Below are 57,671 nucleotides of genomic sequence, written 5' to 3' on the forward strand. Positions count from 1 at the left end.
GGCTGGCAACGTCTATAACAGGCATCGATCATGTCTCTTCAGTTCGCACGCGCTGACTGGTAGCCAGGTGTGCATTCGGCCGAAATGGTGGCTTCGATCCGAATAAGCGGGGCACGCGAGGCGCACATGGTGAGATGCGCCACCGACAGGACGAACTCTATCGGCCGGGATGGGAGGCGGATAATTGGATAAATCTCAAGCGCACGGAGAATTGCGGGATAAATGCAAGGGGCCGGAAAAATCGCGCGGCCCACGCGGCCGCTTCGGCCGGACGCTGCATGCGGCAGGTAGAATCACAGCGCTTCGAAAGAACCTTCCTGCGCATCACATCGCCGCCATGTCGCCCGATTTCGCCTATCCCATCAGGTACGCAGCCCTTGCGGATGCGCGTTTAGCCCATGTTGCGCTTGGCACGGGCGCGCCCGTCGTGCTGGTGCACGGCTCGCTGTGCGACCTGCGTTACTGGAAGGCGCAGATCCCGGCGCTGTCGCGCGACTTCCAGGTTTTTTCCGTCAGCCTGCCGGGCTATTGGCCCGAGGCGGCCGGCGAGGATCCGGGGGAATTCTCCGGCGCACGGCATGCGGACGCGGTGGCGCAGTTCATCGACCGCGAGTGCGGCGGCAGTGCGCACGTCGTCGGCCATTCGCGCGGCGGACGCGTGGCCTTCGAGCTGGCGCAGCGGTACCCGGACAAGGTGCGCGCGCTGGTACTGGCCGATCCCGGCCTGGTGGTGGGCGACAGCGAGGAAGGGCGCGGTGACTTTCGCGCGCAGGCGCTGCAGGCCATCCGCGACGGCAACGTCGAACAGGGGCTGGCGCTGTTCATCGACACGGTCAGCGGCGAACAGACCTGGCGCCGCATGGTGCCCTGGTTCAAGGAAATGGCGATCGCCAATGCCCACACCTTGGCGGCGCAGGTGCAAGAGCCGCCCTATGTGCTGACCGAAGCGCGGGCGCGGACCGTGACGCAGCCGACGCTGCTGATCGGCGGCGCGCTGAGCCCGCACCCTTACCCCGCCATCCTGGATGCCTTGCAGGCTTGGCTGCCGCACGCGCAGTCCCTGCGCATCGCGGGTTCGTCCCATGGAATGAACCTGGGAAACCCGCGCGCTTTCAACGAGGCGGTTCGCCGTTTCCTGGTGGCTTAGGCAGCGGCGCCGCCCCCTCGACCTGCGTGGTGATCGGGCCGGCCGGATAGGGACGGTGGAATACGGGCATGGACAAAGCCGATCCCGCTCGGTCGGCGGACTTGCTGCGCGAAGGCGGTGCGGGTCGGCCATCGACGGCGATGGATGGCGGAACCGGCGCCGCCCCGAGGCTGCCCTCGGATCGCGAGCGTGCAAGCGATGGGGCATTGCCGCTGTCGGCCGAGCGTGCCTGCGAAGGCGGCTCGGAACGGCTGCTGTCGGCCGATCGCGAACGGGGCGGCAACGCGGGCTTGATCCCGGGGATGGAAGCGGGCGTTGGACTGGCGTTCTGGGCCGCCCTGTCATAGAACGGGTCGCCCAGCCCCGGCGGCCGCGCCGGCAACGCGGGGCGGCCGCCGGACACGGGCTGGGGCGTCGGCAGGGCGCCCGCGGAACGGCCCGGCTTCAGGCGCACGCCGGGGATCGGCATACTGGAAAAGGACGACGGCGTACCCGACGGGCTGCGCAGGACGCAGTTCGGCATCGACTGGCTGGACAGCCCGCCCGGAGAAACCTGCGTATCCTGGAACCGCGATGAGCCGACGGACGAGAAGTCGAGCTTACGGATGCTGGCCCGGCGCTGGCTGTTCGTCTGCGCGCGGACCAGCGGTACATTGCGGGGCCTTGAATGAATGAGCCGGTCGATCATCCGGCTGAGCGACCGGGCGGCGCGCGTTGCGGTCCCCTTGCACGTCCTGAACAGGCGTTCGACCGACGTCTCGATGCCGCCGATGGCGGCTCCGCCCGCGACGGGCGTAGCGGTGTTGATATTGATACCCATGTCGTGAATCTCCAGGGCCCTATCGTGGAAGGGCATGTAAAGACGCCGCGGCGGACGGATCGCATCCGGCGCGCGCCTGCATGTGTGGGAGGCCGCGACAGCGTCCGTCCACGCGGCCCGGCCACTGTAGCGTCGACGTCCGCCCCGGTCTGTCAGGCCCGGCCGCGCCCCGCATGGCGCGGCGGCGTGTTTCGCCACGGAAGCGACGCCGGCACAAGGTTCCCGCAACGGCCCATCCATGTAGGACTGATTGACCTCATGTAGGACTTATTCACCCATCTGCCGTGGTACAACCCGACGCCAATCGTCGGAATGATCCGAATACGGAGGCGGCATCAACGCGCTTAGGGCTACCGTCTGGCAGCCCTGCTGGCCCTGGCCATGCCGCGCCAGCCGCGCCGGCAGGAACGGCGCATCAACGGCGGCACCCGCCAGGGCCTGTCAACGCTAGGCGGACAACTGCCGCGCGACGATCTCGCCCAGCACGCGCATGGCGTCTTCCAGGGTCTGGTCCCAGGGATGACCATAGTTCAGCCTCAGGCAATCGCGGAAATCCCCGCGTGGCGAGAAAATCGGCCCGGGCGCGACACTGATGCGCCGTGCCAGCGCGGCGCGATAGACGGCCAGCGCGTCGGCGCCCGGCGGCAGCTGCACCCAGAGGAAGTACCCGCCCTGCGGCCGCGAGGCGCGCGTGCCTTCGGGAAAGTAGCGCGCCAGGGCGGCCATCATCTGCTGCTGTTGCCGCTGCAGGGTGGCGCGAAGTTGCCGCAGATGGCGGTCGTAGCCGCCATGGTCCAGGTATTCGGCCAGGGCCAGCTGGTTCGGGCTGGGCGATGCCAGGGTCGTCATCAGCTTCTGGCGTTCCACCTCGCGGGCGTAGCGGCCGGCGGCCACCCAACCGACACGATAGCCCGGGGCCAGGCACTTGGAGAACGATGCACAGTGCAGGACCAGGCCATCGCGGTCATAGGCCTTGGCGGGCAGCGGTCGCACCCGCCCGAAATAGAGCTCGCCATAGACGTCATCCTCGATCAGCGGTATGCGGTGCCGGGCCAGCAGCGCGACCAGCGCCTGCTTCTGCGGCTCGGGCATCAAGCTGCCGGTGGGATTCTGGAAGTTGGACATGATCCAGCACGCTTGCGGGCGATGCCGCTCGATCGCCTGCGCCAGGGCGTCCAGCTGGATGCCGGTGCGCGGGCTGGTCGGCACTTCGACGGCGTGCAGCTTCAGGCGCTCCAGTGCCTGCAGGGTGGCATAGAAGGCGGGCGATTCGATCAGCACCGTATCGCCGGGCCGCGTCACTGCCATCAAGGCCAGTTGCAGGGCCTCCATCGCCCCGTTGGTGATGACCAGGTCGTCACCCTGCACGTCCATCCCGTCGATGAGATAGCGCACCGCGATCTGCCGCCGCAGGGCGGCATTGCCGGTGAACATATCGGCGATGCTGCTCCAAGGGTCCATGCGGCGCAGGCCCGCCTTCAAGGAAGACGCCAGCCGCACCAGCGGGAACAGCGTGGGCGCCGGGAAGGCCGATCCGAAAGGAACCGTGTCGGGATCCCGCACCGAGCCCAGGACCTCGAAGGCGAGCGCCGCGACGTCCACCGGCGCGGGATTGCCGTCCGGCTGGGAGATCTCGGGCTCGGGCGGGGTGCGCTTGCGCGGGTTGACGTAGTAGCCCGAGCGGTCGCGGGCCTGGATGTAGCCGCGCGCCTCGAGCAGGTAATACGCCTGGAATATGGTGGATACGCTGACCCGTCGCGCCGTGCTCGCCTGCCGCACGGACGGCAGGCGGTCGCCCGCGCGCAGCGTACCGGCGTCGATGGACCGCACGATGTCGGCCGCCACCGCTTCGTAGCGCTTGGGGCGGACGGCCCCAATAGAGGAATCTGCCATGGTGATGGGGTAACAATCCCTTGCTGCAAGACGTCTGTCGGGGCCCGGATTGCGCCACGAGGCGCAATCCGGACCATATCAGTTTTGCCGGCGCGGGCGCGAGCAGCCGCTGCGCTGAGGCTCAGGCACGCCAATTGCTGCCGGGCGCTCCGCGACGATACATGAAGTAACGTGCGGTACTATTTCCCCGCCGGTATCGATATGGAAATTTTTCTTATCCTCGACCATGCAACTCACCCATAAAAACGACGATATGCCGATTCACCTGGGCATTGCCGTTTTGAGCGTGCTCATATTCGCGATCGACATCGTGACCCCGATCGGGGTGGCCATATGGGTGTTCTACACGCTTCCCGTGGTACTGAGCGTGTTCCAGCGCCACAAGTACGTGCCGCTGCTCATCGCCATGCTGGAACTGGTCTTCATCGTGGCCGGTACCTTCCTGCCCTGGGGCGGCGATATCCCGCTGCAGAACCTCATGAACCGCATATTCGGCGTGGTGACGCTGATCGCCACGGCGCTGCTGGGCGTACAGGTGATCGCGGCGCGCCTGAATGCGCAGCGCCTGATGTGGCTGCAACAGGGCGAAAGCGCCCTGGCGCAGGACCTGCTGGGCGAACAGAGCGTGCAGGACATCGGGCAGAACGCCATGCGGGCGCTGGCCAGGATAATGGACGCCCAGGTCGGCGCCCTGTACCGGCTGCAGCGCGGCTCGCTTTCGTGGGTGGGCGGATATGCCCGCGACCGCGCGGATGGCCCGGCCGCCACGCCGGGGCGCGGCATGACGCTCGAAGCCGCGGCGCAGGGCACGCCCATGGTGGTGCGGAACCTGCCCGGCGACTATGCCCGTGTCAACTCCGCGCTCGGCGATGCGCCGCCCCGCGCGCTGCTCATTGCCCCCGTCACCGCGGACGGCCGGGTGCAGGGCGTGGTGGAACTGGGCTTTCTGCGCGACGGGGATTTCGACCGTGAACTGGAACTGCTGCAAGCGGCCGGGGAAGTCATCGGGGTCGCCCTGCGCTCGGCGCTGTATCGCGAGCACCTGAAGGAATTGCTGGAAGAAACGCAGCGCCAGAGCGAGGAGCTGCAGACGCAGCAGGAAGAACTGCGCGTCTCCAATGAAGAACTGGAGGAGCAGGGCCGGGCCCTGCGCGAATCGCAAAGCCGCCTGGAGCAGCAGCAGACCGACCTTTTGCAAAGCAATGCGCGGCTGGAGGAACATACGCACCGGCTGGAACGGCAAAAGCGCGAACTGCAGCAGGCGCGCGAGACGCTGGAAACGAACGCCCGCGAGCTATCCCGCGCCAGCCGGTACAAGTCGGAGTTCCTGGCGAATATGTCCCACGAGCTGCGCACGCCGCTGAACAGCTCGCTGATCCTGTCCCAGATGCTGGCCGATCCCAAGTCCGCCACCCTGGCGCCGGAGGAAATCCAGCGCTACGCGAGAACCATCCACGCATCGAATGCGGATCTGCTGACGCTGATCAACGACATCCTGGACCTGTCCAAGATCGAAGCCGGCCATGTGGACATGGCGCCGGAGACCGTGTCGGCCGCCGGCGTGCTGGAACCCATACGGCAGATGTTCGAGCCCATCGTGGCCGGCAAACAGCTGGCGTTCCGCATCGAAATCCATGACAACGCCCCCAGCACCTATGTCACCGACGCCGCGAAACTCCAGCAGGTGCTGAAGAACCTGCTGGCGAACGCGTTCAAGTTCACGGAACAGGGCGAGGTGGTGCTGTCGGTCCAGGGTGCCGGCGACGGACGCGTGGCCTTTGCCGTGCGCGACACGGGTATCGGCATCCCGCCGCACCAGCAGGCGGTCATCTTCGAAGCCTTCCGCCAGGCCGACGGCACGACCAGCCGCAAGTACGGCGGCACCGGCCTGGGCCTGTCGATCTCGCGCGAACTGACGCGCCTGCTGGGCGGTGAGCTGCACGTGAGCAGCTCGGTCGGCCAGGGCAGTACCTTTACGGCGGAGATCGCGGCGGACCTGCGCCAGTCGCTGGCCACGGCGCCGGCATCCGGCGCCACCGCCGTCGAGGCCGCGCCCACCGGCGAGAAGACCGGCGGCGAGGTGCCGGCCGCCGCCGACGATCCGCCCGCGGCGGCGCCCGTGCACATCGGCGTAGCCACGCCGGCGCGCGGCGACATCCACGAGCGGCGCCACGAGCGGCTGGTCATGGTCATCGAGGACGACGCGCGCTTCGCCGACATCCTGTACGAACTGGCGCACGAGCTGGGATTCGACTGCGTCCTGGTGTCGCAGGGCGCGGAAGCCATGCGGCTGGCGCGCGAACTGCGCCCCAGCGGAATCCTGCTGGACGTCGGCCTGCCCGACCAGTCCGGCCTGAGCGTCCTGGACCAGCTCAAGCACGATCCGGCCACCCGCCACATTCCCATCCATGTGGTGTCGGTGGACGACCACATGCAAACCGCGCTCGAACTGGGCGCGGTCGGCTACGCCCTGAAACCCGTCGCCCGTGAGGAGCTGGTGGAAGCCTTCAAGCGGGTGGAGGAAAGACTGCAAAGGCGCGCCAGCCGACTGCTGGTGGTGGAGGACGATCCGGATCTGCGCGCCAGCATATCGCTGCTGCTGCGGGCCGACGACATCGAGATCACCACTGCGGGCACCGTCGCCGAGGCCCTGGAGCATTTATCCGCGCGCACCTACGACTGCATGGTCATGGACCTGATGCTGCCGGACGCGTCCGGGTATGAGTTGCTGGAGCAGATGGGCGCCGGCCGCAAGTACGCCTTCCCGCCGGTCATCGTCTATACCGGCCGGGCGCTGACGCGCGACGAGGAGCAGCGCCTGCGCCGCTACTCCCGCTCCATCATCATCAAGGGCGCGAAATCGCCGGAGCGGCTGGTGGACGAAGTGACGCTGTTCCTGCACCGGGTGGAAGCCACGCTGCCGCCGGACCAGCAGAAGCTTCTGATGCAGGCGCGCCAGCGCGACATGGTGTTCGAAGGGCGCCGCATCCTGCTGGTGGAAGACGATGTGCGCAATATCTTCGCGCTGTCCAGCGTGCTGGAGCCGCTGGGCGCGCAGCTGCTGGTGGCGCGCAACGGCCGTGAAGCGCTGGATGCGCTGGCCAAGGACGCCCAGGTGGACATCGTCCTGATGGACCTGATGATGCCGGAAATGGACGGGCTGACCGCCACCCGGGAAATCCGCAAGCGCGCCGAACTGCGCGATCTGCCTATCATCGCGCTGACCGCCAAGGCCATGACGGACGACCGCCGCAATTGCCTGGCGGCGGGCGCCAACGACTATATCGCCAAGCCGATCGACGTAGACAAGCTGGTTTCGCTATGCCGAGTCTGGATGCCCAAGTAAGCGGCGCCGCCGCGATGGACGCGCTGTTCGACCTGGAGCTGAAGCTCCTGCTCGAGGCCGTGTATATGCGCTACCAGCATGACTTCCGCGGCTATGCCGTCGCCTCGATGCGGCGGCGCGTCAGGCAGGCCATGGCGCACTTCGGCTGCGAGACCGTCAGCCAGCTGCAGGACAAGGTGCTGCACGAGCCGACCGTCTTCGCGCGGATGCTGCGGTACTTCACGGTGCAGGTCAGCGAAATGTTCCGCGATCCGGATTACTTCCGCGCGGTGCGCGACTACGTGGCCCCCGTGCTCAAGACCTATCCGTCGGTGAAAATCTGGGTCGCCGGCTGCAGCAGCGGCGAGGAAGTCTGGTCGCTGGCCATATTGCTGGACGAGGAAGACCTGCTGTCACGCACGCTGATCTACGCGACCGACATCAACTCCGAAGCCCTGCGCGTGGCCGAGACAGGCATCTATCCGGTGGATCGCATCGCCCAGTTCAGCCGGAACTACCGCGAGAGCGGCGGCACGCGTTCACTGTCGGATTACTACACCGCCAACCTGCATGACGCGCGCTTCGACCGGCGGCTGCGCGAACATATCGTCTTCGCGGATCACAGCCTGGCGACCGACAGCGTGTTTTCGGAAGTGCACTTCGTTTCCTGCCGCAACGTACTTATCTACTTCAACCGCGAGCTGCAGGACCGCGCGGCCCAACTGTTCCACGAGTCCCTGGTACGGCGCGGCTTCCTGGGCCTGGGTACGCGGGAAAGCCTGCGGTTCTCCTCGCAGTCCGGCCGCTTCATGGAAGTGGCGCCGCACCAGCGTATTTACCAGCGCCTATGACGACCCCTGCCCGCCTCCCTTCCAGGTCGATCGAACTCGTCGCCATCGGGGCTTCCTCCGGCGGCCTGGACGCCATCGGCACGCTGCTGCAAGCCCTGCCCCCCGACTTTCCCGCGGCGGTCGCCATCGTGCTGCATCTGCCGCCCGACAGGAACAGCCTGCTGCCCGGACTGTTCGGGGCGCGCTGCGTCCTGCCCGTGAAGGAAGTCGAAGACAAGGAATACATCCGGCCCGGCGTGGTCTATATCGCGGCGCCCGACTATCACATGCTGGTGGAACCCGAGCGCTCCTTCGCCCTGTCCCAGGATGACGCGGTCAATTTCTCCCGTCCATCCATCGACGTGCTGCTGGAGTCCGCGGCCATGGCCTATCGCGAACGGCTGCTGGGCATCGTGCTGACGGGCGCCAGCCAGGACGGGGCGGCCGGATTGCAGCGAGTGCGCGCGCTGGGCGGGCAGGCATGGGTACAGGACCCGGACAGCGCCGACGCGCCGGCGATGCCGGCCAGCGCCATCGCGCAAGCCGGCGCCGACCGCATCATGGATAAATTCACGCTGGCGCGCGCGCTGGCGAACCTGGGCCAGAACGTGGGCAGAGCCCAAGCCAAGAACGGGAAGAAGGACCGTGACTGAAAGCGTCAACATCCTGGTCGTCGACGACATCGAGCAGAATCTGGTGGCGATCGAAGCGCTGCTGGCCCGGCCGGGCATCCAGGTATTGAAAGCCCGTTCGGGCGTGCAAGCCCTGGAACTGCTGCTGGCCCATGAAGTGGCGCTGGCCCTGATCGACGTGCAGATGCCGCAGATGAATGGCTTCGAACTGGCCGAGCTGATGCGCGGCAGCGAGCGCACGCGCACCGTGCCGCTGATATTCCTGACGGCCGGCACCAAGGAACGCGAAGCCCACTTCCGGGGCTACGAGGCAGGCGCCGTGGATTTCCTGTACAAGCCGCTGGATGCCGACGTCCTGATCAGCAAGGTCAATGTCTTCGTGGAGATGCACAACCAGAAGAAGCTGATGGCGCGCCAGCTGGAAGAACTGCGCCAGGCGCTGACGCTGAACGAGATGTTCACCGCCGTGCTGGGACACGACCTCCGCAATCCGCTTTCCGCAGTACTGCATGGCTCCGAACTGCTGCTGCGCGGCTCCACAGACCCCAAGGTGCTGACCAATGCGCAGCGCATCCGCTTCAGCGCCGGGCGCATGGCCCGGATGGTGGAACAGCTGCTCGATGTCGCGCGCATCCGCTCCAACGGGTTGGTTCTACAGCACGTGCGGGCCGACTACGCCGGCGTCTGCCGCGCCATCGTCGACGAGATCGCGGACCCGGCGCAGCGCGAACGCGTGCAGTTGCATGTTGCTGGCGACACGCATGGCGATATCGACGTGGACCGGTTTTCCCAGGTGGTCTCCAACCTGCTGGGCAATGCCCTGCAGCACGGGGACCCGGATCACCCGGTGATGCTGCGCATCGACGGCGGGGCACCGGCGCGCATCCTGGTCCACGTGGCCAACCGGGGCGTGATCCCCCCTTGCCAGTTGCCGGACTTGTTCAACCCCTTCCAGGCCAGCCTGGAAAGCCGGGCGTCGAAAAATGGCCTGGGACTGGGGCTTTATATCGTGAAGAAGTTCATCGACGCGCACGGCGGCACCGTCGCCGTGCGCTCGACCCTCGCCGAGGGCACGGTGTTCGAGATCGTCATGCCGCGCGCGCGCCCCGCCGGCGCAGCCGGAACAGGCGCTTGAATCCCAGCCATTGCTGGGCCATGAAGGTTTCCCCGTAATCGCGGCCGCCGGCGTCGGGCAGTTGGTCGGCGATGCCGGTGGGACCGTAATTGCCGTCGAAGCGCGCGGTACGGAAGAGGATGTCCCAGACCGGGAAGATAACGGCGTAATTGCTGCCCACGACCTTGCCGGTGGCCGTCGTTTCGTAGGCGATGCCATGGTGCTCGCGATGAAAGCGCGGGCTGACGAGCATGCGCTCGCCCAGCTTGCCGAAGTGCAGCCGCAGGTTGGCGTGCGAAAAGCTCTCGACCAATTGCAGGACGGCGACGATGGCAACGAACTGCGCCGGCGCCACGCCGATCAGCTGGGACACGACCACAATGACGATGTCGTGCAGAAGATCGTCCAGCAGATGATTGCGGTTGTCGCTCCACATGGTCATCTGGCGCTGGCTGTGATGGACCGCATGCAGGGCCCACATCCACTCGATGTTGTGCTGGGCGCGGTGATACAGGTATTCGACCAGGTCGAATATGACCAGGTAGATCGCCAGGCTGACCAGCGCATTATCGGTAACGCCGGGCCACAGATTGTCCAGCTGCAGCGTGGGCAGGCCCCAGACGTGCAGGCTGCCGAAGAGCGTGTTCCAGAACGGGTCGATGGCAAAGAACAGCGCCACGCGGACAATGCCCAGGCGGTGTATCACCGTGTAGAAGATGTCCAGGCGCACGGCGCGCCGGTCGGTCACGGGCTCTACCGGACGCCAGCGCTGCAGCGGCCCGATCACGCAAACCAGCACGGCGATCTGCAGCAGGCCGGCGATCAGCCACAGGGTGGCGTCATAGGCGTCTTCGATGACGCCGGACAGGCCCAGCTTGTACAGCACGGGCTGGATGACGGATTCGAACAGGCCCTCCTGGGCCATGCCGATGAGATGATTGAACGTATCCATTGCAAAGAAAGAATTCAGGGGCGATGCGCCGCGATCCAGGCACGGTAGGCCGGATGGCGGTCCATCGTGGCGAAGCAATAACCTTTGGCCTGCAGCCCGGTGATCAAGGGTTCGAGCACGGCGGGCGCCCAAGGTTCCTGGCGCGACCAGATGCCCAGGTGCGCTATCAGGATGTCGCCCGGCTTGATATCGGCCAGCGCCCGCGCCAGCAGCCGCGCGTTGGGGTATTTGTCGCTGGGCAGTTCATCGCCCAGGAAACCCGCCGAGGCCCAGCCGACGTGGCGATAGCCGCAAGACTGCGCCGCCTTGAGCAGTGCCGGCGATGTGCGGCCCCCGGGCGCGCGAAACAAGGGCAGCATGGCCTGGCCGGTCATTTCACGGAAACGGGCAGCGGAGCGCTGCAACTCGTCGCAATACTGCTGCGCGGTCAGGATCTCGCGCTTGCCGGCATGGGGGCCGAAATCCGGCCGCATTTCGAATCTATCGCCCGGCAAGTCCTTCAACCAGTGGACGTGATCGTAGGTATGCGAGCCGAAGACGTCGCCATCGGCGACGCGGGCGCGCCACCAGGGCGCCCAGTGATCGTCCAGCGACGTGCCACCGGTCTGCGTGCGCTCGTTGGCGAGGAAGAAGGTGGCCTTCACGTCATGGCGCTTCAGGACGTCCGCGACGAGCGGGGCCACGCCCATATGGCCGGTATCGAACGTAAGGTAGACGGGCTTGGCGCAAAGCGGCGCCGAGGCAGCCCCGGCGTTTGCCGCGATGGCGCCCGCCAGCAGGCCGCACAGGGCGGCCGTCGCCTTTCTAATGCATCGAGACATGATCGAGCGTCCATACCCCGTGCGGCGACCGGCCCACATTGATCTGCCGCACGACTTCTTTCTTGTCGATGTCGATGAACGTCAGCTTGCGGGCCCAGCGCGAGGTGACCAGCAGGGTCTTGCCGTCCGCCATCAGGTCCATGCAGTCCGGACCGCCGGGGGCCGGGTATTCCGCCACGACCTTCAGGTTCTTGAAGTCGATGCGGCTGATGGTATTGGCGGCACGATTGCTGACGAAAATATGCTGGCCGTCGCCCTGGACGCGGAAGGCGTGGGCGCCGCCATTGGTCTTGATGCGCGTGATCAGCTTCGGCTTGCCGGGACTGGTCAGGTCATAGGCTTCGACGTAGCTGTCGCCGGTCAATGCCACCAGCATGACCTTGTCGCCCGGCACGATATACACGTCGGCCGGGGTCTTGCCGACGGGCAAGGTCCAGCGTACTTGCTGCGTGGCCAGGTCGATGGCGATGACTTCGTCGCTGTCCTGCAGCGAGACATAGGCGGTCGTGCTCTTGCTGTCGATGCCGATGTGGCTGGGCGTCTTGCCCGCCGGCACGCGCTTCATCAGCTTGAGGTCGAAGCCGTTGGCGCTGGGAACGTATTGGTAGATATCAATGTGGTTGAGCCGGTTCGCCGCGGTAACGAACCATTTCATATCCGGCGAAAAACGCAGCTGATAGGGATCGACGATGCCGGTCAGCGTGCGCTGGACCTGTGCGGTGCGCGGATCGAGCAGCGTCAGGGTATCGCCCACCGAATTGGCCACGATGAGGGATTTCTGGTCCGGCGAAAAATACAGGTGGTGCGGTTCCTTGCCCGTGGGGATGCGCCGCACCTCCTTGTAGGTGACAGGGTCGATGACGCTGACATTGGCGTCCAGGGAATTGAGCACGAAGATCGGGTCGTTGTGACCGGTGCGGGGAGCCTGGCCTTGGGCCTGGGCGGGCGCGATGAACGCGAGGCAGGCGGCGAACAGCGCGCCGCAGGCAAACGACAGACGATTCAAAAGGGATCTCGCAATATGGAGTGAAAGCGCCTCGAATTTTGACATACACGCTGCCGGCGCGGAGGAAACATGGCGTCGGATCTATCCGGCCCACGGGCTGTGTATCAACATCGGACAAGCGCGTTGTGCGATCACAACAGGCAGCCCACGGGCCGCTGCTTGGAGCGGCGCGCCGCGTAAAAGTTCGGCGGCCCCAATGCGGTTCCTGCCGCCGCGTAAAATGCCGCATTCCCCGTAGCCCGACGACAAGGCCGGACTCCCCGAGCCGGACGACATGCCCTTGCCAGAACTGCCCTCGCCTGCCCAGTTGTCCTGGACCGAGCACGGCGTCGAACATCGCGCGGACTGGCGCGCCGAAAACGGTGCCCCGCCGCCCCGGCGCGTGGTGCGCGCCGACGACAGCATGAACGCCGATACCGCCTACCGGCTCGCCTGCGAAGGCACGGCCCTGCTATGGCGGGGGGACTTCCAGAATGCCCGTCAACTGCTTCAGGCCATGGCCCGGCGCATCGACCGGCGACCGGCGTCGAAAAAAGCCCCTGCGGGTGGGAAGACCCCACCTGCGTTCCCGGAAGCCTTTCACCTGCACCGCCAGGCGCGGGCGCAGCGGGCACGCACGCTGGGGATGCTGCTCATCCCTGTCGAGCCCGGACATATCGTGCCGCTGCGGCGCGCCCCGGATGTGGCGCTTGCCTGCCAGGACGTCTACGGACCCGCGGGCGAGCCGTACGTGACATCGTTGCGCGAACTGCTGGGCCTGGTCGGCGCGCGGCAATGGCGCGAAAAAGGGGTGGAGATCCCGGCGTTGGGCGATCGCATCATCCCGCACTACGGCGTGTATTCCCCGGTGCGCGGCGAATACCTGGACCTGGTGGCGCAAGCCCCCCTGCCGGGGACGGCGCTGGCTTTCGATATCGGCACCGGGACCGGCGTGATCGCGGCATTGCTGGCGCGGCGCGGGGTACGGCAGGTGGTGGCGACGGACCAGGACGCGCGGGCCCTGGCCTGCGCGCGCGAGAACCTGGCGCGACTGGGCGTGGCCGGCCAGGTGCACCTGGCACGCGTCGATCTTTTCCCGCCCGGACAGGCCCAATTGGTGGTCTGCAATCCGCCCTGGGTGCCGGCACGGGCCACCGCCCCCATCGAACAGGCCGTGTACGACCCCGAGTCCCGCATGCTGCGTGGCTTCCTCGACGGGCTGGCGGAACACCTGGCGCCGGACGGGGAAGGCTGGCTCATATTGTCGGACCTGGCCGAGCGTCTGCAACTGCGCAGCCGCGAGGCATTGCTGGCGTGGATCGACGCCGCTGGCCTGTGCGTGGCCGACAAGATGGATATCCGGCCCAGGCACGGGAAGGCGCAGGACGCGGACGATCCGTTGCACGCCGCAAGGGCCGCGGAAGTGACATCGCTCTGGCGCCTGCGGCACAAAAGCCCCCTGCCCGCTCGCGGCATATAGGCTGTCCGGCGGGAAACCGCTCGCTACAAGGTGTGGGCGCCCAGGACGAGCGTGGCGGCGATGGACACCGCCAGAATCGCGACACCGATCGTGCGGCGGCGATTCAGGCCCGTCCACAACAAGACCCCGGTGATGGACAGCAACACCATGCCGCCGGCAATGGTGTCGGCGATCAGCACCCACGCGGCCGTCACGCCATTGGCGCGGTGCAGGTTTTCCAGGGTGGCCAGCAGGCCCGGCTCCATGCGGCGGACATTGACCTGCGCGGCGCCAGCCCAGTATTCGGCCTGCACGGTCATCGAGGGAGAGCGGAAGTTCAGTTGCCAACGTTCCGGCTGGATGAGGGCCTTGTCGCCCCAGGCAACGGGCTTGGCGGGCTCGCGCTGGATACGCTCGGGCCCTTTCGGCAGCTTGAGCTCGGCCTGCAGCCAGGTGGCCATTTCCTGCGGGGTGGCGGGCGCCGGCGCGGGCAGCGCGAGGTGGAGCGTGGAGACCTGCGGTGCGCCGGTGTCGATTTTCATCACGGCGCGATGATTCTGGAAGAACCCGGTCAGGCCGAACAGCAGCCCCAGCAGCGCGCCCCAAAGGCCGATCCAGCTGTGGGCCTTGCGCAGCCATTTCAGGAAGACGCCGCGGCGGTGGGCGGCGGCGTGGGCGGGGTCGGCGCGGCGCGAGGCCGCGGGGGTGTCTGGCGTCAGGATATGGCTCATTGTCGTGGGCGCGTGCCGCCGGCGGCAGCGCGCGTCATGGGCGGCCAGCCGCGGGGCTGTCGGAAAACGCTAATGATATTGCATCTCACCTTCGTTTAGTTTTCTGACGTTCTTCTCCGCCCTCATGGGGCATCCCGCCGGGTGGAAGGAAATATCGGGACGGGGTCAATAGGGTTCATCAGGAGGAGGAGGAAATATCGGGACAGGATTAAGATGGAAAGTGATCGTCAGCCGATATGGATGCATGACGGCAACCATCACAGTGGGAGGAGTACATCGTGACCGACGTTTTCGACCCGGCCCCCGCGGCCGCATTGTTGTCGCAGGCATGGCGCGAAGGACGCCAGCTGAGCGAGATTCCGGCCGATATACGGCCCCGCACCCTGCAGGACGGCTACGCGCTGCAGGAGGCATTCATCAAAACCTATGCCGCCGCAACCGGCGACCGCGAAGCGGGATGGAAGCTGGGGGTGGGCAGCGTCGCCGCCATGCAGGCGGCCGGGACGGAACGCCCCCTGGTCGGCCGCGTCCTGGCCGGACACCGCTACGACAACGGCGCCACGGTAAGCGTGCTGTGCCAGGCGCCGATCACCGTGGAATTCGAAGTGGCGTTCGTGCTGGGGCGGGATATCGCACCGGGCGCCGCGCCGTCCGACCCGATGCAGGCGGTGGCGTCGACGCATATCGCCTTCGAACTGGTGCTGTCGCGCTTCGTCAACCGCCGCGCGGTGGGCTGGCCCAGCTTCGTGGGCGATAGCGTCGGCTTCGAGGCTTCCATCCTGGGGCCGGAGATCGATGCGGCGGCCATCCATCGCGGCGTGGCGTCGGTTTCGGTACAGGCCAACGGCCAGTCCATGGGCGGCGGGCTCAGCGGCGACGACGGCATCGAGCCGGTGCAGATGCTGCGCCACCTGTTCGACCATGCCTGTTATCACGGCCTGACGCTGCGCAAGGACGACGTCGTGACGACTGGCGCCGTGGCCAAGCCGTTCGATATCGCGCCCGGCGAGACGGCGCTGAGCGCGCAGTTCCTGGGCCGGACGCTGACGGCGCGGGTCGCGCCGGCGCAGGGCTGAGCGGTCAACCCAGCGCGGACACGATGCGCCGCTTCAGGTCCAGCAGGTCGCCAGCCAGGGAACCGGCCACGGTTTCCGGCGGCTCGGCGGTGGCGACGCTGACGTTCAAGGCATAAATGGCGCCGTTGTCCAGGACGAGCGGCGTCGACACCGCCACCACGGCCGGCTGCCAGGCCGCGACGCAGTAGCCACGCGCGCGAACGCTGGCGCGCGCGGCGTCGATCTCGTGCACCAATGCCCCGGCATGGCCGGGGCGGCGGCGCTTCATGGCGGCGATCCACGCATCGCGTGCCGCATCGGGCAACGCGGCCAGGTAGGCGCGGCCCAGCGAGGTCAGTTCGATGGGCACGCGCTGGCCGGCGACCACGCTGCGCAGCGAGACCTTGCGGCTGTAGCGCACCGATTCCAGATAGACCATGTCGTCGCCGTCGGCGACCGCGATGCCCACATTGATGCGGCGCGCCTGCGCCAGTTCACGCATCCACGGCGCGGCGAGCTTCAGGACAGGCGACCCGCTGCGCATCGCATGCGCCAGACTGAGCACCGGCGCGCCCAGCCGATAGGCGCGCAGCGCGGGCTCGTACTGCAGGAAGCCCGTGCGCACCAGCGTCTGCGTCAAGCGGCTGACCGTGGCCCGCGACAAGCCGGTGCGTTCGGCCAATTCGCCGTTGCCCAGGAGTTCCAGCCCGGGCCGGAAGGCGCGCAGCAGCGCGATGCCGCGCTCCAGCGAGCGGTTGGGGGGCGCCGCATTGGGTACCCGCCGCAGGGCGGCGGTGGAAGGACGGGAAGTGGGCGTGTCGACGCGGGAACGCGGCATGGAAGCATCCGGCGCATTTCCATGGAGTGGAAATGCGAGCAAACCGAGCGCGACATTGTCACCTAAACTGGCCGCATCGCAAAGACGATCGCGCCCATCCCCTGCCCCGTCCGGCCGGCTGTCCGCCGCCCTTTCGCGGGTGTATTCCCGCTTCTCGCGGGCGCGTTCCTGGAGACATCGATGACATTTCCCCTGCCCATTTCGCGGCGTGGCGCCGCTGCGCTGGCCGCCTGCCTCGCGCTGCTCGGCCTGGCTGCGCCCGGCGCGCACGCGGCCTTTCCCGAGCGCCCCATCCGCCTCATCGTGCCCTTTCCGCCCGGCGGCGGCACCGATCTGGTCGCCCGCCAGCTGGCCGAGGGCATGACCCAGAACCTGGGCCAGACCGTGGTGGTGGAAAACCGCGGCGGCGGCAGCACGATCATCGGCACGGAAGCCGTGGCCAAGGCGCAGCCCGACGGCTACACGCTGCTGCTGGCCACGTTCGCCCACGCCGTCAACCCGGCGCTGCACAAGAAGCTGCCCTACGCGACCTTCGACGCCTTCGCGCCGGTGGCGCTGATCGGCCGCTCGCCCAACGTACTGGTGGTGTCGCCGAAAGCCCCCTTCAAGACCGTGCAGGAGTTGCTGGCCTATGCCCGCGCGCATCCCGGCAAGCTGACGTTCGGCTCCTACGGCAACGGCACATCCGCGCACCTGGCGGGCGAAATGTTCAAGAGCCTGGCACACGTCAACATGGTGCATGTTCCCTATCGCGGCTCCGGCCCGGCCCTGACGGACCTGATGGGCGGACAGATCGACACGATGTTCTCGACGGTATCCAGCGTGGCCCAGCTGGTGAAGAACGGCCAGCTGCGCGCGCTGGCGGTCACCTCCGCGCAGCGCTCGCCGTCGCACCCGGACTGGCCGACGGTCGCGGAATCCGGGGTGCCGGGCTATGTGGTGGAAAGCTGGTACGGCGTCTATGCGCCGGCCGGGACACCGCCCGACGCCATCACGCGCCTGAACGCGGCGCTGAAGGCCGCCGTACAAGCGCCGGGCTTTCGCCGCAACGTGGAAGAAGAAGGCCTGGCGATCGACGTCGGGGACCCGCAGCAGCTGGACAGCTTCGTGCGCGCCGAAGCGCAACGCTGGGACAAGATCATCAAGGACGCGGGCATCGCCGAGCAATAGGCCCTGCCACCGCCATCAACCCCACCGCGGGCTTCGCGCCCGCCACCAGAGACATCATGCAGAATCCCACCCTACAGATGCAGATCGACGACGGCGTGGCCGTCATCACGCTGAACCGGCCGGAAGTCCGCAACGCAATCGACGATGAAATGCGCCAGGACTTCATCGCCATGCTGGACCAGGTCACCCGCGACAACGCCATCCGCGCCCTGGTGCTGACGGGCGCCGGCAAGGCGTTCTGCGCCGGCGGCGATATCCGTGGCATGCGCGAGCGCATGGCGGCGCCCGCCGGCCAGGTCGCGTTCAATGGCTGGAGCCGCCAGCAGCGCACGCACCACGCCGTGGCCGCGCTGCACAACCTGACCAAGCCGACCATCGCCGCGGTCAACGGCGCGGCGACGGGGCTGGGCTGCGACCTGGCCCTGTGCTGCGATTTCGTGATGGCCGCCGACACGGCGACCTTCGCCATGACCTACATCCTGCGCGGCCTGATTCCCGACGGCGGCGGCATGTACTTCCTGCCGCGCCGTGTGGGCCTGCAGCGCGCCAAGGAACTGATCTACACCGGCCGCACCGTGGCGGCGGAGGAAGCGCACACGCTGGGCATGGCCGATCGCGTGGCGCCGGCCGGCGAATTGCTGCGCCAGGCTTGCGACTGGGCGCGCCAGCTGGGCGCGGGATCCGGCGCGGCACTGGCCTTGAGCAAGACCATCCTGAACCAGACCTTCGAGCTGACCGCGGAACAGGTTTTCCAGATGGGCAGCCAGGCACAGGCAATCTGCTACACCACCGAGCAGCACCAGGCATCCGTACAGGCCTTCCTGGATAAATCCGCGAAGAAGAGCTAAGCCATGACTGCCATCGATACCCTCCTCCACCCCCGCAGCATCGCCGTGGTGGGCGCGTCGGCCGACGCGACCAAGACCGCCGGGCGCCCCGTGGCCTATCTGCAGAAGCATGGCTACGGCGGCACGATCTACCCGGTCAACCCGCGCGCGGACCAGGTCGGCGGCCTGGCCTGCTATCCCGACATCGACAGCCTGCCCGGCGTGCCCGACGTGGGCCTGGTGCTGGTGGCGCCGGACCGCGCCATCGAGGCGGTGGCGGCCCTGTCCCGGCGCGGCACGCCGGCCGCGATCGTGCTGGCCAGCGGCTTTGGCGAAACCGGCGAAACCGGCGCGCGGCGCCAGCAGGCGCTGAAGGAAGCGGCCGGCGGCATGCGGCTGCTGGGCCCCAACACCATCGGTCTGGTCAACCTGACCGACCGCATCATGCTGTGCGCCAGCGGCGCGCTGGAGATGGAATCGCTGCAGGGCGGCGGCATCGCCGTGGTGTCGCAAAGCGGCGGAATCCTCGGTTCGCTGCTGTCGCGCGCGGCCGCGGCCGGCCTGGGTTTCTCCAAACTCGTATCCACCGGCAACGAAGTGGACCTGGAAGCGGCGGACTTCGTCGACCACCTGGCGGACGACCCGGCCACGCAGGTCATCGCGCTGTATATGGAAGGGCTGCGCAATCCGGAAAAATTCCGCCGCGCGGCGCTCAAGGCGGCACGCGCGGGCAAGCCCGTGGTCGTCTACAAAGTGGGGCGCTCCGAATCCGGCGCGCGCTCGGCGGCCTCGCACACCGGCGCGCTGGCGGGCGAGGACCGCGTCTACGACGCGCTGTTCAGCCAGGTGGGCGCGATCCGCGCGCAGACCTTCGCCGATCTGCTCGATATCCCGGCCGCACTGGCCACGGGCCGGCGCCTGCGCGGCCGGCGCGTCGCCATCCTGACCTCCACCGGCGGCGCCGGCACGCTGGTGGCGGACAGCCTGGGCGTGGCCGGCTTCGAAACACCGCCGCCCGGACCGGAAACCGCCGCGCGCCTGCGCGATCTACAGAAGAACGACCAGATCGTGCTGGACCGCAACCCGATCGACGTCACCTTGGCCGGCCTGCAGCCGGAGCTGCTGCGCAACACCATCGCCACATTGCTGGACAGCGCGGATTACGATGCGGTGATCACCGTGGTCGGCTCCTCCGCCCTGGCCCAGCCGACGCTGGCGGCCGGCGCCATCGCCGCGTCGCTGGGCCAGAGCGACAAGCCGGTGCTGGCCTACGTCAGCCCCCACGCTCCCGCGGTGCTCGCCAACGTCAACCGCGCCGGCGCGCCGGCCTTCACGGCGCCGGAGAGTTTCGCGGCCGTGCTTTCCGCCATGCTGGCCCGCACCGCGCGGGAAGGGACTGCGGGCGCGGCCACCGAGACGGCGCTCACCGCGGGTGCCGCCGCCCCGAAATCGGGCGGCGGCACGGCATCCCCGTCCGCCGCCCCTGCCGCGCCCGCCGGCCTGCCCACGGGGTCGTTGAACGAAGCCCAGGCACGCGCCCTGTTTGCCCACTACGGCGTTCCGTCCGTGAGCGAACGGACGGTGACGGACGCGGCACAGGGCCGGCGCGAGGCGCAGGCCTTCGACGCCCCCGTGGTGCTGAAAGTGCTGTCCAGCCGCATCACCCATAAGACCGAGGCGGGCGGCGTCGCCGTGGGCGTGGCGCCGGACACGGTCGGCGACGCGATCGAGGCCATGGCGGCGCGCGTGCGCGAACGCACCGGCATCGAACCCGAAGGCTACCTGCTGCAGGAGATGGCCTCCGGCGTGGAAATGATCGTGGGCGTGCACCGCGATCCGCAACTGGGGCCGACGCTGCTGCTGGGGCTGGGTGGCGTCACGGCCGAGCTGTTCCAGGACACCGCGCTGCGCCTGCTGCCGGTGGACCGCGCCACCGTGCAAGACATGCTGCGGTCCCTGAAGGCGTGGCCGCTGCTGGACGGCTACCGCGGCCGGCCCAAGGCGGACGTCAAGGCGCTGGAGGATGCGGTATTGAACTTCGCCGCGATGGCGGTGCAATTGGGCGAACGCCTGGTCGAGGCGGAAATCAACCCGCTGTTCGTCCAGGAGGAAGGCCGCGGGGTGCGCGCGGCCGACGGCGTGGCAATTTTGAAATAAGCGTCGATACACACGGCCGCATGACACGCTGACGACACATCCGCCGCGGGCCGTCCGGGGTCCGCGCGCCCCTGCCCGCGCCGGGCGCCCCGGCGCGGCCGATACCATCCGTCAAACTCTTGGTGTACCTTACTGCGGTATCGCGCGGATTTTCCGCGCGGCTGCATCGCCCAAGGAGCCCCTGACGCATGAAGCCCGGCATACTGGCCATCGACATCGGCGGCACCGGCCTGAAGGCCGCCGTCATCAACGAAAAAGGCCAGATGCTGGCCGAGCGCGTACGCGTGCCCACCCCGCATCCCTGTCCCCCGAAGATCCTGGTCGAAACCGTCAAGCAGATGGTGGCCGGGCAGCCGGCGTTCGACCGCATCTCCATCGGTTTTCCCGGCGTGGTGCGCCAGGGCAAGGTGCTGACGGCCCCCAATCTGGATACCAGCCTGTGGGCCGGCTTCCCGCTGCGCCAGGCGATTTCGCGCGCCTTCGGCAACAAGCCCGCCCACCTGCTGAACGATGCCGACATGCAAGGCCTGGGACTGGTCAGCGGCCGCGGCCTGGAATTCGTGATGACGCTGGGCACCGGCGTCGGCACCGCGCTGTTCCACGACGGCGAATTAATGCCGCACATGGAGCTGGCGCATCACCCTATCCACAAGAACAAGACTTACGATGAATATCTCGGCGAAGCCGAGCGTAGAACCCTAAGCAAAAAGCAATGGAACCGGCGGGTGCATCGGGCGCTCGAATTGATAGACATCCTGTTCATGCCGGACCGCATCTACATCGGCGGGGGCAATTCCGCCCGCCTGGAGCTGACTTCCGACCGCCATATCCGGATCGGATCCAACGACGCCGGCCTGGAAGGCGGCGCCGCCCTGTGGCGCAAGGCGCGCCCCTCATGAACGGCCCTTGACCCACGGCCGCGGCGCCCCACCACAGGGCCGCCGCGCACGACGCCCCATGGTCCACCGGCGGCCATATGGGCATGACGATTGCTCCCGGAGCCGGTTTGTCCGCGTTTCTGCCAGAGAGGTCCCATGAACACCCCACCGTCCCCCGATCCCGCGCGCAACGACGAACGACTGGACCTGCTGTGCATCGATACGCTGCGCACGCTGGCCATGGACGCCGTGCAGAAAGCGAACTCCGGCCACCCCGGCACACCCATGGCCCTGGCGCCGGTGGCCTACACCCTGTGGCACGATTTCCTGCGCTACGACCCGGCGCATCCCGATTGGCCCAACCGCGACCGCTTCATCCTGTCGGCCGGCCATGCGTCCATGCTGCTGTACGGCCTGCTGCACCTGGCGGGCGTCATCGAAATCGATGCGGACGGCAAGCCCAGCGGCAAGCCGGCCATCAGCCTGGACGACATCAAGCAGTTCCGGCAACTGGACTCCAAGACGCCGGGCCATCCCGAATACCGCCTGACCACCGGCGTCGAAACGACCACCGGCCCGCTGGGCCAGGGCTGCGCCAACAGCGTCGGCATGGCCATCGCCCAGCGCCACCTGGCGCAGCGCTTCAACGGCCAGGGGCGCGATGTGTTCGACTACAACGTCTACGTCATCTGCGGCGACGGCGACATGATGGAAGGCGTGTCCAGCGAAGCCGCATCGCTCGCCGGCCACCTGGGGCTGTCGAACCTGTGCTGGATCTACGACAACAACACCATCAGCATCGAAGGCCATACTGAACTCGCCTTCACGGAGAACGTGGCGGCGCGCTTCGCCGCCTATGGCTGGAACACCCTGCACGTCACCGACGCCAACGACCGCATGGCGCTGGCGGCGGCCCTGCGCCAGTTCCAGGCCACCACCGACCGGCCCACGCTGATCGTGGTGGACAGCGTGATCGCCTTCGGCTCGCCGAACAAGCACAACACCGCGGCGGCCCACGGCGAAGCGCTGGGCGAAGAGGAAGTGCGCCTGACCAAGAAGGCGTACGGCTGGCCCGAAGACGCGCATTTCCTCGTCCCCGACGAGGTGCGCGACCGGCTGCGCGAGGCCCTGGCCACCCGCGCCGGCCCGGCCTATGCGCAATGGTGCGAAACCATGGAAGCGCTGAAGGCCAAGACACCCGAGCTGCATGAAGAACTGCAACGCATGCGACAGGGCCAGCTGCCGGACGGCTGGGACAGCGAGGCCCCCGTCTTCCCCCCGGATGCCAAGGGCATGGCCACGCGCGAATCCGGCGGCAAGGCCTTGAATGCCTTCGCCAAGCACATCCCCCTGCTGATGGGCGGCGCCGCGGACCTGGCGCCCTCCACCAAGACGAACCTGACCTTCGACGGCGCCGGCGGCTTCCAGCAAGGCAGCTACGGCGGCCGCAACATGCATTTTGGCGTGCGCGAGCACGCCATGGGCGCCATCGCCAACGGCATGGCGCTATCGCACGTCCGCCCCTACACCGCCACCTTCCTGATCTTCAGCGACTACATGAAACCGCCGATCCGGCTGGCGGCGCTGATGGAATTGCCGGTGATATTCGTCTTCACCCACGATTCCATCGGCCTGGGCGAGGACGGCCCCACGCACCAGCCGGTGGAACAGCTGGCGCAGTTGCGCGGTATTCCGGGCATGCGGGTGCTGCGCCCGTGCGATGCCAACGAAGCCGTGGAAGCCTGGAGGGTCGCGCTCACGCAGACCAACCGTCCCACCGCCCTGGTGCTCTCGCGCCAACCGCTGCCCACGCTGGACCGTAGCAAGTACGCGCCGGCCGCCGCGCTCAGGCGGGGCGCCTATGTGCTGGCCGACTGCGAGCCGGATCGGCCGCAGGTCATCCTGATGGCGACCGGCAGCGAAGTCTCGCTGTGCATGCAGGCCTACGACCGCCTGCGCGCCGACGGCATCGCCGCCCGCGTCGTCTCCATGCCCAGCTGGGACCTGTTCGAGGAACAAGACGAGGCCTATCGCGACAGCGTGCTGCCGCCGGACGTGACGGCCCGCGTCGCCGTCGAACAGGCCGGCTACCTGGGCTGGGACCGCTATATCGGCGCCACGGGCGCCGCCATCGTCATGCACACCTTCGGCGCCTCCGCGCCCATCGCCAAGCTGCAAGCGAAATTCGGCTTCACGGTGGACAATGTGGTGCGCGCCGCGCGCGAGCAGGTTCAAAACAAAAGGAGTACGCAATGAACCAACCGACAAATAACCCGCTGGTCCGGCTGGCGGAGGCCGGACAGGCCATATGGCTGGATTTCCTCAGCCGTGACTTCCTCGCGCAGGGCGGCCTGGACAAGCTGGTGCGCGAAGACAGCCTGACGGGCGTCACGTCGAACCCTTCCATCTTCGAAAAGGCGATGGGCCATGGGGAAGCCTACGACGAACAGCTGCACGCCATCCTGTACCAGACCGACGCCGAACCGGGCGACGTCTACGAAAAGCTGGCGGTGCGCGACATCCAGACCGCGGCCGACGCGCTGCGGCCGGTGTACGACCGCCTGAACGGCAAGGACGGCTACGTCAGCCTGGAGGTTTCGCCCTACCTGGCCTACGACACCGAAGGCACGCAGGCGGAAGCACGCCGCCTGTGGCAGGCGGTGGACCGTCCCAACCTGATGATCAAGGTGCCCGGCACGCCCGACGGCGTGCCCGCGATACGCCAGCTGATCGAGGAAGGCATCAACGTCAACGTCACGCTATTGTTTTCGCGCGACGCCTACCGCGCTGTCGCGCTGGCCTACATCGAGGGCCTGGAGGCCCGCGTCAAGGCGGGCAAGCCGGTGGACAGGATGGCCAGCGTGGCCAGCTTCTTCGTCAGCCGCATCGACACCCGCATCGACAAGAAAATCGACGACGCATTGAAGCAGCCCGGCGCGGACAGCGCCCGGCTGAACGCGCTCAAGGGCAGGATCGCCATCGCCAACGCCAAGCTGGCCTACCAGGACTACCTGGAACTGATCGGCCAGGACCGCTGGAAAGCGCTGGCGCAAAAGGGCGCGCAGCCGCAGCGCCTGCTGTGGGCGTCCACCGGCACCAAGAACCCCGCCTACCCCGCCACGCTCTACGTGGACGAGCTGATCGGGCCGGACACGGTCAACACCATGCCCACGGCGACGATGGACGCATTCCGCCAGGGCGGCAGGGTCGAAGTCACGCTGACGCGCGACGTCGATAAGGCGCGCCGCGAACTGGACGACGCGAAGGCGCTGGGCCTGGACCTGGACACCGTCACGCGCGAACTCGTGGACGACGGCACGCGGCAGTTTTCCGATGCCTTCGATGCACTGCTGGGCGCGGTGGCGGCCAAGCGCCTGACCTACCTGGGCGAGCAGATCAACGGCGTTGCCTGCGACTTGCCCAAGCCCCTGGCCGAAGCCGTCGAAAAATGCCTGGACCGCGCCCGCGCGGACGGCTGGATGCGGCGCCTGTGGCAGCATGATGCCGCCCTGTGGACCGGACAGCAGGAAGACCGCTGGGTCGGCTGGCTGGCCGCTGGCCAAGGCAAGCAGGTCGATGCCGATGCCATTGCCGCCCTGGCGCGCGACCTGCAGGCGGAACGCTACACCGATGCCGTGCTGCTGGGCATGGGCGGTTCCAGCCTGGGCCCGGAAGTGCTGGCGCAGGCCCTGGGAGAATCCGGCCAGGGCCTGGCGCTGCATGCGCTGGACTCCACCAACCCGGAAGAAATATGCGCCGTGGAACGCGGCATCGATATCGCGCGCACCCTGTTCATCGTCTCCAGCAAGTCAGGCTCGACGCTGGAGCCGGAAATCCTGAACGCGTACTTCCATGCCGCCACCGTGGCGGCGGTGGGCCAGGAAAACGCGGGCAAGCATTTCGTCGCCATCACGGACCCCGGCTCCAAGCTGGAGGCCGCCGCCAGGCAGGCGGGCTATCGCGCGATCTTCCATGGCGACCCGGCGATCGGCGGCCGCTACTCCGTGCTGTCGGTCTTCGGCATGGTGCCGCTGGGCATCCTGGGCCATAACGTCGCCCACTTCCTGGAAACCACGCAAACCATGGTGCGCGCCTGCGGGCCGTCGTCACCGCCGTCGGTGAACCCCGGCATGCGCCTGGGCGCGATCCTGGGCGAAGCCGCACGGGCCGGCCGCGACAAGCTCACGGTCTTCGCCTCGCCCACCGTGGCCAGCATCGGCTCCTGGCTGGAACAGCTGCTGGCCGAATCCACCGGCAAGCACGGCAAGGGCATCGTCCCCGTGGACCTGGAACCCATCGGCACGCCGGACGTCTACGGACAGGACCGCGTGTTCGCCTACCTGCGCTGCGCCGAGGACGACACCACCCAGCTCGACGCCAAGGTCCAGGCCCTGGCCGCCGCCGGCCAGCCCGTCATACGCATCACCATGCCGCGCCGTGCCGCCATCGGCCAGGAATTCTTCCGCTGGGAAATCGCCACTGCCGTGGCGGGCGCCGTGATCGGCATCGATCCCTTCGACCAGCCCGACGTGGAAGCCAGCAAGATCAAGACCCGCGCGCTGACGGACGCCTACGAAAAGACCGGCAAGCTGCCGCCTGAAACGCCTATCGCCGAAGACGGCGACCTGGCCTTCTACGGCGATGCCGCGCTGGCCGCCGACGGCACGGCCGAAGGCGTGCTGCGTGCTCACCTGGCCCGCCTGGGCCAGGGCGACTATGCCGCCGTGCTGGCCTACGTCGCGCGCAACGCCGCGCATGAACGCCAGATCGCCAACCTGCGCATGACGATGCGCGACCGCTACAAGGTCGCCACGGTGGGCGGCTTCGGGCCGCGCTTCCTGCATTCGACGGGACAGGCCTACAAGGGCGGGCCCAACAGCGGGGTATTCCTGCAGATCACCGCCGATCCGGCGCGCGACCTGTCCGTGCCGGGACGCAAGATCAGCTTCGGCACCGTGCAGGCCGCGCAGGCGCTGGGCGACCTGCAGGTACTGGCTGAACGCGGGCGGCGCTATCTGCGCGTGCACATACGCGGCGGCGACGTGGAAAGCGGCCTGGCGCGCCTGGCCAAGGCCGTCAAGCAAGTGACGAACTAATCGGAGAACCCTATGCAACTCGGATTGATTGGACTTGGGCGCATGGGCGCCAACATCGCCCGCCGACTGATGCGGAACAAGCACGAGGTCATCGTGTACAACCGCAGCCTGGACAAGGTCAAGGAATTGCAGTCCGAAGGCGCGACCGGCGTGGACAACGTCGAAGCCCTGATCGCCAAGCTGGCCAAGCCGCGCGCCGTCTGGGTCATGCTGCCGGCGGGCGCCGTCACCGAGCACATGATCGATACGCTGGCGGGACTGATGGAGCCGGGCGACATCATCATCGACGGCGGCAACACCATGTACAAGGACGATATCCGACGCGCCAAGGCGCTGGCCGCTCGCCAGATCGGATACGTGGACGTCGGCACGTCCGGCGGCATCTGGGGCCTGGAACGCGGCTACTGCATGATGATCGGCGGCGAGGACAAGTTCGTGAAGCACCTGGACCCGATCTTCGCCTGCCTGGCTCCCGGGTTGGGCGAGATCCCGCGCACCCCGGGCCGCGAAGGCCGCGATCCGCGCGCCGAGCAGGGCTATATCCACGCCGGCCCCGCGGGCGCCGGCCATTTCGTCAAGATGGTCCACAACGGCATCGAATACGGCATCATGCAAGCCTACGCGGAAGGCTTCGACATCCTGAAGACCAAGGGATCGGAGCAGCTGCCGGAAGACCAGCGGCTGAACATCGAGGTCGCCGACGTCGCCGAAGTCTGGCGCCGCGGCAGCGTGGTGTCGTCCTGGCTGCTGGACCTGACCGCCATCGCACTGGCCAAGGATCCCAAGCTGGCCGGTTTTTCGGGCGACGTCGCCGATAGCGGCGAAGGGCGCTGGACCATAGACGCGGCCGTCGAGCAGGCGGTGCCCGCGCCGGTGCTGGCCAGCGCCTTGTTCGCCCGCTTCCGCTCGCGCCAGGACGCAACCTTCGGCGACAAGATGCTGTCGGCGATGCGCTTCGGCTTCGGCGGGCACGTCGAGGAGAAAAAGTGATGACGGCCGCGCAATCGACAAACCGCCCCCCGCGGTCGCAGATGGCGCCGCCGGCCAACCTTTTCCTGTTCGGCGCGCATGGCGACCTGGTCAAGCGCCTGCTCGTGCCCTCGCTCTACAACCTGACGCGCGACGGCCTGGTGGGCGACGCGCTGCACATCATCGGCGTGGACCACAACAAGGTCAGCGACGACGAATACCGCGGCAAGCTGGCGGACTTCATGCATGAAATGTCCGCCAAGCGCAGCAACGTCGAAGGCAGCGAGCCCGCCCTAGACGACAAACTGTGGGGCCGCCTGGCCCAGCGCATCACCTACCTGACAGGCGACTTCCTGGACGATTCCACCTACCAGGCCATCGCCGAGCGCATCCAGGCATCGGGCACCCGCAATGCCGTGTTCTACCTGGCGACCGCGCCGCGCTTCTTCTGCGAGGTGATCACGCGGCTGGCGCATGCCGGCCTGCTGCAGGAAGGCGACGACCAGTTCCGCCGGGTCGTGGTGGAAAAGCCTTTCGGCTCCGACCTGAAAACCGCGCAGGACCTGAACGCCGGCATCCTGGCGGTGATGGACGAACGCCAGGTCTATCGCATCGACCACTACCTGGGCAAGGAGACGGTGCAGAACATCCTGGTCAGCCGCTTCTCCAACGGCCTGTTCGAGGCGTTCTGGAACAACCATTACGTGGACCACGTCGAGATCACCGCGGCCGAAACCGTGGGCGTGGAGCAGCGCGGCAACTTCTACGAGCGCACCGGCGCGCTGCGCGACATGGTGCCCAACCACCTGTTCCAGCTGCTGGCCATGGTCGCCATGGAACCGCCGGCGGCCTTCGGCGCGGACGCCGTGCGCAGCGAGAAAGCCAAGGTCGTCGCCGCGATCCGGCCGCAGTCGGCCGACGAGGCGCGGCGCAATTCGGTGCGCGGCCAATATGCCACCGGGGAAGTCAACGGCACCCGCGTCCCGGGCTACCGCGAGGAAAACCGCGTGGCGCCGGACAGCTGCACGGAAACCTATGTCGCCCTCAAGCTGTGGGTAGACAACTGGCGCTGGGCCGGCGTGCCCTTCTACCTGCGCACCGGCAAGCGCCTGGCCGTGCGCAATACGCAGATCGCCATCTGCTTCAAGCCCGCGCCGATGTCGCCCTTCCGCGATACGCATGTGCACCGCATGCGGCCCAACTACCTGATCATCCAGATCCAGCCCGACGAAGGCATGTGGTTCGATTTCCAGGCCAAAAAACCGGGGACCACGCTGGAGATCGACAACATCCAGATGGGCTTCGCCTATTCCGATTTCTTCAAGATGCAGCCGTCCACGGGCTATGAAACGCTGCTCTACGACTGCATGATCGGCGACCAGACGCTGTTCCAGCGGGCCGACAACATCGAGAACGGCTGGCGTGCGGTGCAGCCCTTCCTGGATGCATGGGAAGGCTGCACGGACGTCCATCTTTACGCGGCCGGTTCGGACGGCCCCGACGCCGCGGACGAACTGCTGCGGCGGGATGGACGCGCATGGCACAGCCTGGAATAGGCGGCGCCGCGCCGGCGTCCGGCATCCGCCTGCTGGTGTCGGACGTCGACGGTACGCTGGTCCGCCCGGACAAGCAGATCAGCAGCGCCACCATCGCCGCGATCCGGGCGCTGCGCGGCGCCGGCGTGGCCTTCACGCTGGTCAGCAGCCGGCCCCCGCGCGGCATGCGGACGCTGGTCCGCATGCTGGAACTGGACACCCCTACCGCCGCGTTCAACGGCGGCGCCATCGTCGATGCCGACGGCCATGTCATCGAATCGCATCCCCTGTCTTCCTCCAACGCACGCGTCGCGCTGGATCTCTTCGCCCGCGCGCCGGTGGAGACCTGGGTATTCGCCGACGACCAATGGCTGCTGCGCGACCCGCATGGCCCTTATGTACCGCTGGAACGGCATACGCTGGGCTTCGACGGCACCCTGGTGACCAGCTTCGAACCCTATCTGGACCGCATCGGCAAGATCGTCGCGGCCAGCGCCGACGCGGCGGGGCTGGTACGGCTGGAGCAGGAACTCAATCCGCGCATCGCGCCGGATGCGCACGCGTCCCGCTCGCAGGTCTACTACCTGGATGTCAACCATGCGCGCGCCAACAAGGGCGATGCCGTGGCAGCCCTGGCGCGCCACCTGGGCATCCCGCTGGCCGAGACGGCTGTGATCGGCGACGGCGACAACGATGTGCCGATGTTCGAGCGGGCCGGTTTTTCCATCGCCATGGGGCAGGCATCGGCGCAGGTGCGGGCGCGGGCCACGGTAACCACCGCCGGCAACGCCGACGATGGACTGGCGGCCGCCGTGCATCGCTTTATTTTGCCGGGCACTTAGTGCATGTACGCCCTGCCCGGGGGCCTGGCGCGCGGCGCCGAGGAGGTATCGATGAAGAAGGAACAAGTCTGCATTTTCGAGAACACGGACAGTCTGGTCGTCCATCTAGCCGACTGGCTGACGGCGCGTATCGCGGCCTGCGAAGGACGGTTCGCGCTGGCGCTGTCCGGGGGCAGCACGCCGCAGCCCTTATATGCGCTGCTAGCCGACCCGGAACGCGCGCGCCGCATCGATTGGTCGCGGGTGCACCTGTTCTGGGGCGACGAACGCTTCGTGCCTTACGACGATCCGCGCAGCAACTACCTGATGGCGCGGCAGGCGATGATCGACCACGTGCCCATCCCGCCGGCCAATGTGCACCCGGTGCCGACCGACGGCACGCCGGAATCGGCGGCGGCCCGCTATGCGGATCTGCTGCGCGAGTACTACGGGTCGGCACGGCTGGAGGAAGGGCGGCCATTGTTCGATGTGAATCTGCTGGGGATCGGCGATGACGGGCACACGGCGTCGCTGTTTCCCGGTACGCCGCACGTGGAGGAAACGCGGGATTGGACGGTGGCGGTGGCGGGCATCAAGCCCGAGGCTCGCATATCGCTGACCTTGCCCGCGCTCGATAGCGCCGCCGTGGTGGTCTTCCTGGCTGCCGGCGATAAGAAAAGATCCGCGGTGAGCCGCGCGCGTGCCCACGACCCCGATGTCCCATCGGGACGTGTGCGGCCGCAAGGACAGCTGCTGTGGTACCTGGACAGGGACGCCGCGGGAGGCGATGCCTGACGACACCGGCCGGGCCAACCCGCCCGGACACCCGCCGCCCATCGGCCGGCCGGGCGAGGTTCCGGTCGTCAGCCCGCGGGGCCACACCGTAGTGAGGCTCCGATCGTCGCCCTGCGGGGCCACCCCGTGAGCAAGCGGCGCCGCGCTACACGTGCGGCGGCTCGTTGAGCACCATCGCGGTGATGGTGTGATTGTTCCAGTACATCTGATGGATGCGCGGCACGAGGTTGCGCAGCGCCGCCACGCTGCTGTCGTCGAACGTGACCAGCACGGCGGGGCGCGATCCATCCCCTGCGATGCGCTGGATGCGATCGAAGGGCGGAAAACCGTACTTCAACAGGAAGTTGCGGACGTCCTCGTCGGAGGTACTGTCGTGCACGTGATTGATCAGCAGCGTGGCCATAACGGTTCCTCCTGGCGATCCAGGAGGGATCGCATGCCCATCCGGCTATTCTTCGCGCCCCGCGGCCGTTTGGAAAGACGGCGCGCCAAAGGATCACCCCCCGGGCGCCGCCTTTCATCCTTAAACATACCTCTTTGCTACGTACCATCCATCGCGATCTTGCAGCGCGGCATCCGGCTCTCTACCATCTGAAGTGACATACCGCTGGTAATCGTCCCCGCTCCTCCAGACCGCAGTCCGGTGGGTCAGCCGCGTAGCCGGAGCAATGCCCCCAAAGGAGGTTCACGCCGTGGACGCAGGATCCCAACTCGCGCGCAGCCATGACGTCTGCACCAAGGCTGCCCTGGTTTTGCAAAAGCGGCTGCAGACGGCGAACGAGCGATACGCCACGCGGATGCGCCAGACCGCCGGGGGGACCGGCGACGGGCAGGCCGCCGGCGACGCGGCCGCCGCGATGAGTCCCATCGGCTGGTACGGCTATGCGGTCGACGCGATGCAGCGCTCGATCCTGTTCTGGGACACCCTGCGGCAGCGCGGCAACAACTTCGTTGCCAACGCTGCCGAGGGTCTGAAGCCCGTCCTGCATTTCGATCATGAGATCGTCGCCGACGGACGCACTTTTGAGCGCCCGGTGAACTACGCCTTGCTGCGCATCAAGGCGCCCGAGGGCGTCGTCATCCATGACCGGCAACGCCCCTACATCATCATCGATCCGCGCGCCGGCCATGGGCCGGGCATCGGCGGCTTCAAGGACGACTCCCAGGTGGGTGTCGCGCTGCGCGCGGGACATCCCGTCTACTTCGTCGTGTTCTTTCGCGACCCCGAGCCTGGCCAGACGCTGCAGGACGTGTGCCGCGCCGAGCGGATATTCGTGCAGAAGGTGCACGCCCTGCATCCCGACGCGCCCAAGCCAGCCCTGGTCGGCAACTGCCAGGGCGGATGGGCGGCCATGATGCTGGCGGCCGCGGGGCCCGACGATACGGGGCCCATCGTGATCAATGGCGCACCGATGTCCTACTGGGGCGGTGCGTGGAGCGATGGTGAAGGCGACAACCCGATGCGCTATGCCGGGGGCATGCTGGGCGGAAGCTGGATGGCGTCCCTGCTGGCGGACATGGGCAATGGCAAGTTCGACGGTGCCTGGCTGGTACAGAATTTCGAGAACCTGAACCCCGCCAACAGCCTGTGGGAAAAGTACTACCACGTCTATGACCAGGCGGACACCGAACCGCCGCGCTTCCTCGAATTCGAGCGCTGGTGGGGCGGCTTCTACCTGATGAACCGCGAAGAGATCGAGTGGATCACCCATAATCTTTTCATCGGCAACAAGCTCTGGAAAGGCGACATCAAGCAGGATGGCGAAAGCCTGGATCTGCGCGCCATCAAGACGCCCATCGTCCTTTTCGCCTCGATGGGAGACAACATCACGCCGCCGCAACAGGCCTTCAATTGGGTCGTCGACGTGTATGGCAGCACGGAGGAAATAAAAAGCCGCGGGCAGGTAATCGTCGGGCTGCTGCACGAAAGCGTCGGGCACCTGGGCATCTTCGTCTCGGGCAAGGTGGCGAAGAAGGAACATGCGCAGATCGTATCGGTGCTGAAGACCATCGAGTCGCTACCGCCCGGCCTGTATGGCATGACGATAACGGATCGCCACGACAAGGAAGGCAACGTCACGTATGAAGTCGAATTCCAGGAGTACCGCCTGGAAGAGGTCGCGGCGCGGCTCAACCGCTTCCAGCGCATCGACGAGAAGCCGTTCGAGGCGGTGGCGATGGTCTCGGACTTCCTGCAGCAAGGCTATACCTTGTTCGCGCAGCCGTGGGTGCAGGCCATGTCCAACGACTACACCGCGCGGCGCCTGCGGGAACTGCATCCCTTGCGGGTACAGAACTGGGCCCTCTCGAACCTGAATCCCTGGCTGTGGTGGCTGGCCCCCGCGGCGCAGGCGGTCAGGCAAAACCGCCAGGCCCTCCCGGACGACGACCCCTTGCGGCGCGCCGAACGCAACGGTGCCGGGCTGTTCGGCGCGGCGCTGGACTACTTCCGGGATACCCGCGACGCCATGACTGAAGCCGCCTTCTTCACGACCTATGGCAACGTTCATTCACGCTATCTTGCCGGCGACAAGCCGGACGGCATGGCCCGCGGCGACGCCGCCGTGGATCCGCGCGACCTGCCCTTCGTCCGCGTGGCCTTGGAGGCCATCGCCGAAGGCGGCTACGTGGAAGCGCTTGCGCGCGTCGCGGCGCTGATGCGCCGACAGGACCAGCCCATGCCCTTGTCCCGGCTGGAGCTGCGCCACGAGCTGGCGACCGAGTATGCGGAATATCTGCCGCGTATTTCGCTGCACGCATGGCGCACCATACGCGGCCAGCAGGAAATCGTCGCGCAATACGACAAGGATCGGGCGGTCGAGACCCTGCCGGAGCTGCTGCGCGATCCCGCCGACCGCAAGCGCTTCCTGTCGCTGGTGGCGAAACTCATGGCCGATGAACGGGTCCGCGGCCTGACCAGCAGCGACGCGCAGATCGCGATGCTCGACCGGATCCGCCAGGTACTGCCGGGCAACAAGCTGACGAAAGGCAAGGCGCCGAACAAGACCGCGGCCCGCGGCCGGCCTGCCCGGCCGGGCCGCCGGCAGGCCAAGCTCAAGTCCGCCTGACACTTGCCCGACTCGGCGGAGACACTATGCAATCGGAACACGCGAAGTACCAGCGCCTGATCGACTACTGCAAGGCCATCCCGCCGACGCCGACCGCGGTCGTGCATCCTTGCGATCCATCGTCGCTGGAGGGCGCGGTGCAGGCCGGCAAGATGGGGCTGATCATACCCATCCTGGCAGGCCCGCTCGAACGCATACGAGGCGCCGCCGACAGCGCCGGAATCGATATCGCCGGGCTGGAGATCGTCGACGCGCCCCACAGCACCGCCGCCGCGGCCGCCGCCGTGGCCCTGGTCAGGGAAGGCAGGGCCGAGGCCCTGATGAAGGGCAGCCTGCATACGGATGAACTGATGGCCGCCGTGGTCAGCCGCGATGCCGGCCTGCGCACCGCGCGCCGCATCAGCCACTGTTTCGTCATGGACGTGCCCGGCCGCGACGAGGCGCTGATCATCACCGATGCAGCCGTGAACATCGCGCCGACCCTCGAAGAGAAGGCCGACATTCTGCAGAACGCGATCGACTTCGCGCACGCCCTGCGGATAAGCGAGGTGCGTGTTGCCATACTTTCCGCCATGGAAACCGTCAGCGCGAAGGTGCCTTCCACGGTGGAGGCAGCCGCGCTGTGCAAGATGGTGGATCGTGGGCAGATTACCGGCGCGCTGGTCGACGGACCGCTCGCCCTGGACAACGCCATCGACCCCGAAGCCGCACGGATCAAGAAGATCGCGTCCCCCGTGGCGGGACGCGCCAACGTGCTGATGGCGCCGGATCTGGAGGCGGGCAACATGCTGGCCAAGAGCCTGTCGTTCCTGGCCGGGGCGGACGCCGCCGGCATCGTGCTGGGCGCGCGCGTGCCCATCATCCTGACCAGCCGGGCCGATTCGGTGATCACCCGCCTGGCCTCGTGCGCCGTCGCGGTGCTGGTGGCGCAGGCGCGCCGCGAAGGCGCCAAGGTCCTGGGGTGAAGCATGGCCGACGTCATCCTCGTGCTCAATGCTGGCTCGTCCAGCATCAAGTTCAGCGCCTTCGATGCCGCCCACGCGTCATTGCCATTGCTGCTGCGCGGACAGGTCGCCGGTCTTTACGTCCAGGCGCGCTTGACCGCCCAGGACGCCGATGGCAAGGAGATCGCGTCGCAGGACTGGGCTGGCAAACCGGCGCTGGAGCACGACGGCGCCGTGGCGTGGCTGGTGGATTTCCTGCGCGGCCACAAAGGCAACCACCGGCTCGTAGCGGTGGGCCACCGTGTCGTTCACGGCGGTGAGCGATACGCCGACGCGGTACCGGTCACGCCGGAAGTGATCGCCGCGCTCTCCAGGCTGACCCCGCTGGCCCCCCTGCACCAGCCGCACAACCTCAAGCCCATCGAGGCGGTGGCGCGCGTGCGCCCGGACCTGCCCCAGGTCGCGTGCTTCGATACCGCGTTTCACCGTGCCCAGCCCGACGTGGCCCAGGCCTTCGCCCTGCCCCCATCGATCACGGAGCGCGGCGTGCGGCGCTATGGCTTTCACGGCCTGTCCTATGAATACATCGCCGGTGCGCTGCCGCGCTTCGATGTGCAAGGCGCCCGCGGCCGCGCGGTCGTCGCGCACCTGGGCAACGGCAGCAGCATGTGCGCGCTGGTGAACGGCCGCAGCGTGGCCAGTACCATGGGCTTCACCGCCGTGGACGGCCTGCCCATGGGCACGCGCAGCGGCACGCTGGATCCCGGCGTCATCCTTTACCTGATGGATGAACTGGGCATGGATACGCGCGCGGTGGAGACCTTGATCTACAAGCAGTCCGGACTGCTGGGGGTGTCGGGCATATCGAGCGACATGCGCGCCCTGCTCGCCAGCGACGACGATCGGGCGCGTTTCGCGATCGACCTGTATGTCTACCGCATCGGGCGCGAACTCGGCTCCCTGGCCGCCGCGGCCGGCGGCATCGACACCCTGGTCTTTACCGCTGGCATCGGCGAACACGCGCCGGCCATACGCGAACGCGTCTGCCGCGATGCCAGGTGGCTGGGCGTGCAGCTGGACGATGCGTCCAATGGCACGCATGGGCCGCGCATCAGCGCATCGTCGAGCCCGGTATCCGTGTGGGTGATTCCCACCAACGAGGAACTGATGATCGCGCGCCATACGCTAAGGGTGGCCCGAGGCGAGCGCGCGGCCGAGCCGGTTACCGGTCCGGACACCCCGAGGGCGCCATCATGACCGAAGACCATCCCCGTCGCATTCTGAAAGACGCCAAGGCCCTGGTATGCGGCATCGCTAACGCGCATTCCATCGCCTACGGCTGCGCCAAGGCCTTTCACGAACTCGGCGCCGAACTGGCCATTACCTACGCCGGCGAAAAAGCCAAGGCGTATGTGGAGCCGATCGCGCACGACCTGGACGCGCCGATATTCATGCCCCTGGACTTCACCCGGCCCGGCGACCTGGAAGCCGTATTCGCGCGCATTGAAAAGGACTGGGGCCGCCTGGATATCCTTGTCCATTCGGCTGCCTGGGCGCCCAAGGCGGACTTGCAGGGCGGCCTGCTGGATTGCTCGGCGGAGGGCTTCGCGCAAGCCATGGACATCTCCTGCCATTCCTTCGTCCGGATGGCTCGGCTGGCCGCGCCCTTGATGAAGGACGGCGGCACGATGTTCACCATGAGCTACTACGGGGCGAACCGGGTGGTGCCCAACTACAACGTCATGGGCCCGGTGAAGGCCGCCCTGGAGGCCTGCGCGCGCTATCTCGCGTACGAACTGGGTCCCAAGGGCATCCGGGTGCATCCGGTGTCTCCCGGCCCGCTGAAGACACGCGCGGCCTCGGGCCTGAAGAACTTCGATGTGATGCTGACGGAGGCCGAGCGGCGCGCGCCGCTGGGGGAACTGGTCGACATCATGGACGTCGGGTTCACCTGCGCCTTCCTGGCCTCGCCCTACGCCAGGCGGCTCACGGGCGAAACCGTCTATATCGACGGCGGCGTGCACATCATGGCCTAGTCGACACGGGCGCGGCTAGGCCGACAAGGCACGCATCTCCGCATACAGGTCCGCCTTGCCTTCGAAGCCGATACCGGGCAGATCCGGCATGGTGATATGGCTGTTCTCCACGCGCACGCCATCCGGAAAGCCCCCATAAGGCTGGAACAGGTCCGGATACGATTCGTTCCCCCCCAGCCCCAGCCCCGCCGCGATATTCAGCGACATCTGGTGCCCGCCATGCGGGATGCAACGGCTCGGCGACCAGCCGTTTTCCTTCAGCATGTCCAGGGTGCGCAGGTATTCCACCAGCCCGTAGCTCAATGCGCAGTCGAACTGCAGCCAGTCGCGGTCCGGCCGCATGCCGCCGTAGCGGATCAGGTTGCGCGCGTCCTGCATGGAGAACAGGTTCTCGCCTGTCGCCATGGGCTTTTCGTAATGCTGGGCCAGTTCCGCCTGCAAGGCATAGTCCAGCGGATCGCCCGCTTCCTCGTACCAGAACAGGTCATACTGCGACAAGGCCTTCGCATACGCGATCGCCGTCTTCAGGTCGAAGCGCCCGTTTGCGTCCACGCATAGCCGCTGCCCGTCCTTCAGCACGCTCAGCACGGCGTCGATGCGGCGCAGGTCCTCGTCCAGCGAGCCCCCGCCGATTTTCTTCTTGACGACGGTATACCCGCGGTCCAGGTAGCCGCGCATCTCGTCCTTCAGTTTTTCGAGATCCTGCCCGGGGTAGTAATACCCGCCGGCGGCATACACGAACACCTTGCGGTTGGGTTGCCCAGTGCCGTACCGTTCGGCCAGCAGCTGGAACAGAGGCTTGCCGGCGATCTTGGCGACGGCGTCCCACACCGCCATGTCCAGCGTCCCCATGGCGACCGACCGCTCGCCATGCCCACCGGGCTTTTCGTTGATGAACATGCGATCCCAGATCTTGTGCGGATCCAGGTTCTGGCCTGTCTCGTCCAGCAGCGTCTCCGGATCGGCCGACAGCACACGCGGGATGAAGCGTTCGCGCATCAGCATGCCCTGCCCGTAGCGGCCGTTGGAGTTGAAACCGTATCCCACCACGGGCTTGCCATCCCGTATCACGTCCGTCACCACGGCGACCAGGCTCAGCGTCATCTTGCTGAAATCGATGTAGGCATTGCGGATCGGGGAACTGATGGGCTTGGTCTGCTCGCGGATTTCGACGATTTTCAAGGGAGTCTCCTGGGGCGGCCCGCGACGCGGACGGCAGGGTGAGGGCATAGCGCACAGGTTAACGAAACACGGCGGTCTTTCCATACACCCTGGGAAAAATTATTATTCACTTAAAGTGAATAAATCCATGAAGACCGATACCGCCTCCGAGCTCATGTTTTTTGTCCTGCTGGCCAAGCACGGCAACCTGTCCGCCACCGCGCGGGAGATGGACATGACCCCGCCGGCCGCGACCAAGCGGCTGGCGCAGCTGGAGCAGCGCCTGGGGGTACGCCTGGTCAACCGCACCACCCGCCGGGTCGGCCTGACCAGCGAAGGCGAAACCTATCTGCGGCACGCCAGCCGCATCCTGGCGGATATCCGGGAAATGGAAGACCAGGTCACCAGCAGCCGCGCCGAACCGCGTGGCGTGCTGCGGGTCAATGCCACCCTGGGTTTCGGCCGTACCGTGATCGCGCCGCTGGTCTCGGACTACGCGCGGCTGCACCCGGACGTCGAGGTCAGGCTGGAGGTGACCGACCGCCCGGTGGACCTGGTGGAACAGGGCCTGGACCTGGCCGTGCGCTTCGGCACGCCCCCGGACAGCCGGCTCAGCGCGCGCCGCCTGCTGACCAACCGGCGTTTCCTGTGCGCGTCGCCGGCCTACCTGGCGCGCCACGGGACGCCGCAGCGGCCCGCAGACCTGGCGGCGCACCGCTGCATCATCCACCGGCAGAACGACGAGGCCTATGGCGTCTGGCGTTTTACGCGCAACCGGGAAACCCAGGCCGTGAAAGTCAGTGGCGCACTGGCCAGCAACGACGGCGATATCGTGCTGGGCTGGGCCCTGGACGGACACGGCATCCTGGTCCGCTCGGAATGGGACCTGGCCAAATACCTGGAGACCGGGCGGCTGCGCCGCCTGCTGCCCGCCTATACGCTGCCGACGGCGGACCTGTACGCCTACTACCCCAGCCGCCGCCATCTGTCGGCGCGGGTGCGCACCTTCATGGACTTTCTTGCGGCGCACTTCGAAGCGCGGGGTCGTCCTGTCGCGGCCCCGCCTGCCGCGAAAACGGCAAGGCCTGCGATACCCTGAATTCCAGCGCCCACACCCACGGATTCACCGCCCAGGCGCGCGCGCCATGCATTTCGCACCACGCCAGCGCGAACACCGATTTCAGGGGCATGCCGGGCAGGAAGCCCCCGCGGCCGCTCTGGCCTTCGGCGCAGCCTTCCGCGATGACATCGGCTTCGCTGATGTCCTGCAAGCGCTGGATGCGCACGCCGACCAGGGTGACCTCCGCGAAGGCGGTCCCGGTCTCGTCATACACCCGGATCGACTGTCCCGGTTCGCCATAGGGGCAGATCATGCGCCGGACGCGCCGGCGGGACGGCGGGGGCGGCGGCTCTTCGACGGCGATCCATTTGCCGGCGGGGCCGATTTCCCGCAGCCATCCGGCGGTGTTGTCGGGCGGCTGGGGCTTCAGGATGCGGCGAGTCTGGACCTTCCTGCCGGCCAGGACATCGTCGATGACGGTGCGATCGAATCTTAGCGGTTGCGCTTTCATCGCTGCGGTCGTGAAATCCCACCTGAGTTATGAGAAAGTCGCGTAATTATGCGCCCGTACGCGCGCGTACGCGCAAACCGGCTTGCTGCCGCCCACCATGGATAGCCCCGCGGATACCCCCGACCATGCGCTACGACCTGACCAGCCTGGATTTGTTCACCACCGTGGCGGAGGAAAAAAACCTGACCAAGGCCGCGCGGCGCAAACATCTGGCGGTGTCGGCCATCAGCAAACGCATCGCCGAACTGGAAGCCCAGGCCGGGTCGCCCCTGCTGGTGCGCTATGCGCGCGGGGTGGATCTTACCCCCGCGGGCCAATCCCTGCTGCACTACGCGCGGCAGATGCAGCACACCCTGTCGCTGATGGAGGAAGAATTGTCCGGCTACGCGGCCGGCGTCAAGGGCCATGTGCGCATCCATGCCATTACGTCGGCGCTGGCGCAGTTCCTGCCGGGCGATATCGAGCGCTTCGCCAACGACTACCCGCAGATCAAGTTCGATATCGAGGAACGCGTCGGCACGGCCGTGGTGCGCGCGGTGGCCGATGGCCATGCCGACCTGGGCATTTTCGCGGAACAGACGCCATCACACGGCCTGCAGCTGTTTCCTTACCGGCAGGACGAACTGGTGGCCGTGGTGCCTGCGTCCCACGTGCTGGCACAACGGCAGAAAGTGCGTTTCGACACCCTGCTGGACCACGAATTCGTCGGCCCGCACCTGGACAGCTCCGTGCATGCCTTGCTGACGGCCGAAGCCAAGAAGCGTGGCAAGCCCCTGCGCCCGCGCATACGCATCAGCGGTTTCGACTGCATGTGCAAGCTGGTGGCGGCGCAATTGGGCATCGCGGTGCTGCCGCGCGCGGTGGCCGCGCCCTACCTGCGCGGCGGCAAGCTGCGCGCCCTGACGCTGGCGGAACCTTGGGCGAAGCGGAACCTGCTGATTGGCGTGCGCAATATGGAAACGCTCCCGCCGACGGCTCGGTCTCTGGTGGGTTATCTGCGCGCCTGACACGACAGACGCGGCCTCAGCGTTCTCGGTTGGGAAACGTTCGCTAGTCAAAACAGCAATTTTCATCGCCGCGCGCGGCGCTTACGATGCGTCCATGCCGCGCGCCGCATCCGGCGTCCGCGCGGGCTTGCCGATTGCGTGCTCTCCATGAACCAGCCCGATCCCGCCTCGCTAGACCATCTTTCCGTCAATGGGCAGGACTACGCCTATGTCGCGCTGCGCCGCCTGCTGCCCGCCGACAGCCTGGCCGCCCTGCCCTATTCGGTGCGCCTGCTGATCGAAAACGTCGCGCGCTGCCAGCCCGACGCCCTGCCGTCGGTGCTGGCCCGCGCCACGGGCCGCGGCCCGGCCTGCGAGGTGCCGTTCTATCCCAACCGCCTGATGTTCCACGATACGACCTGCCTGCCGGCGCTGGCCGACTTCGCCGGCATGCGCGACGCCGTGGCGGAACTGGGCGGCGATCCGGGCCGCGTCAATCCGCTGATTCCCGCCGTGCTGACCATCGACCATTCCGTCATCGTGGAGCACTACGACGAGCCCGGCGCCGTGCAGGCCAACCTGGACATCGATTTTCGCCGCAACGGCGAACGCTATCGTTTCATCCGCTGGGCGGAACAGAGCCTGGCGAACTTCAAGGTGATCCCGCCGGGCACGGGCATCATCCACCAGATGAATATGGAGGCGCTGGCCGAGGTCGTATGCGCCGCGCGCACCGACGACGGCCAGCCCCTGCTGCACCCGGACGATATGGTGGCCACCGACAGCCACACCCCGATGATCAACGGCATCGGCGTACTGGCCTGGGGCATAGGCGGCCTGGAAAGCCAGGCCGCGCTGCTGGGCGAACCGGTACCCATCGCCTATCCCGAAGTGGTCGGTGTGCGGCTGAGCAACCGCCTGCCGCCTGGCGTCACGGCCACCGACCTGGCGCTGACCCTGGCGGAGATCCTGCGCGCGCATGGCGTGGTCGGCAAATTCGTGGAGTTCTTCGGACCGGGCCTGTCCACGCTGGACTGGGCCGCGCGCGCCACCGTCGCCAACATGGCGCCGGAATACGGCGCCACGGTCATGTTCTTTCCCTTCGACGATGAAGCCATGCGCTTTCTCGCCCTGTCGGGACGCAGCGACGACCAGCGCGAACGTGTGCGCGCCTACCTGCAGGTGCAGGGCCTGTGGCGCCGCGACGATATGCCGGAACCGCGCTTCGACGCCGTCATCCCGCTGGACCTGGCCACCGTGCAGCGCAGCGTGGCCGGACCGCACCAGCCGCACGAGCGTCAGCCGCTGGCGCGCGCCGGCGCTTCCTTCACCGAACGCCTGGGTGTGGCGCAAGACAAGGCCGTGCCAGCGGACGGCGGCGTGCCCGTGCCCGCAGAGCGCCCGACGGACGGCGCCGTACTGGTGGCGGCGATCACCAGCTGCACCAACACCGCCAACCCCCTGCTGATGTTGCAGGCGGGGCTACTGGCGCGCCGCGCGCGCGAACGCGGCCTGCGGCGCAAGCCCTGGGTCAAGACTTCCCTGTCCCCGGGTTCGCGCACGGTCGGCGACTACCTGGCCGAAGCGGGACTGCTTCAGGATCTGGAGGCACTGGGCTTCGGCCTGGTCGGCTTCGGTTGCATGACCTGTATCGGCAATTCCGGCGGCCTGGCGGCCACGGCCGATGCCATGGTGGACCAGGGCTTGCGCGGCGTGGCCGTGCTGTCGGGCAACCGCAATTTCGAGGGCCGGGTCAATCCCAAGCTGCCCGCGGGCTACCTGGCATCCCCCGCGCTGGTCGTGGCCTATGCGATCGCCGGCAATATCCGCATCGACCTGGAACACGAGCCGCTGGGCACCGATACGTCCGGCCGGCCGGTGTGGCTGCGCGACCTGCTGCCCAGCGACGAGGAGGTCGCCGCGCTGGCGTCGCAGGTGCTGCGGCCGGCGTTATTCCAGCGGCGCGTCGCCACCGTATGGGCGGGCACGCCGCAATGGCAGGCCCTGTCGGCGCCGTCCAGCGTGCGCTACGGCTGGGATCCGGACTCCACCTACCTGCGCCGCCCACGGTACCTGGAATCCGTCGCGCGGCAAGCGCCGCCGCTGGCCGCGCTGCGCGGCGCCCGCGCGCTGCTGGTGTTCGGCGACAACGTCACGACCGACCATATCTCGCCGGCCGGGACCATCCCGGCCGCCAGCGCGGCGGGCAAATGGCTGCTGGCCCGCGGCGAAGCGACGCAGGACCTGAACCAATACTCCACCCGCCGCAGCAACCATGAAGTCATGCTGCGCGGCGCCTATACCAACAAGGCCGTCAACAACCAACTGGTCGGCGAGCGGGGCGGCGCGGGCGCCTGGGCCTGGGATGCCGACCGGCGCGAAGTCCTGCCCGTCTACGACGCCGCCGCCACCTATGCCGGACGCGGCATCCCGCTGCTGGTGTTCGCCGGCTGGAACTACGGCGCCGGTTCCAGCCGCGACTGGGCCGCCAAGGCGCAGGCGCTGCTGGGCGTGCGCGCCGTCGTGGCGCGCAGCTTCGAGCGCATCCATCGCAGCAACCTGATCGGCATGGGTGTGCTGCCGCTGGTGTTCACGGGCGACGACCACGCGCAACAGCTGGGACTGGACGGCACCGAAAGCTTCGACCTGCTGGGCCTGGACGCCCTGGCAGTGGGCGACAACACGCTGACGCTGCGCTTGCACCGCGCCGACGGCGCGCGGCAGGACCTGCGGGTCTCGCTGCGCCTGGACGCGGAACAGGAGATCCGCTACCTGGCGCACGGCGGCGTGCTGCCCTATGTGGTGCGCAAGATGACCTTGGGCAAGGAGGCGCTGGCATGAAGGCCGATGTCTATGTGGGCTGCCGTACGTCGCGCGAACGCAATGCGCGCGGACGCGGTATCACGGCGTGGCGCCGGGACGCCTCGACCGGCGCGCTGAGCCTGGTGCAGGAACTCGACGGGCTGGTCAATCCCTCCTACCTGGCCCTGGGCCCCGGCGGCCGGGTACTGTATGCCGTGCACGGCGACGCCAGCGATATCAGCGCCTTCCGCATCGATCCGGACAGCGGCCGGCTGGCCTTCCTGAACCGGCGCGGCACCGAAGGCCGCAATCCCGTGCACCTGGCGGTGGCGCCCGACGGCCGCCACATCATCGTATCGAACCACCTGAGCGGCGCACTGGCGGTGCTGCCGCTGGCCGACGACGGCGCGCTGCTGCCCGTCAGCCAGCAAGTTGCGCTACCGGGCGAACCCGGCCCGCACCGCATCGAGCAGAAGCATGCCAAGCCGCACTTCAATCCCTTCGATCCCACGGGGCGCCACGTGATCGTGCCGGACAAGGGACTGGACCGCATCTTCAGTTTCCGCTTCCAGGATGGCCGCCTGACGCCGGCACCCGCCGCCGCCGTGGCCACGCGCGAAGGGGCCGGCCCGCGCCATATCGCCTTCCATCCGGCCGCGCCTTATGCCTATGCGGTGAACGAGCTGGACTCCAGCGTGACGGCGTATCGCCACGACCCCGCCACGGGCGCCCTGGCGCCTTTCCAGGTGCTGCCCACGCTGCCGGACAGCTACACCGGCAACAGCCGCGCCGCGGCCATCGCGGTCGACGCGCGCGGGCGCTTCGTGTATGCCTCCAACCGCGGCGACGACAGCATCGCGCAATTCGCCGTCGATGCCGCCAGCGGACGCCTGCGCTTCGTCCGTGCCCACGCGACGGGCGGACGCACGCCCCGCTTTTTTACCCTGGATCCTTCGGGCCGCTTCCTGTACGCGGCCAACGAGGACAGCGACACCATCGTCGCCTTCCATGTCGATCCGGAAAGCGGCGAACTGGCGCGGGCGGGAACGGCGGCGGAAACGGGCAGCCCGGTCTGCATGGTGTTTCGCAATGCGCCGCCGGGAAAGCCCATGCCTTGAACGAACCGCCGGTAAGCCGGAAAAACCGCGGCGTGGCGGTGCGGCCTCGAGGACGAGCGCACGATCCACCCGCATCGCCATGACCCAGAAAACGTGAGGAGACCCACGATGAAACACCTGACCCTACGCCTGCGCGCCGCGCTGGGCATCGCCGCCGCGCTGCTGGCCACACACCTGCCCGCCCGTGCCGCCGACAGCTATCCGTCCATGCCCGTGCGGCTGATCGTGCCCTACACCGCCGGCGGCGGCGTCGACCTGATCGCGCGGCTGATGGCCGAACGCCTGCACGACACGCTGGACCAGTCCATCATCGTCGAGAACAAGCCCGGCGCCAGCGGCATGATCGGCGCCAACTACGTCTCCAAGGCCAAGCCCGACGGCTACACCATCCTGTTGTCGGCGGCCGGCGAGATCGTGGTGAATCCCTCGCTGTACAAGGAAAAGATGTTGTTCGATCCGTCGCGGGAGCTGGCCTCCGTGACGCTGGTCGCGCGCATCCCCAACGTGCTGGTGGTCAACCCCTCGGTGCCCGTGAAAACGACGGCGGAACTGCTGGCCTATGCGAAGTCGCAGCCCGGCAAGCTGACCTTCTCGTCCAGCGGCATCGGCAATCTGCAGCATGTGTCCGGCGAGCTGCTGAATCGCATGGCCGGCATCGACGTGCGCCACATTCCCTACAAGGGCGCGGCGCAGCAGATCGCCGACGTCGTCGCGCAGCACGTGACCATGACCTTCACCAGCGTCGCCGCGGCCATGCCTTTCATCAAGAGCGGGCAGGTGCGCCCCATCGCCGTGACGTCCGCGCATCGCCTCGAAGCCTTGCCCGACGTGCCGGCGCTCGCCGAAACGCCGCAGCTGGCGGGCTATGAAGTGGTCAACTGGTTCGGCATGTTCGCGCCGGGCGGCACGCCGGCGCCCGTGCTGGACAAGCTCAACCAGGCAGCGCTTGCCGCCATGAAGGATCCCCGCCTGCTGCAGGCGCTGAAGGACCAGGGCGCCGAACCGGCACCGTCCTCGCGGCAGGAGTTCGACACCTTCCGGCGTGAGGAAACGGCCAAGTTCGCCAAGGTGATCGAGGAAACGCACATCAAGCTGCAGGACTGACGCTCAGGGCCCCGCCGCGACGCCGCGCCGGGGGCGTGGCGTCGGGAAAAACCAGGACACGGGAAATTACGGCGCACGCCGCGCCGCCGCACGGGCGACGTGCTGCCTGAAATGGTCGGCACCGTGCATCACGGCCGATCGGGCAACGCGCCGGTCGTCCTGCTTGCCTTCTACGCCGGCGCGAAGGGCCAGCTCACCGCGGAGCAACCGAAGCGATCGCCGCACATCCATCCTGGGGCGCTGCCCAAGATGCAATCGGACAAGCCGGACGAACTGCCGTCCCTTACTGCCCCGACTAGCACCCGTCGTCATGCCCCCGCGCTGGCGCCCCGAGCGCCCGCGACACCTTGCGCCGGGTCCGCCACCTTGCTGGCGGCCTCCAGGCAGGCGATGAAACGCCGGGCGACTGGGTCCAGCGGATGGTCCCGGCTCCAGATCACGCCGGTCGGCTTGACCAGGCCGTGCAGATGGAAAGGCAGCGCGCGCAGCAGCCCCGCTTCGTCGAAATAATACGCGGCGTCGCTGGGCATGAAGGCGATGGCGTCGGTCATGGAGACGTAAGTGCGCACCAGCTGCGTGGAGGTCGTTTCCAGGCAATGCCGGGGCAGCGGTACATCGTGGGCCAGGAACACTTCCTCCAGCGGCTGCCGCATGGGCGATCCCATGGTGGGCAGCACCCATTCCCAGTCCCGCAGATTGGCCCACGATAGGCGCTTGCGCCGCGCCAGGGGGTGGTGGTTGCGCGCCACCAGCGTCAGCGGCTTGGTGCCCAGGGGCTTTTCGTCCAGATCGCCATGGCTGCGCGAAGGCATCAGCGTGCCCACCACCAGGTGTATGCCGCGCGTGCGCAGTTCGGGCAGCAGCGTATCGAAGCTGCCTTCCCGCACCACGGCGGATGCATCGGGCAATTGCTTCTTGAACATCGCCAGCGCGCGCGGCAGCAGGACGGACGCCGCGGCCGGCAAGGTGCCGATCGACACGCTGCCCGAGGTGCCCAGCGCCAGCGATTTCAGGCCGTCGCGGGCGCGGGACAAATCGATATCGATGCGGCGCGCATGGTGGATCAGGCATTCGCCATAGCTCGTCGGCATGATGCCGCGCGGCGTGCGCTCGAACAGTTTCAGCCCCACGCCGTCCTCGATCTCGGCCAGGGCCTTCGAGACGGCCGGCTGCGTCAGGTGCAGCACGGCCGCCACGCGGCTGACGTGGCGGTGATCGTCCAGCGCGATCAGCAGCCGCAGATGGCGCAGCTTCAGGCTGCCGCGCCAGAAAGCATCGATATCCATGTTCCTCCTCCTCATTACCAAACGGTAATATCGCGGCCGCCCACTTTTCATTGGAACAGGGCGGCCATCCGTTCCACCATTCGGTATTCCACGAATAACGGAGACGACGATGCCGCAAATCCTCAACCGCGCGGACCTGCCCAATTATTACGCGGCGGAAAATCCCTCCCGCGCCGATGCGGCGGATAGCGCGCGTATCGACATGCGCATGGCGCACGGCGCCAAGGTGTCGCTGGCGGTCGCCGTTTGTCAGCCGGGCTATCACCCGGCGCCGCAGATCCACGCCAGCGAACAGCTGAACTACGTGGCCGAAGGCGAAATATGGGTGTATATCGACGGCGCCGCGTATCACCTGAAGGCGGGCGACGCCATCCGGGTGCCCAAGATGAAACCCCATTGGATGTGGAACCGGTCGGACGCCCCCTGTACGTTCTATGAGTCCAATTGCCCGCCGCTGGCCGGCGACGCCAAGGGCGCGGGGGCCCTGATCGACGGCGCCCGGCCCCAGCAAGCCTACCCGCACGTCGTCTGGCTATCGGACAAATACGCCAAGGAAGCCGAAGCCCGCAATGATCCGCCCACCGAAGGGCCGCTGCTGGCCCGCGCCGACAGCCTGGCCACCAGCGTGCACGGCGGCGCCATCGGCCCGGCGGCGGCGGGCAAGCTGACATCCAAGTGCATTCACGGCCTGGAGCACAACATGACGATCGCCCGCCGCAAGGGCGGCTACCATTCCGCGCCGCACATCCACGATGCCGAGCAGCTGCACATTCCCATCAAGGGCGACATCAACATATTCACGTCCGAGGCCGGCTTCGCCTGCCGCGAAGGCGACTTCAACATCATCGCGCCGAATATGCCGCACTGGGCCGAAGTCAGCGGCGACGAAGACAACATCCTGCTGCAGGCGCATTCGCCGGTATTGGGCTCCGCGGCCAATCGCAAGGCCTTGCTGGCGGACGATGAACGCGCGCAGTCCATCTTCACGGTGTTCAACATGACGCCATGGCGGGAACAGGAAATCATGCAAGTGGAGGACGTGCACCGGGGGAATATGCAGCGGTCCTGATTCCGCAAGCCGCCACGACGCGGCCTGCATGGATAACGAAGAAGAGGAGACAGACATGAAAAGCCGTTTCAGCGCCCTGCGCCGGGCGCTTGCCGTCGCCATCCTGGCCGGCCTGGCATTGCCGGCGGGCAGCCGCGCGGCCGAGGACGTAAAAGGCCCCATCCGTATCATCGTGGGATACAGCCCGGGCAACAGCGGCGATACGATCGCGCGCATCCTGGCGGAAAAGATGAGCGCGTCGCTGGGCGTCCCGGTCTATGTGGAAAACAAGGTGGGCGCCGGCTCGCGCATCGCGGTCGACGCGCTCAAGCACTCGGCGCCCGACGGCAAGACGCTGATGGTCGGCACGTTCTCCGTCATGGCGATCTTCCCCATGATCTTCACCAAGACCACCTACCACCTGTCGGATTTCGAACCCGTGGCGCACATCGCCAACAGCAACGTCTGCATCACCGTGCCGGTCGACGCGCCGTACAAGACGATGGCCGAATACGCCGACTGGCTGAAGAAGAACCCCTCGCGCGCGCAGTTCGGCAACGAAGCCGCGGGCAGTCCCGCGCACTTGCTGGGCCTGGAATTCGGCCGGGTCATCGGCGTCAACAACATGCTGATTCCGTACAAGAGCACGACGCAGATGATCTCGGACCTGATCGGCAACCAGATCCCCGCCGCGACGCTGGCGCTGCCCAGCGTCTACAAGCTGCACCAGGCCGGGCAGGTACGCATCCTGGCCGTGGCCTCCGAACAGCGCACGCCCAGCGCGCCCGACCTGCCCACGCTGAAGGAAGCCGGCTACGACCTGAGCGTGAACAGCATGTACGGGGCGTGGATGCCGGCCGGCACCCCGCGGCCCATCGTCGACAGAATGAGCAAGGCCATCGTGGAGGCGGTCGCCCAAGCCGACGTGCAGGATAAATTCCGCGTGATGGGCCTCGAACCGACCGGCAAGGACCGGGCGGAATTCGTGCGCATCAGCAATCAATCCGAGAAGGACTGGGCAAAGATCGTCAAGGACACCGGTTTCCGGATCGATGAATAGCGCGGCCCTGCACGCGGGCCGGCCGGTCACACGTTTTCAGCCACCCATTGCTCCAGCTTCTTCAGCCAGATGGCATCCACCCGCTTGGCGTTGCCGTCGGAGTGGCCCGCGGCGTGCGGCGTGGCGATGACGTTGGGCATGTGCCACAGCGGCGAGGCGGCATCCAGCGGCTCGTGCTCGTAGACGTCCAGATAGGCGCCGCCCAGGTGCCCTGATTGCAAGGCGACGATCAGGTCGGCTTCCACGACGACCTCGCCGCGCGCCACGTTCACCAGGTGCGCCCCCTTGGGCAGCGCCGCCAGGGCACGCGCATCGATCAGCCCACGCGTGCGATCGCTCAAGGGACAGGCCAGGACCAGCCAGTCGGTGCGCGGCAGCAGCTTGCCGATATCCTCGAAAGCCACGGTTTCCGTTTCCGCGTCGACCGGCTCCGCGCTGCTGCGCGCCACCGCGATCCTCAGGCCCAGCAGGCGCAGCACGGCGCCCAGGCGCTGGCCGATGCTGCCCCAGCCGACGATCAGCGCGGTCTGGCCGGCCAGGTCGCGCGGCACGGTCAGTTCCGTCGCCTTCACCCAACGGCCCTGCCGCTGCGCATCCAGCAGGACATGCAGGCGGCGGTTCAAGGCCAGCAGGCCCGCCAGCGCCGTCTGCATCACAGGCTCGGAATTGGCGCCGGCCGATGCGCTGACCGCGACGCCGCGCGCCTTCAGTTCCGGAAATATCGGGCGGTCCAGGCCCGCCGAATGAACGTGCACCCAGCGCAGGCCGGGCGACGCGCGCAGCGATTCGTAGAAAGCCTGCAGCGATTCCATGACCACATGCTTGGTGGAGGCGCCGGTGACATCGCGCGAGATGAACGCGATGTCGACATCGTCGTGCGCGTGACCCAGCGTGGGCTCGGCAATGCGCAGCTCGTACGGATGGCCGTTCATGATGCGCGCGATGGGCTCGCGCAAGCGCTCGGCGGTACTACGGGACAGCAAGATACGTATCGTCATGATGACTAGTGTTGTGGCACCTATGGTTACCTGGAAGGACTCCCCATCCGCCTATCCTTACGCCGGCTGCGGAGCGACCGCGTCTATCATCCCGATGCGCGCACGCGGCCCGCGACAAGCGGCGCGGGATTTCGGGCGCCGTCATTATCGCGCGATCCCGACCATGCGCCCGGACAGGCCGCGGTGCATGGGCATTCATACAGGAGTGATACCAATGAAGATATGCAACCATGCTGGCGCGGCGATGCTCGCGGGCATGCTGATGGCCGCCTCCGGCGCGCCCGCGCTGGCCCAGGGGCTGGACCTGAAGGGCGCGCTGGGCGGACTGGGCGGCCTGGGCGGAAGCTCGGGCTCCGGCGCCGGGGCCTTGACGTCAGGCAGCCTGGGCAACGCCGCCGGCATCCTGGAATACTGCATCAAGAACAAATACCTGCCCAATGGCAGCGCGTCGTCGCTGAAAGACCAGTTGATGAGCAAGTTGGGCGGCACCACCGGGCAGGCGCCGCAGAAGGACAGTGGATACCTGTCCGGCGCGAAGGGCATCCTGCAGACCGGCAGCGGCAACAGCGTGGACCTCGGCGGCGGCTTGCAGGCCGCCGCCGCGGAACAGGCCTGCGACGTGGTCATGCAGCAGGCGAAGTCCTTCCTGTAGCCGCCGCGGCGCCAGGCAACGACGCGCGCGCGGCTGCGGCCTGCCGCGTCAACGCCCGTGCGTCAGCTCCCGGCCCGCGCCGCGCGGCATGCGCGCCGTCACCGGGATGGAGGCGGCCGAGAACAGCCCCAGCACCAGGAACGCCGGCCAGAAGTCCGTCCAGACGATCTGCGCATGGCCCTGCACATAATGGGAAAGTTGCAACACGATGCCCGCGACCGTCACGCCCAGGCCCAGCGACATCTGCTGGATCACGCTGGACACGCTGGTCGCGCGCCCCACATCGACGCTGTCGATTTCCGCGTAGGCCAGCGCATTGAGCGCGGTGAATTGCAGCGACGGGAAGATCCCGCCGAACAACACGATCACCCAGATGGCCGCGCGCGACATGTCGGGATGGAAAATGCCGTAGATGGCCAGTGCCACGCCCGATAAGGCGGCGTTCACCATCAGCACCGGCCGGAAGCCGAAGCGCCGCAACAGCGGCTGCGCCATGGTCTTCATGAGCAGCGCGCCGAACGCCGAGGCGCAGGTGATCATGCCGGCCTCGAACGGCGTCATGCCCAATCCTTCCTGCAGGGCCAGGGGCAGCAGGAAGGGCACCGCGCCCAGCCCGATGCGGAACAGCGAACCGCCCATCACGCTCGTGTGGAAGGTAGGTATCCGCAGGAAGCGCAAGTCCAGCAAGGGATTCTTCACCTTGCGCGCGTACAGGACGTACAGACCCGTAAGCAGCAGGCCCAGCGCGCACATCAGCGCCGTGGCGCGATCGCTCACCACATCGCTGCCGACCAGGGACATCCCCAGCATGAACAGCGATGCTCCGCCGGCGGACAACACGAAGCCTGGCCAGTCCAGCGGGTCCGGCACCGTATCGCGAACGTCGTCGATATGCCGGTTCGCCAGGTAGATGCCGACCAGGCCGATAGGCACATTGATGAAGAACATCAAGCGCCAGTGCAGATACGTCGTGATGAAGCCGCCCAGCAGCGGCCCGACGACGGGGCCCAGCAAGGCCGGCACCGTCAGGTAGTTGACCGCGCGCACGAAGTCGGCGCGCGCCACCGAACGAAAGATGATGATCCGTCCCACCGGCACCATCATGGCGCCGCCCACGCCCTGCACGAAACGCGCCAGCACGAAGGTGAACAGCGAATGCGCGGCCGCGCACAGCAGCGAACCGACGACGAACACGCCGATGGCGGCGCGGAATACGGTGCGGGGACCGAAGCGATCCGCGACCCAGCCGCAGATGGGGATGAATACACCCAGGCCCACGACATAGCTGGTCACGGCCAGCTTCAAGGTGATCGGGTCTTCGCCGAGGTCGCGCGCCAGCGAAGGCAGCGCGGTGACCAACACCGTCGCGTCGACGTTTTCCATGAACAAGGCGCAAGCCACTATGAGCGGGACAACGAACGCGCCGAGGGCGAGCGGCATGGCGGAAAACGCGAGGGAGTCTGCGATGGAGCGAGATTATGACATCCCCGTCCCCCCGTTCCGTTCAGGGTGCGGTCAGCATGGGTGCGGCATCAGGCGCCGGTGCGCGATGCGCGGTGCAGGTGATCGCGCGTATAGGGCGTGTCCTGGCCTGACAAGGCCAGGGCCAGCGCGATGACCACGTCATGCGTCCGCAGCTTGGGAACGATGGAATAGCTGGCCATCGTCGAGAGCAGGAAGGCCAGCACCACAACGCCCATGCGCAATCCCAGGCGTCCCACCGGCCAGCGCGCGAGCACGACGACCGACACGATGGCGCCCACTCCCAGTCCCAGTACCACCTCCGACACCGAATGCGCGCCCATCGCCAGGCGCGACACGCCGATCAGCAGCGCGAGCGATGCGCCCGTCCATGCCAGCAGCGTGGCCGCGCGCCGCGAGTAGCGATTGCCCACGGCATAACCCAGCACCGGATATACCGACGCCGACACCATGGCGTGCCCGCTGATCCCGGTGAAATCGATCGCCGCCCACCCTATGCCCCAGCCCAGGAAGGCCAGTTTGGATGCCAGCACCGCGGTCCCCGCGAACGCCAGCGCCCATAGCCAGTGGAATACGGGCGGGCGCTCCGACATCGCGACGAATATCATCGCGACCAGCGCCGCCGGCAACACCAGGCGGGATTCGCCCATCGCGGATACCGCCATCCAGAAATCGTGCATGCCTCACCTTCGATTGAACTGCCGGGGCCTGTTGCTACCAATCGGCCTTATAGCGTGCGTACAGCGCGATCACGTCGCGCACGTACTGCTGGGTCTCCGCATAGGGCGGAATGCCGTCGTACTTCTGCACCGCGCCCTGCCCCGCATTGTAGGCAGCCAGTGCCAGGTCCAGCCGGCCCGGGTACTGGTCGATCAGGCTGCGCAAATGGCGCGAGCCGGCCCGCACATTGATCGCGGGGTCCACCAGCGCGCGCTCCACATCGGGTTCGCTGAGCAGCGCGGCCGCCGTATCGGGCATCAACTGCATCAACCCCAGCGCACCCTTGGGCGAGCGTGCATCCTTGCGGAATCCCGACTCGACCGCGATGACCGCGCCCAGCAATGCGCGGTCCAGCCCGTAGTCCGCGGCCGCCTTGGCGATGACGCCGCGATAATCGTCCAGTCCCCGATGCGTGCTGAGCGCGGCCACGCGCGCATCGCCGGCCCGCGCCACCGCCGCGGTGGAGGACGCGCCGTCCGGCCCGCCCACCAGCACGCGCCGCGCACAGGTCACGCAGCGGACCGCGGCGCGCGCCTGCGCCCGCTTGTAGTACTTGCCCATGCCCTTGTCGACCGTCATGCTGCGCCAGATGCCGAAGGGGTCCTTGTAGCGGTAGGTCTCACCCGCCTGGGCCTCGCCAATGCCGGCCAGCAGAGCCAGGCAGGCCGCCCAGGCGGCCAGGAACAGCCATCGTCGCCCATCGTTTCCCGCGGTGGTTCGCCATTGTGTCCTCATGGTCATCGTTGCATGTGCGGCGGCCCGCCACGCAGCCACGGCCCCTGCGGCGCCGGCGCGCCGCCACGTCTCTCCCCCGGCCCCCGATATTGGGGCAAGGCCGGGCGCCCTGTCTCCCGCCCCGACGGCCTACCGCGTCCGGCGGAGCACTCATGCGGATGGACGGCCCTGCCGGCCGATACGGCGCATCCGATGCGTCACGCTCCGCGCATGAAGCCGACGTCGCGGGTACTGAAATTCCGCAAGTGGGGAAACACGTCGTCCAGGGCGCCGGCGTCGGCGCCGAACCACGCGCCCAGCGTCGCGCCGAATTCCTCGACGGACGTGCGCGGCAGCAGCCGGCCGTGATCGACGTAGCCCGGCCCTTCGATATCCCACTCGGGCTGCGTGCCGTAGAAGCGGCCGCCACGCACGGCGCCGCCCAGGATGAAATGATGGCCGCCCCAGCCATGGTCGGATCCATCGCCGTTGGACACCAGCGTACGGCCGAACTCCGACGCGGTGAACGTGGTGACGCGATCTTCCATGCCCAGCGCCGCCATGGCTTGCTGGAAATCGGCCAGCGCGCCACCCAGTTCGCGCAGCAGGCCCGGATGCGTTCCGTTCAGCCCGTCATGACTGTCATAGCCGTTCTGCGATACGAAGAACACCTGGCGTTTCACGCCCAGCGCCTGGCGCGCGGCGATCATGCGCGCGACGATCTTCAGCTGCGCGCCCAGCGGCGTACCGAAATCGCCGCGCACGGTCACGCCTTCGAGGGCCGCGCGCAACTGCGCGTCGGCGCGGATGGACCGCGCCAGCGTGGCGGTGATCTGCTGCTGGAACAGATGCTGGCCCGGCCGCGTCAGCAGCGTGCGCAGCAGATCGGTACACGCGGTCGACCCATAGGTGTCCCGCTGCAGCAGTTCGATGGGCGTGGACCCGGCGGGGCTCACGCGATACGCGGACACATGCCGGCCCGACAGCAGCAGCGCCGTCCCACCCGCCGTCACGTTGGCGAAAGTGCTATTGCCGTTGGCCGCGGCGAACAGGTCCGCCATTCGCCCGGCCCAGCCGGATGACGCGCCCTCCGGCGCCAGGCCCTGCCAGTAGGATTGCTGGTCGTTGTGCGAAAACAGCTTGGGGGGCATGGGCACACGGCCGCCGATGTATTCGGCCTTGGTCGTCGGCACCACCATGGGCCCGACATTCAGCTGCACCGCGAGCACGCCGCGGTCGAACAGGGGCTTGAGCGGCGCCAGCGTGGGCGCGAACGCATAGACGCGCCCGGCGCCGCCGCCGTCGCCCTCGCGCGGGCGCAGCACCGTGCCCTGCAGCTTGTCGCGCGGCACCGCGATATCGGCACGGGTGCGGAAGTAGCGCGCATGGCTGTCCGCATCGTAGGGCACCACGGTGTTGTAGGGATCGTTGCCGCCGTAGAGGAACACGCAGACCAGGGCCTTGTAGTCCTCGCCGGCGGCGCCCGCCGGCCGCGCCGAAGCAGAAGGCGCCGCCTGCGCCGCGGCTTCGGCCGCCGCGGCCAGGCGCGTGGCCAGCGGCAACGCGGCGCCCGCGATGCCGGCCGCCCCCATGGCCGAAATGCGCTGCACGAACTCGCGGCGAGAGGAGGATTTCGTCATCGCCGCACCGCAAGCCAGGCATGCCGGCGAAATGTGCCGAGTGGGAAAAGGCGGATAGGCATCATCGCTGCACCAGATAGTCGGGCGTCGCGGCCACCAGCGTGATCGCGGCGCGCACGCGATCGCGCGGCCGCTCCGCCGGGATGGCGGCGACGGCGCGAGCGATCTCCGCCGCCGTGCCGCGGTCGAAGGCATCCCCGGCCATCAGCAGCACGAGGCGGTCGACCAGCACCCGCGTGTCGTCGGCCACGGCGATCTCGGCGGCATAGGAGGTCTGCAGGTCCTCCCATCCCCGGTCCACGTAGATCGCCACGAAATTCAAGTACCCGGCCACGCTGGTCTCGTCGGTGATCTGCAGCTCCGGCGCAACCATGCCCCGTTCGGCGATCGGGCTGCCCGGCGGCGTATAGCGCGGCCGGAAGAAATTGAACACGGACGACGACCGCATCGGGCTCTGTGCCAGGCGTATCGTGTTGTCGGTGGTATCCGGCATGGCCCACTTGCCGTTGTTCGAGGTCGCCCCGAAGGCGCGCGCCCACGCGGCGAAGCGCACGATGGGTTCGCGCACCTTGCCCCAGGTCGGCGAAGCCAGGTCGGGAAAGCGCGCCTCGGGGTCCAGCAGCACCGCCCTGACCACCGCGCGCAGGTTGCCGCGGCGGCCACGCCCGTCGTCCGCGAACACAGCCGCGACGCGGCCCACATAGGCCGCACTGGGATTGCTGGTCACCAGCCGCTGGATCAGCTGCGTACCGATGAAAGGCCCCACGTTGGGATGGGCGCACAGCACGTCCAGGGCCTTGTTCATCGAGGCGACGCCGCCCGTGCCGGCGGGAATCGCCGCCCCCAGGAAGCGCTTTTCCGACATGGAATGCAAGGCCGGATTCAAGGCCATGGGGCGCCGGTGGAAGGCGACGTTTTCCTCGCTGCCGTTCAGGTCCCAGCCGGTGAACACCTTGGCCAAGCCGCGCACGTCGTCGTTGCCATAGGTCTCGATGGGCTTGCCGTTGGACAGCTTCAGCGTGCCGTCGGGGTTCAGTTCGTACAGGCCGATGGTGAACAGCTGCATGACTTCGCGCGCATAGTTCTCGTCGGGCTCGCGGCCGGTGCGCGCGTCCTCCTTGCGGTTGCCGCGATAGGTCAGCATGCAGCCCATGGACAGGTTCAGCGTCACGGCGCCCAGCAGGGCACGGAAGTCGCCCAGGCCGTGTTCGGCCAGCGTGTCCATGAAGGAGGCGGCGCCGAACAGCGGCCAGTTCGCGGTGATGGCGGACACGCCGACCACGAAGATTTCCGATAGCGCGAACGCCACGCGGGTGCGGACCTGGTCCGGGGCGGAAATGAACTTGCGCCACAGGGTCGATTCCAGCGGCGCGTTGATGCCGTTGCCCTTGTTGGCCTCGTTGTCGGCCCGGATGGACAGCAGCCAATCGAAATGCGTCTGTGAGGGCGGCATGGCCAGCTGTTCGTCCAGCCACGCGGCATAGCCCAGCGCGACCACGCGATCGATGTCGGCGGGCGTGGGGCCGAACGTGGCCTGCGCGAGAAAACGCGATGCCTGCCCGGGCGTCGGCCTCGGGTAGTCGTCGCCCAAGGTGGCCGGGTCGGCGCGCGGCTGACGGGAAGTCGTCACGGGAGATGGCGGCATAAAAGATACAACGCGCCCACCTTAGACGCATCGCAGCATGCCTACAATTCGTGCACATGGCGGAGGAACGCCATCGCGGTACCCGGCCGTACGCACTAAGCCATCCCATCGGCGGGCTCCCGCCGGGGCGGCCGCCCGCCCGCGTGTCGTATGCGGCAACAGAAAGCCGCAAGAAGCCGACACACCTCCTGACAAAGCTGTTCCACCGGCACCGAGCCGGGGCAGCTCCGCCTTAAGGCACAAACCTTGCCGCCACGGCGGCGATCCGTAACTCATCCTGGGGGAGAGGAATGGCAGAGGAAGCATCCCGCTACGCGCGCGCCGAAGTGCTGCGCATCTTGAGCCGGTCTTTATGGAAATACCGCAAGCGCGCGGGCGCGGCCCTGGTGCTGCTGGTGTTGGCCAAGGCCTTTGCGGTGGCCGTCCCCGTCGCCCTGAAAATGGTGGTGGACCAGCTGAGCAAGCCCGGCGCCGAACTGGTGCTGCCGGTCTTCCTGCTCATCGGCTATACGCTGTTGCGCTTCGCCGGCGGCCTGTTCACCGAACTGCGCGACATCGTCTTTTCACCGATCGCGCAGGCCACCGTGGCCGACTTCAATATGCGGATTTTCGAGCACCTGCATCGGCTCGGCGCGCGCTTCCATGCCAATCGCCAGACCGGCACCCTGGCGCGCGACGTCGAGCGCGGCACCAACGGCATCGGCTTCCTGATGGGCACCGCCCTTTTCACGCTGCTGCCCACGCTGGTGGAAATCGGCTCCGTTGTGGTGATCCTGGTCGGCGCCT

General features: G+C 67.6%; 48 protein-coding genes (2 of these 48 only partly in view). 30 read left to right on the forward strand and 18 right to left on the reverse strand.

Annotated features, from left to right (window positions below; translation table 11 throughout):
* A protein-coding gene (gene tssA, locus AKI39_RS20000; RefSeq protein WP_066640057.1) for a type VI secretion system protein TssA crosses the window boundary here: on the reverse strand, positions 1-25 show its start. It extends 1,016 nt beyond the left edge of the window; 25 of the gene's 1,041 nt are visible here — the first part of the coding sequence; its start codon is at positions 23-25; the stop codon falls past the left edge of the window.
* A gap of 312 nt (positions 26-337) precedes the next feature.
* On the opposite strand from tssA, the gene AKI39_RS20005 reads away from it, so the two are divergent.
* Positions 338-1,147: an alpha/beta fold hydrolase gene (locus tag AKI39_RS20005; protein WP_066640060.1), complete on the forward strand. Its 810-nt coding sequence runs from the start codon at positions 338-340 to the stop codon at positions 1,145-1,147.
* On the opposite strand, the gene AKI39_RS25585 is transcribed toward AKI39_RS20005, so the two are convergent.
* Both AKI39_RS25585 and AKI39_RS20015 read right to left on the reverse strand, forming a co-directional pair.
* The gene (locus AKI39_RS25585) at positions 1,113-1,967 is read right to left on the reverse strand and encodes a hypothetical protein (protein WP_145925329.1); all 855 of its coding nucleotides are present in this window, start codon (positions 1,965-1,967) and stop codon (positions 1,113-1,115) included. The two genes, AKI39_RS20005 and AKI39_RS25585, sit on opposite strands and share 35 nt — an antisense overlap.
* A gap of 447 nt (positions 1,968-2,414) precedes the next feature.
* Positions 2,415-3,860: an aminotransferase-like domain-containing protein gene (locus AKI39_RS20015; RefSeq protein ID WP_066640063.1), complete on the reverse strand. Its 1,446-nt coding sequence runs from the start codon at positions 3,858-3,860 to the stop codon at positions 2,415-2,417.
* A 226-nt stretch (positions 3,861-4,086) separates the two neighbouring features.
* On the opposite strand from AKI39_RS20015, the gene AKI39_RS20020 reads away from it, so the two are divergent.
* Genes AKI39_RS20020 through AKI39_RS20035 form a run of 4 tightly spaced genes read left to right on the forward strand, consistent with a single transcriptional unit; the run spans position 4,087 to position 9,782 of the window.
* Positions 4,087-7,206, forward strand: coding sequence for a response regulator (locus AKI39_RS20020; RefSeq protein ID WP_083228946.1), 3,120 nt, complete (start codon positions 4,087-4,089; stop codon positions 7,204-7,206).
* Positions 7,182-8,036 (forward strand): CheR family methyltransferase, encoded by an 855-nt coding sequence (locus AKI39_RS20025; protein ID WP_066640065.1) that lies wholly within the window; start codon positions 7,182-7,184, stop codon positions 8,034-8,036. The genes AKI39_RS20020 and AKI39_RS20025 overlap by 25 nt, the downstream gene beginning before the upstream one ends.
* A complete protein-coding gene (locus AKI39_RS20030; protein WP_066640068.1) occupies positions 8,033-8,668 on the forward strand; it encodes a chemotaxis protein CheB in 636 nt (211 codons plus the stop codon). The genes AKI39_RS20025 and AKI39_RS20030 overlap by 4 nt, the downstream gene beginning before the upstream one ends.
* Positions 8,661-9,782: a hybrid sensor histidine kinase/response regulator gene (locus AKI39_RS20035; protein WP_066640070.1), complete on the forward strand. Its 1,122-nt coding sequence runs from the start codon at positions 8,661-8,663 to the stop codon at positions 9,780-9,782. The genes AKI39_RS20030 and AKI39_RS20035 overlap by 8 nt, the downstream gene beginning before the upstream one ends.
* Here the strand turns inward: AKI39_RS20035 and AKI39_RS20040 are convergent.
* The 3 genes from AKI39_RS20040 to AKI39_RS20050 are packed head-to-tail and all read right to left on the reverse strand — an operon-like array spanning position 9,736 to position 12,540.
* On the reverse strand, positions 9,736-10,713 hold the full coding sequence (locus AKI39_RS20040; RefSeq protein ID WP_066640073.1) for a sterol desaturase family protein: 978 nt from the start codon (positions 10,711-10,713) through the stop codon (positions 9,736-9,738). The genes AKI39_RS20035 and AKI39_RS20040 overlap by 47 nt on opposite strands.
* A 14-nt stretch (positions 10,714-10,727) precedes the next feature.
* Complete coding sequence (locus tag AKI39_RS20045; protein WP_066640075.1) at positions 10,728-11,534, reverse strand: polysaccharide deacetylase family protein; 807 nt, start codon at positions 11,532-11,534, stop codon at positions 10,728-10,730.
* Positions 11,518-12,540, reverse strand: a complete 1,023-nt coding sequence (locus AKI39_RS20050) for a YVTN family beta-propeller repeat protein (RefSeq protein ID WP_235610685.1) — start codon at positions 12,538-12,540, stop codon at positions 11,518-11,520. The genes AKI39_RS20045 and AKI39_RS20050 overlap by 17 nt, the downstream gene beginning before the upstream one ends.
* A gap of 274 nt (positions 12,541-12,814) precedes the next feature.
* Here AKI39_RS20050 and AKI39_RS20055 point away from each other — a divergent pair, with 274 nt between their 5' ends.
* Entirely contained in the window at positions 12,815-13,999 is a 1,185-nt protein-coding gene (locus AKI39_RS20055) for a methyltransferase (RefSeq protein WP_066640076.1), read from the forward strand.
* A 23-nt stretch (positions 14,000-14,022) separates the two neighbouring features.
* Here AKI39_RS20055 and AKI39_RS20060 read toward each other — a convergent pair whose 3' ends face one another.
* The gene (locus tag AKI39_RS20060) at positions 14,023-14,709 is read right to left on the reverse strand and encodes a PepSY-associated TM helix domain-containing protein (RefSeq protein ID WP_066640079.1); all 687 of its coding nucleotides are present in this window, start codon (positions 14,707-14,709) and stop codon (positions 14,023-14,025) included.
* Between the two features lie 278 nt (positions 14,710-14,987).
* Between AKI39_RS20060 and AKI39_RS20065 the strand changes: the two genes are divergently transcribed.
* On the forward strand, positions 14,988-15,785 hold the full coding sequence (locus tag AKI39_RS20065; protein ID WP_083228947.1) for a 2-keto-4-pentenoate hydratase: 798 nt from the start codon (positions 14,988-14,990) through the stop codon (positions 15,783-15,785).
* A gap of 4 nt (positions 15,786-15,789) precedes the next feature.
* Here the strand turns inward: AKI39_RS20065 and AKI39_RS20070 are convergent, their stop codons facing one another.
* Entirely contained in the window at positions 15,790-16,602 is an 813-nt protein-coding gene (locus tag AKI39_RS20070) for an IclR family transcriptional regulator (protein WP_066640081.1), read from the reverse strand.
* Positions 16,603-16,782: 180 nt separating this feature from the next.
* On the opposite strand from AKI39_RS20070, the gene AKI39_RS20075 reads away from it, so the two are divergent.
* From AKI39_RS20075 to pgl, 10 genes are all read left to right on the forward strand, one after another.
* Positions 16,783-17,772: a tripartite tricarboxylate transporter substrate binding protein gene (locus AKI39_RS20075; RefSeq protein ID WP_066640086.1), complete on the forward strand. Its 990-nt coding sequence runs from the start codon at positions 16,783-16,785 to the stop codon at positions 17,770-17,772.
* Between the two features lie 56 nt (positions 17,773-17,828).
* Positions 17,829-18,620, forward strand: coding sequence for an enoyl-CoA hydratase/isomerase family protein (locus AKI39_RS20080; RefSeq protein WP_066640087.1), 792 nt, complete (start codon positions 17,829-17,831; stop codon positions 18,618-18,620).
* A gap of 3 nt (positions 18,621-18,623) precedes the next feature.
* Positions 18,624-20,756, forward strand: a complete 2,133-nt coding sequence (locus AKI39_RS20085) for an acetate--CoA ligase family protein (RefSeq protein WP_066640088.1) — start codon at positions 18,624-18,626, stop codon at positions 20,754-20,756.
* Between the two features lie 188 nt (positions 20,757-20,944).
* Entirely contained in the window at positions 20,945-21,655 is a 711-nt protein-coding gene (locus AKI39_RS20090) for an ROK family protein (RefSeq protein ID WP_066640090.1), read from the forward strand.
* 135 nt (positions 21,656-21,790) lie between these two features.
* On the forward strand, positions 21,791-23,890 hold the full coding sequence (gene tkt, locus AKI39_RS20095) for a transketolase (RefSeq protein ID WP_066640092.1): 2,100 nt from the start codon (positions 21,791-21,793) through the stop codon (positions 23,888-23,890).
* On the forward strand, positions 23,887-26,730 hold the full coding sequence (locus AKI39_RS20100) for a bifunctional transaldolase/phosoglucose isomerase (protein WP_066640095.1): 2,844 nt from the start codon (positions 23,887-23,889) through the stop codon (positions 26,728-26,730). Before tkt ends, AKI39_RS20100 begins: the two co-directional genes overlap by 4 nt.
* Positions 26,731-26,742: 12 nt before the next feature.
* Complete coding sequence (gnd, locus tag AKI39_RS20105) at positions 26,743-27,720, forward strand: phosphogluconate dehydrogenase (NAD(+)-dependent, decarboxylating) (protein ID WP_066640097.1); 978 nt, start codon at positions 26,743-26,745, stop codon at positions 27,718-27,720.
* Complete coding sequence (zwf, locus tag AKI39_RS20110; RefSeq protein ID WP_066640100.1) at positions 27,720-29,255, forward strand: glucose-6-phosphate dehydrogenase; 1,536 nt, start codon at positions 27,720-27,722, stop codon at positions 29,253-29,255. The genes gnd and zwf overlap by 1 nt, the downstream gene beginning before the upstream one ends.
* On the forward strand, positions 29,237-30,076 hold the full coding sequence (locus AKI39_RS20115) for a Cof-type HAD-IIB family hydrolase (protein WP_066640102.1): 840 nt from the start codon (positions 29,237-29,239) through the stop codon (positions 30,074-30,076). Before zwf ends, AKI39_RS20115 begins: the two co-directional genes overlap by 19 nt.
* Before the next feature lie 51 nt (positions 30,077-30,127).
* A complete protein-coding gene (pgl, locus tag AKI39_RS20120; protein ID WP_066643433.1) occupies positions 30,128-30,850 on the forward strand; it encodes a 6-phosphogluconolactonase in 723 nt (240 codons plus the stop codon).
* A 145-nt stretch (positions 30,851-30,995) separates the two neighbouring features.
* Here the strand turns inward: pgl and AKI39_RS20125 are convergent, their stop codons facing one another.
* A complete protein-coding gene (locus tag AKI39_RS20125) occupies positions 30,996-31,253 on the reverse strand; it encodes an RNA-binding protein (RefSeq protein WP_066640105.1) in 258 nt (85 codons plus the stop codon).
* Positions 31,254-31,542: 289 nt separating this feature from the next.
* Here AKI39_RS20125 and AKI39_RS20130 point away from each other — a divergent pair, with 289 nt between their 5' ends.
* The 4 genes from AKI39_RS20130 to fabI are packed head-to-tail and all read left to right on the forward strand — an operon-like array spanning position 31,543 to position 36,898.
* The gene (locus tag AKI39_RS20130) at positions 31,543-33,918 is read left to right on the forward strand and encodes a DUF3141 domain-containing protein (RefSeq protein WP_066640108.1); all 2,376 of its coding nucleotides are present in this window, start codon (positions 31,543-31,545) and stop codon (positions 33,916-33,918) included.
* A 26-nt stretch (positions 33,919-33,944) separates the two neighbouring features.
* Positions 33,945-34,883 carry a phosphate acetyltransferase gene (locus AKI39_RS20135; RefSeq protein ID WP_066640110.1) on the forward strand — a complete coding sequence of 313 codons (939 nt, stop codon included), beginning with the start codon at positions 33,945-33,947 and terminating at the stop codon, positions 34,881-34,883.
* 3 nt (positions 34,884-34,886) lie between these two features.
* Positions 34,887-36,119, forward strand: a complete 1,233-nt coding sequence (locus AKI39_RS20140) for an acetate/propionate family kinase (RefSeq protein WP_066640113.1) — start codon at positions 34,887-34,889, stop codon at positions 36,117-36,119.
* Positions 36,116-36,898 (forward strand): enoyl-ACP reductase FabI, encoded by a 783-nt coding sequence (fabI, locus tag AKI39_RS20145; RefSeq protein WP_066640117.1) that lies wholly within the window; start codon positions 36,116-36,118, stop codon positions 36,896-36,898. Before AKI39_RS20140 ends, fabI begins: the two co-directional genes overlap by 4 nt.
* Positions 36,899-36,913: 15 nt before the next feature.
* Here the strand turns inward: fabI and AKI39_RS20150 are convergent, their stop codons facing one another.
* Entirely contained in the window at positions 36,914-38,080 is a 1,167-nt protein-coding gene (locus AKI39_RS20150; protein ID WP_066640120.1) for a mandelate racemase/muconate lactonizing enzyme family protein, read from the reverse strand.
* A 127-nt stretch (positions 38,081-38,207) separates the two neighbouring features.
* Here AKI39_RS20150 and AKI39_RS20155 point away from each other — a divergent pair, with 127 nt between their 5' ends.
* Positions 38,208-39,158, forward strand: a complete 951-nt coding sequence (locus tag AKI39_RS20155) for a LysR family transcriptional regulator (RefSeq protein ID WP_066640123.1) — start codon at positions 38,208-38,210, stop codon at positions 39,156-39,158.
* On the opposite strand, the gene AKI39_RS25305 is transcribed toward AKI39_RS20155, so the two are convergent.
* Positions 39,067-39,630, reverse strand: coding sequence for a hypothetical protein (locus tag AKI39_RS25305; protein WP_201258520.1), 564 nt, complete (start codon positions 39,628-39,630; stop codon positions 39,067-39,069). The two genes, AKI39_RS20155 and AKI39_RS25305, sit on opposite strands and share 92 nt — an antisense overlap.
* A gap of 125 nt (positions 39,631-39,755) precedes the next feature.
* Here AKI39_RS25305 and AKI39_RS20165 point away from each other — a divergent pair, with 125 nt between their 5' ends.
* From AKI39_RS20165 to AKI39_RS20180, 4 genes are all read left to right on the forward strand, one after another.
* The gene (locus tag AKI39_RS20165; RefSeq protein ID WP_066640129.1) at positions 39,756-40,637 is read left to right on the forward strand and encodes a LysR family transcriptional regulator; all 882 of its coding nucleotides are present in this window, start codon (positions 39,756-39,758) and stop codon (positions 40,635-40,637) included.
* A gap of 147 nt (positions 40,638-40,784) precedes the next feature.
* Positions 40,785-43,457 (forward strand): aconitate hydratase AcnA, encoded by a 2,673-nt coding sequence (acnA, locus tag AKI39_RS20170; RefSeq protein ID WP_066640131.1) that lies wholly within the window; start codon positions 40,785-40,787, stop codon positions 43,455-43,457.
* Positions 43,454-44,536, forward strand: coding sequence for a lactonase family protein (locus AKI39_RS20175; protein ID WP_066640133.1), 1,083 nt, complete (start codon positions 43,454-43,456; stop codon positions 44,534-44,536). Before acnA ends, AKI39_RS20175 begins: the two co-directional genes overlap by 4 nt.
* Before the next feature lie 108 nt (positions 44,537-44,644).
* Positions 44,645-45,640 carry a Bug family tripartite tricarboxylate transporter substrate binding protein gene (locus AKI39_RS20180; RefSeq protein ID WP_235610686.1) on the forward strand — a complete coding sequence of 332 codons (996 nt, stop codon included), beginning with the start codon at positions 44,645-44,647 and terminating at the stop codon, positions 45,638-45,640.
* Positions 45,641-45,948: 308 nt separating this feature from the next.
* On the opposite strand, the gene AKI39_RS20185 is transcribed toward AKI39_RS20180, so the two are convergent.
* Positions 45,949-46,926, reverse strand: coding sequence for a LysR substrate-binding domain-containing protein (locus tag AKI39_RS20185; protein ID WP_066640135.1), 978 nt, complete (start codon positions 46,924-46,926; stop codon positions 45,949-45,951).
* Between the two features lie 109 nt (positions 46,927-47,035).
* Here AKI39_RS20185 and AKI39_RS20190 point away from each other — a divergent pair, with 109 nt between their 5' ends.
* Together AKI39_RS20190 and AKI39_RS20195 are read left to right on the forward strand one after the other, a co-directional pair.
* Complete coding sequence (locus AKI39_RS20190) at positions 47,036-47,995, forward strand: cupin domain-containing protein (protein WP_066640137.1); 960 nt, start codon at positions 47,036-47,038, stop codon at positions 47,993-47,995.
* Positions 47,996-48,050: 55 nt separating this feature from the next.
* Positions 48,051-49,034 carry a Bug family tripartite tricarboxylate transporter substrate binding protein gene (locus tag AKI39_RS20195; RefSeq protein WP_066640139.1) on the forward strand — a complete coding sequence of 328 codons (984 nt, stop codon included), beginning with the start codon at positions 48,051-48,053 and terminating at the stop codon, positions 49,032-49,034.
* 26 nt (positions 49,035-49,060) lie between these two features.
* Here the strand turns inward: AKI39_RS20195 and AKI39_RS20200 are convergent, their stop codons facing one another.
* Positions 49,061-50,032 (reverse strand): D-2-hydroxyacid dehydrogenase, encoded by a 972-nt coding sequence (locus AKI39_RS20200; RefSeq protein ID WP_066640142.1) that lies wholly within the window; start codon positions 50,030-50,032, stop codon positions 49,061-49,063.
* 214 nt (positions 50,033-50,246) lie between these two features.
* Between AKI39_RS20200 and AKI39_RS25760 the strand changes: the two genes are divergently transcribed.
* Positions 50,247-50,684, forward strand: coding sequence for a DUF2501 domain-containing protein (locus AKI39_RS25760; protein ID WP_066640144.1), 438 nt, complete (start codon positions 50,247-50,249; stop codon positions 50,682-50,684).
* 48 nt (positions 50,685-50,732) lie between these two features.
* Here AKI39_RS25760 and AKI39_RS20210 read toward each other — a convergent pair whose 3' ends face one another.
* From AKI39_RS20210 to AKI39_RS20230, 5 genes are all read right to left on the reverse strand, one after another.
* The gene (locus tag AKI39_RS20210; RefSeq protein WP_066640146.1) at positions 50,733-52,124 is read right to left on the reverse strand and encodes an MFS transporter; all 1,392 of its coding nucleotides are present in this window, start codon (positions 52,122-52,124) and stop codon (positions 50,733-50,735) included.
* Between the two features lie 92 nt (positions 52,125-52,216).
* Positions 52,217-52,846 (reverse strand): phosphatase PAP2 family protein, encoded by a 630-nt coding sequence (locus tag AKI39_RS20215; RefSeq protein WP_066640148.1) that lies wholly within the window; start codon positions 52,844-52,846, stop codon positions 52,217-52,219.
* Positions 52,847-52,880: 34 nt separating this feature from the next.
* A complete protein-coding gene (locus AKI39_RS20220; RefSeq protein WP_066640150.1) occupies positions 52,881-53,621 on the reverse strand; it encodes a lytic transglycosylase domain-containing protein in 741 nt (246 codons plus the stop codon).
* Between the two features lie 197 nt (positions 53,622-53,818).
* The gene (locus AKI39_RS20225; RefSeq protein WP_066640158.1) at positions 53,819-55,240 is read right to left on the reverse strand and encodes a DUF1501 domain-containing protein; all 1,422 of its coding nucleotides are present in this window, start codon (positions 55,238-55,240) and stop codon (positions 53,819-53,821) included.
* A 61-nt stretch (positions 55,241-55,301) separates the two neighbouring features.
* A complete protein-coding gene (locus tag AKI39_RS20230; protein WP_066643436.1) occupies positions 55,302-56,831 on the reverse strand; it encodes a DUF1800 domain-containing protein in 1,530 nt (509 codons plus the stop codon).
* Positions 56,832-57,175: 344 nt separating this feature from the next.
* Here AKI39_RS20230 and AKI39_RS20235 point away from each other — a divergent pair, with 344 nt between their 5' ends.
* Positions 57,176-57,671 carry the 5' portion of an ABC transporter transmembrane domain-containing protein gene (locus tag AKI39_RS20235; protein ID WP_066640159.1) on the forward strand. The gene runs 2,201 nt beyond the window's last position, so the window shows 496 of its 2,697 coding nt (coding positions 1-496); the start codon lies at positions 57,176-57,178; its stop codon lies beyond the right edge, outside the window.

The organism is Bordetella sp. H567 (genome assembly GCF_001704295.1).
Classification (GTDB): domain Bacteria; phylum Pseudomonadota; class Gammaproteobacteria; order Burkholderiales; family Burkholderiaceae_B; genus Bordetella_C.

Excerpts from the sequence above, each read along its gene's own strand:
- AKI39_RS20005 (WP_066640060.1), top strand. The coding sequence starts at position 338 with ATGTCGCCCGATTTCGCCTATCCCATCAGGTACGCAGCCCTTGCGGAT.
- AKI39_RS25585 (WP_145925329.1), bottom strand. The coding sequence starts at position 1,967 with ATGGGTATCAATATCAACACCGCTACGCCCGTCGCGGGCGGAGCCGCC.
- AKI39_RS20015 (WP_066640063.1), bottom strand. The coding sequence starts at position 3,860 with ATGGCAGATTCCTCTATTGGGGCCGTCCGCCCCAAGCGCTACGAAGCG.
- AKI39_RS20020 (WP_083228946.1), top strand. The coding sequence starts at position 4,087 with ATGCAACTCACCCATAAAAACGACGATATGCCGATTCACCTGGGCATT.
- AKI39_RS20025 (WP_066640065.1), top strand. The coding sequence starts at position 7,182 with ATGCCGAGTCTGGATGCCCAAGTAAGCGGCGCCGCCGCGATGGACGCG.
- AKI39_RS20030 (WP_066640068.1), top strand. The coding sequence starts at position 8,033 with ATGACGACCCCTGCCCGCCTCCCTTCCAGGTCGATCGAACTCGTCGCC.
- AKI39_RS20040 (WP_066640073.1), bottom strand. The coding sequence starts at position 10,713 with ATGGATACGTTCAATCATCTCATCGGCATGGCCCAGGAGGGCCTGTTC.
- AKI39_RS20045 (WP_066640075.1), bottom strand. The coding sequence starts at position 11,534 with ATGTCTCGATGCATTAGAAAGGCGACGGCCGCCCTGTGCGGCCTGCTG.
- AKI39_RS20055 (WP_066640076.1), top strand. The coding sequence starts at position 12,815 with ATGCCCTTGCCAGAACTGCCCTCGCCTGCCCAGTTGTCCTGGACCGAG.
- AKI39_RS20060 (WP_066640079.1), bottom strand. The coding sequence starts at position 14,709 with ATGAGCCATATCCTGACGCCAGACACCCCCGCGGCCTCGCGCCGCGCC.
- AKI39_RS20070 (WP_066640081.1), bottom strand. The coding sequence starts at position 16,602 with ATGCCGCGTTCCCGCGTCGACACGCCCACTTCCCGTCCTTCCACCGCC.
- AKI39_RS20075 (WP_066640086.1), top strand. The coding sequence starts at position 16,783 with ATGACATTTCCCCTGCCCATTTCGCGGCGTGGCGCCGCTGCGCTGGCC.
- AKI39_RS20080 (WP_066640087.1), top strand. The coding sequence starts at position 17,829 with ATGCAGAATCCCACCCTACAGATGCAGATCGACGACGGCGTGGCCGTC.
- AKI39_RS20085 (WP_066640088.1), top strand. The coding sequence starts at position 18,624 with ATGACTGCCATCGATACCCTCCTCCACCCCCGCAGCATCGCCGTGGTG.
- AKI39_RS20090 (WP_066640090.1), top strand. The coding sequence starts at position 20,945 with ATGAAGCCCGGCATACTGGCCATCGACATCGGCGGCACCGGCCTGAAG.
- tkt (WP_066640092.1), top strand. The coding sequence starts at position 21,791 with ATGAACACCCCACCGTCCCCCGATCCCGCGCGCAACGACGAACGACTG.
- AKI39_RS20100 (WP_066640095.1), top strand. The coding sequence starts at position 23,887 with ATGAACCAACCGACAAATAACCCGCTGGTCCGGCTGGCGGAGGCCGGA.
- gnd (WP_066640097.1), top strand. The coding sequence starts at position 26,743 with ATGCAACTCGGATTGATTGGACTTGGGCGCATGGGCGCCAACATCGCC.
- zwf (WP_066640100.1), top strand. The coding sequence starts at position 27,720 with ATGACGGCCGCGCAATCGACAAACCGCCCCCCGCGGTCGCAGATGGCG.
- AKI39_RS20115 (WP_066640102.1), top strand. The coding sequence starts at position 29,237 with ATGGCACAGCCTGGAATAGGCGGCGCCGCGCCGGCGTCCGGCATCCGC.
- pgl (WP_066643433.1), top strand. The coding sequence starts at position 30,128 with ATGAAGAAGGAACAAGTCTGCATTTTCGAGAACACGGACAGTCTGGTC.
- AKI39_RS20125 (WP_066640105.1), bottom strand. The coding sequence starts at position 31,253 with ATGGCCACGCTGCTGATCAATCACGTGCACGACAGTACCTCCGACGAG.
- AKI39_RS20135 (WP_066640110.1), top strand. The coding sequence starts at position 33,945 with ATGCAATCGGAACACGCGAAGTACCAGCGCCTGATCGACTACTGCAAG.
- AKI39_RS20140 (WP_066640113.1), top strand. The coding sequence starts at position 34,887 with ATGGCCGACGTCATCCTCGTGCTCAATGCTGGCTCGTCCAGCATCAAG.
- fabI (WP_066640117.1), top strand. The coding sequence starts at position 36,116 with ATGACCGAAGACCATCCCCGTCGCATTCTGAAAGACGCCAAGGCCCTG.
- AKI39_RS20155 (WP_066640123.1), top strand. The coding sequence starts at position 38,208 with ATGAAGACCGATACCGCCTCCGAGCTCATGTTTTTTGTCCTGCTGGCC.
- AKI39_RS25305 (WP_201258520.1), bottom strand. The coding sequence starts at position 39,630 with ATGAAAGCGCAACCGCTAAGATTCGATCGCACCGTCATCGACGATGTC.
- AKI39_RS20165 (WP_066640129.1), top strand. The coding sequence starts at position 39,756 with ATGCGCTACGACCTGACCAGCCTGGATTTGTTCACCACCGTGGCGGAG.
- acnA (WP_066640131.1), top strand. The coding sequence starts at position 40,785 with ATGAACCAGCCCGATCCCGCCTCGCTAGACCATCTTTCCGTCAATGGG.
- AKI39_RS20175 (WP_066640133.1), top strand. The coding sequence starts at position 43,454 with ATGAAGGCCGATGTCTATGTGGGCTGCCGTACGTCGCGCGAACGCAAT.
- AKI39_RS20180 (WP_235610686.1), top strand. The coding sequence starts at position 44,645 with ATGAAACACCTGACCCTACGCCTGCGCGCCGCGCTGGGCATCGCCGCC.
- AKI39_RS20185 (WP_066640135.1), bottom strand. The coding sequence starts at position 46,926 with ATGGATATCGATGCTTTCTGGCGCGGCAGCCTGAAGCTGCGCCATCTG.
- AKI39_RS20190 (WP_066640137.1), top strand. The coding sequence starts at position 47,036 with ATGCCGCAAATCCTCAACCGCGCGGACCTGCCCAATTATTACGCGGCG.
- AKI39_RS20195 (WP_066640139.1), top strand. The coding sequence starts at position 48,051 with ATGAAAAGCCGTTTCAGCGCCCTGCGCCGGGCGCTTGCCGTCGCCATC.
- AKI39_RS20200 (WP_066640142.1), bottom strand. The coding sequence starts at position 50,032 with ATGACGATACGTATCTTGCTGTCCCGTAGTACCGCCGAGCGCTTGCGC.
- AKI39_RS25760 (WP_066640144.1), top strand. The coding sequence starts at position 50,247 with ATGAAGATATGCAACCATGCTGGCGCGGCGATGCTCGCGGGCATGCTG.
- AKI39_RS20210 (WP_066640146.1), bottom strand. The coding sequence starts at position 52,124 with ATGCCGCTCGCCCTCGGCGCGTTCGTTGTCCCGCTCATAGTGGCTTGC.
- AKI39_RS20215 (WP_066640148.1), bottom strand. The coding sequence starts at position 52,846 with ATGCACGATTTCTGGATGGCGGTATCCGCGATGGGCGAATCCCGCCTG.
- AKI39_RS20220 (WP_066640150.1), bottom strand. The coding sequence starts at position 53,621 with ATGAGGACACAATGGCGAACCACCGCGGGAAACGATGGGCGACGATGG.
- AKI39_RS20225 (WP_066640158.1), bottom strand. The coding sequence starts at position 55,240 with ATGACGAAATCCTCCTCTCGCCGCGAGTTCGTGCAGCGCATTTCGGCC.